This is a genomic window from Photobacterium sp. WH24 (assembly GCF_019204055.1).
In the GTDB taxonomy this organism is placed as follows: domain Bacteria; phylum Pseudomonadota; class Gammaproteobacteria; order Enterobacterales; family Vibrionaceae; genus Photobacterium; species Photobacterium arenosum.
The window spans coordinates 55,390-113,060 of the sequence record NZ_JAGSOZ010000008.1; the positions used below are offsets into that span (position 1 = coordinate 55,390).

General features: G+C 48.3%; 37 protein-coding genes and 3 pseudogenes (2 of these 40 only partly in view). 20 read left to right on the forward strand and 20 right to left on the reverse strand.

Annotated features, from left to right (window positions below; translation table 11 throughout):
• Positions 1 to 1,296: the 5' portion of an AAA family ATPase gene (locus tag KCG43_RS11455; RefSeq protein ID WP_192017247.1), read on the reverse strand. 468 nt of this gene lie to the left of the window's left edge; the window shows 1,296 of its 1,764 coding nt (coding positions 1-1,296); its start codon is at positions 1,294 to 1,296; the stop codon falls past the left edge of the window.
• Positions 1,296 to 2,417, reverse strand: a complete 1,122-nt coding sequence (locus tag KCG43_RS11460) for a hypothetical protein (protein ID WP_192017248.1) — start codon at positions 2,415 to 2,417, stop codon at positions 1,296 to 1,298. Before KCG43_RS11460 ends, KCG43_RS11455 begins: the two co-directional genes overlap by 1 nt.
• A 926-nt stretch (positions 2,418 to 3,343) precedes the next feature.
• Between KCG43_RS11460 and KCG43_RS11465 the strand changes: the two genes are divergently transcribed.
• Positions 3,344 to 4,141 (forward strand): Imm49 family immunity protein, encoded by a 798-nt coding sequence (locus tag KCG43_RS11465; protein ID WP_218384947.1) that lies wholly within the window; start codon positions 3,344 to 3,346, stop codon positions 4,139 to 4,141.
• Positions 4,142 to 4,736: 595 nt separating this feature from the next.
• Positions 4,737 to 5,765, forward strand: coding sequence for an IS110 family transposase (locus tag KCG43_RS11470; RefSeq protein WP_218384948.1), 1,029 nt, complete (start codon positions 4,737 to 4,739; stop codon positions 5,763 to 5,765).
• 893 nt (positions 5,766 to 6,658) lie between these two features.
• Here the strand turns inward: KCG43_RS11470 and KCG43_RS11475 are convergent.
• Entirely contained in the window at positions 6,659 to 7,342 is a 684-nt protein-coding gene (locus KCG43_RS11475) for a YafY family protein (RefSeq protein WP_218384952.1), read from the reverse strand.
• 90 nt (positions 7,343 to 7,432) lie between these two features.
• Here KCG43_RS11475 and KCG43_RS11480 point away from each other — a divergent pair, with 90 nt between their 5' ends.
• The gene (locus KCG43_RS11480) at positions 7,433 to 7,798 is read left to right on the forward strand and encodes a VOC family protein (RefSeq protein ID WP_192017251.1); all 366 of its coding nucleotides are present in this window, start codon (positions 7,433 to 7,435) and stop codon (positions 7,796 to 7,798) included.
• 81 nt (positions 7,799 to 7,879) lie between these two features.
• Here KCG43_RS11480 and KCG43_RS11485 read toward each other — a convergent pair whose 3' ends face one another.
• From KCG43_RS11485 to KCG43_RS11510, 6 genes are read right to left on the reverse strand one after another with little or no spacing between them, the layout of a single operon-like run.
• Positions 7,880 to 11,701 (reverse strand): cellulose synthase subunit BcsC-related outer membrane protein, encoded by a 3,822-nt coding sequence (locus KCG43_RS11485; protein ID WP_218384956.1) that lies wholly within the window; start codon positions 11,699 to 11,701, stop codon positions 7,880 to 7,882.
• Positions 11,692 to 12,801, reverse strand: coding sequence for a cellulose synthase complex periplasmic endoglucanase BcsZ (bcsZ, locus tag KCG43_RS11490; protein ID WP_218384960.1), 1,110 nt, complete (start codon positions 12,799 to 12,801; stop codon positions 11,692 to 11,694). The genes KCG43_RS11485 and bcsZ overlap by 10 nt, the downstream gene beginning before the upstream one ends.
• Positions 12,798 to 15,086, reverse strand: a complete 2,289-nt coding sequence (gene bcsB / locus KCG43_RS11495) for a cellulose biosynthesis cyclic di-GMP-binding regulatory protein BcsB (protein ID WP_218384961.1) — start codon at positions 15,084 to 15,086, stop codon at positions 12,798 to 12,800. The genes bcsZ and bcsB overlap by 4 nt, the downstream gene beginning before the upstream one ends.
• 3 nt (positions 15,087 to 15,089) lie before the next feature.
• Positions 15,090 to 17,711, reverse strand: a complete 2,622-nt coding sequence (gene bcsA / locus KCG43_RS11500) for a UDP-forming cellulose synthase catalytic subunit (RefSeq protein ID WP_192017255.1) — start codon at positions 17,709 to 17,711, stop codon at positions 15,090 to 15,092.
• A 4-nt stretch (positions 17,712 to 17,715) separates the two neighbouring features.
• The gene (bcsQ, locus tag KCG43_RS11505; RefSeq protein WP_218384962.1) at positions 17,716 to 18,501 is read right to left on the reverse strand and encodes a cellulose biosynthesis protein BcsQ; all 786 of its coding nucleotides are present in this window, start codon (positions 18,499 to 18,501) and stop codon (positions 17,716 to 17,718) included.
• Entirely contained in the window at positions 18,498 to 18,686 is a 189-nt protein-coding gene (locus tag KCG43_RS11510) for a hypothetical protein (protein ID WP_225445319.1), read from the reverse strand. The genes bcsQ and KCG43_RS11510 overlap by 4 nt, the downstream gene beginning before the upstream one ends.
• Before the next feature lie 483 nt (positions 18,687 to 19,169).
• On the opposite strand from KCG43_RS11510, the gene bcsE reads away from it, so the two are divergent.
• From bcsE to KCG43_RS11530, 4 genes are all read left to right on the forward strand, one after another.
• Complete coding sequence (gene bcsE / locus KCG43_RS11515; RefSeq protein ID WP_218384964.1) at positions 19,170 to 20,750, forward strand: cellulose biosynthesis protein BcsE; 1,581 nt, start codon at positions 19,170 to 19,172, stop codon at positions 20,748 to 20,750.
• On the forward strand, positions 20,747 to 20,893 hold the full coding sequence (locus tag KCG43_RS11520) for a hypothetical protein (protein WP_192017259.1): 147 nt from the start codon (positions 20,747 to 20,749) through the stop codon (positions 20,891 to 20,893). Before bcsE ends, KCG43_RS11520 begins: the two co-directional genes overlap by 4 nt.
• A gap of 22 nt (positions 20,894 to 20,915) precedes the next feature.
• On the forward strand, positions 20,916 to 22,565 hold the full coding sequence (bcsG, locus tag KCG43_RS11525) for a cellulose biosynthesis protein BcsG (RefSeq protein WP_218384967.1): 1,650 nt from the start codon (positions 20,916 to 20,918) through the stop codon (positions 22,563 to 22,565).
• A gap of 184 nt (positions 22,566 to 22,749) precedes the next feature.
• A complete protein-coding gene (locus KCG43_RS11530; protein WP_218384971.1) occupies positions 22,750 to 24,360 on the forward strand; it encodes a methyl-accepting chemotaxis protein in 1,611 nt (536 codons plus the stop codon).
• Positions 24,361 to 24,419: 59 nt separating this feature from the next.
• Here KCG43_RS11530 and KCG43_RS11535 read toward each other — a convergent pair whose 3' ends face one another.
• Positions 24,420 to 25,298 (reverse strand): hypothetical protein, encoded by an 879-nt coding sequence (locus KCG43_RS11535; RefSeq protein WP_192017262.1) that lies wholly within the window; start codon positions 25,296 to 25,298, stop codon positions 24,420 to 24,422.
• Positions 25,299 to 25,995: 697 nt separating this feature from the next.
• Here KCG43_RS11535 and KCG43_RS11540 point away from each other — a divergent pair.
• Complete coding sequence (locus KCG43_RS11540) at positions 25,996 to 26,856, forward strand: LysR family transcriptional regulator (RefSeq protein ID WP_192017263.1); 861 nt, start codon at positions 25,996 to 25,998, stop codon at positions 26,854 to 26,856.
• A gap of 67 nt (positions 26,857 to 26,923) precedes the next feature.
• Here the strand turns inward: KCG43_RS11540 and KCG43_RS11545 are convergent, their stop codons facing one another.
• Positions 26,924 to 29,425 (reverse strand): AMP-binding protein, encoded by a 2,502-nt coding sequence (locus KCG43_RS11545; protein WP_218384973.1) that lies wholly within the window; start codon positions 29,423 to 29,425, stop codon positions 26,924 to 26,926.
• A gap of 1 nt (position 29,426) precedes the next feature.
• Positions 29,427 to 30,830 (reverse strand): lysine decarboxylase, encoded by a 1,404-nt coding sequence (locus tag KCG43_RS11550; protein WP_218384976.1) that lies wholly within the window; start codon positions 30,828 to 30,830, stop codon positions 29,427 to 29,429.
• A gap of 214 nt (positions 30,831 to 31,044) precedes the next feature.
• On the opposite strand from KCG43_RS11550, the gene KCG43_RS11555 reads away from it, so the two are divergent.
• The 6 genes and pseudogenes from KCG43_RS11555 to KCG43_RS11580 all read left to right on the forward strand — a co-directional run bounded on the left by KCG43_RS11555 (position 31,045) and on the right by KCG43_RS11580 (position 40,007).
• Positions 31,045 to 31,644 (forward strand): cysteine hydrolase family protein, encoded by a 600-nt coding sequence (locus KCG43_RS11555; protein WP_218384978.1) that lies wholly within the window; start codon positions 31,045 to 31,047, stop codon positions 31,642 to 31,644.
• 399 nt (positions 31,645 to 32,043) lie between these two features.
• A complete protein-coding gene (locus tag KCG43_RS11560) occupies positions 32,044 to 34,638 on the forward strand; it encodes an alpha-amylase family glycosyl hydrolase (RefSeq protein WP_218384980.1) in 2,595 nt (864 codons plus the stop codon).
• A 91-nt stretch (positions 34,639 to 34,729) separates the two neighbouring features.
• Positions 34,730 to 36,754 (forward strand): alpha-amylase family glycosyl hydrolase, encoded by a 2,025-nt coding sequence (locus KCG43_RS11565; RefSeq protein ID WP_370630683.1) that lies wholly within the window; start codon positions 34,730 to 34,732, stop codon positions 36,752 to 36,754.
• A 493-nt stretch (positions 36,755 to 37,247) separates the two neighbouring features.
• Positions 37,248 to 38,471, forward strand: a complete 1,224-nt coding sequence (locus KCG43_RS11570) for an MFS transporter (RefSeq protein ID WP_218384982.1) — start codon at positions 37,248 to 37,250, stop codon at positions 38,469 to 38,471.
• Positions 38,472 to 38,557: 86 nt separating this feature from the next.
• Positions 38,558 to 38,701, forward strand: a pseudogene (locus KCG43_RS11575) (hypothetical protein); the annotation flags it as partial.
• A 382-nt stretch (positions 38,702 to 39,083) separates the two neighbouring features.
• Positions 39,084 to 40,007 carry a LysR family transcriptional regulator gene (locus KCG43_RS11580; protein WP_218384986.1) on the forward strand — a complete coding sequence of 308 codons (924 nt, stop codon included), beginning with the start codon at positions 39,084 to 39,086 and terminating at the stop codon, positions 40,005 to 40,007.
• A gap of 27 nt (positions 40,008 to 40,034) precedes the next feature.
• On the opposite strand, the gene KCG43_RS11585 is transcribed toward KCG43_RS11580, so the two are convergent.
• The 3 genes from KCG43_RS11585 to KCG43_RS11595 all read right to left on the reverse strand — a co-directional run bounded on the left by KCG43_RS11585 (position 40,035) and on the right by KCG43_RS11595 (position 43,238).
• Positions 40,035 to 40,817: a glycine betaine ABC transporter substrate-binding protein gene (locus tag KCG43_RS11585; protein WP_218384989.1), complete on the reverse strand. Its 783-nt coding sequence runs from the start codon at positions 40,815 to 40,817 to the stop codon at positions 40,035 to 40,037.
• 76 nt (positions 40,818 to 40,893) lie between these two features.
• Positions 40,894 to 41,976, reverse strand: coding sequence for a major royal jelly family protein (locus KCG43_RS11590; RefSeq protein ID WP_255558009.1), 1,083 nt, complete (start codon positions 41,974 to 41,976; stop codon positions 40,894 to 40,896).
• A gap of 344 nt (positions 41,977 to 42,320) precedes the next feature.
• The gene (locus KCG43_RS11595; RefSeq protein WP_192017270.1) at positions 42,321 to 43,238 is read right to left on the reverse strand and encodes a LysR family transcriptional regulator; all 918 of its coding nucleotides are present in this window, start codon (positions 43,236 to 43,238) and stop codon (positions 42,321 to 42,323) included.
• A 121-nt stretch (positions 43,239 to 43,359) separates the two neighbouring features.
• On the opposite strand from KCG43_RS11595, the gene KCG43_RS11600 reads away from it, so the two are divergent.
• From KCG43_RS11600 to KCG43_RS11625, 6 genes and pseudogenes are all read left to right on the forward strand, one after another.
• Positions 43,360 to 44,028 (forward strand): SDR family oxidoreductase, encoded by a 669-nt coding sequence (locus KCG43_RS11600; protein WP_218384991.1) that lies wholly within the window; start codon positions 43,360 to 43,362, stop codon positions 44,026 to 44,028.
• An 81-nt stretch (positions 44,029 to 44,109) separates the two neighbouring features.
• Entirely contained in the window at positions 44,110 to 45,297 is a 1,188-nt protein-coding gene (locus tag KCG43_RS11605; RefSeq protein WP_192017272.1) for an MFS transporter, read from the forward strand.
• Between the two features lie 80 nt (positions 45,298 to 45,377).
• Positions 45,378 to 46,007, forward strand: a complete 630-nt coding sequence (locus KCG43_RS11610) for a GrxB family glutaredoxin (protein ID WP_218384993.1) — start codon at positions 45,378 to 45,380, stop codon at positions 46,005 to 46,007.
• A 10-nt stretch (positions 46,008 to 46,017) separates the two neighbouring features.
• Positions 46,018 to 47,109: an alkene reductase gene (locus KCG43_RS11615; protein WP_192017274.1), complete on the forward strand. Its 1,092-nt coding sequence runs from the start codon at positions 46,018 to 46,020 to the stop codon at positions 47,107 to 47,109.
• Between the two features lie 11 nt (positions 47,110 to 47,120).
• Positions 47,121 to 47,319, forward strand: a pseudogene (locus tag KCG43_RS11620) (IS3 family transposase); the annotation flags it as partial.
• Between the two features lie 41 nt (positions 47,320 to 47,360).
• The gene (locus tag KCG43_RS11625) at positions 47,361 to 48,356 is read left to right on the forward strand and encodes a GlxA family transcriptional regulator (protein ID WP_192017275.1); all 996 of its coding nucleotides are present in this window, start codon (positions 47,361 to 47,363) and stop codon (positions 48,354 to 48,356) included.
• A 312-nt stretch (positions 48,357 to 48,668) separates the two neighbouring features.
• Here the strand turns inward: KCG43_RS11625 and KCG43_RS11630 are convergent, their stop codons facing one another.
• The 5 genes and pseudogenes from KCG43_RS11630 to KCG43_RS11650 form a co-directional block, all read right to left on the reverse strand.
• Positions 48,669 to 50,666 carry an FG-GAP repeat protein gene (locus tag KCG43_RS11630; protein WP_218384995.1) on the reverse strand — a complete coding sequence of 666 codons (1,998 nt, stop codon included), beginning with the start codon at positions 50,664 to 50,666 and terminating at the stop codon, positions 48,669 to 48,671.
• A gap of 340 nt (positions 50,667 to 51,006) precedes the next feature.
• Positions 51,007 to 51,192, reverse strand: a pseudogene (locus KCG43_RS11635) (IS66 family transposase); the annotation flags it as partial.
• A gap of 144 nt (positions 51,193 to 51,336) precedes the next feature.
• Positions 51,337 to 51,783: a hypothetical protein gene (locus KCG43_RS11640; protein WP_218384997.1), complete on the reverse strand. Its 447-nt coding sequence runs from the start codon at positions 51,781 to 51,783 to the stop codon at positions 51,337 to 51,339.
• A 164-nt stretch (positions 51,784 to 51,947) separates the two neighbouring features.
• Entirely contained in the window at positions 51,948 to 52,286 is a 339-nt protein-coding gene (locus KCG43_RS11645; RefSeq protein ID WP_192017279.1) for a hypothetical protein, read from the reverse strand.
• A 2-nt stretch (positions 52,287 to 52,288) separates the two neighbouring features.
• Positions 52,289 to 57,671: the 3' portion of a hemagglutinin repeat-containing protein gene (locus KCG43_RS11650; protein ID WP_218384999.1), read on the reverse strand. 3,584 nt of this gene lie beyond the right edge of the window; 5,383 of the gene's 8,967 nt are visible here — the last part of the coding sequence; its start codon lies off the right edge, out of view; it ends in the stop codon at positions 52,289 to 52,291.

Sequence of the window (57,671 nt, forward strand, 5' to 3'; positions counted from 1 at the left end):
TAATCCCAGTTGTTTTGTGTAACTAGCGAAAATCTTTTTAAATGCTTTTTCTTTCTTGAAGCGTTCAGACAACGTTTCTTGTTGGGTAACCATCGAAGCTAAAGACGTTTTCACCTTATCCAATTTCGTTTTAGATGACTGAATATCATCCTGCATCTTCTTGTAGAGGGTGATGTTCGCTTTGTTTTCAACCCATTGCGAAAAGGTTACGCCATCAACATTCTTTTCCAGTAAAACGCCATAATTATCAGAAATATCTTTAGTTATTTTCGTCATTTTCTTCTTGGAGGAATTAATACTCGACTGCTTGTCAACTAGTTTCTGTGTGATGTGAGATTCAAGTTCAACAGTGTCGTTGTATTTTTGATAATGGCTGTACAATCCCTCAAGAGAATATGATAAAACCTGAGTGCATGCCGGACATCTGTCAACGTCGTTGTAATTCTGCCTCTTAATGTTTTTCTTGGTTCTTTTCAGAATCTTATGATGATTTTGCAGTAAAGAAAGTTCGTTACACAACCTGATATAGGTATTTCGCTCTTCCTCAAGAAACTTAGACTTCTGTATGTACTTTTCAATGTATTCTTCAGCTTCTTCACCAAAAGCTTCATCAACCAAGTTAGAAAACTGAAATTCAGCCTTTCTACTATATCTATTTAAATTACTAATATCATTAGATAACTTATCTTTCTCTTTAGTAAGATTCCTATGCTCTACTCGATCAAAATTATTGTTTATGCCGAGGTAATAATCTAAATAGTCGTCCTTAAATCCTTTGTAATACTGAAGATTAGAGAAGGATTCACGCAAATAAACCCATCCGACTGACTGAGAAATATAATAAGGTAAAAACATACTTTCAAGCGGAGCAGATTTAAGCTCTCCTTTTTGCTCAAGAATCAAGGAGAAACCAACTAAATCTCTGATGTAGTCCTTCAGCTTAATATGTTCTACACTGTTGTCTGCATTCACTCCATGGAAAGGAATAACTTTACCGCTAGGCTCTTTTACGTATATTGATTTAGGATCTCTGACGATACTGTATGCCAAAAAGGAATCATCAGCTTTTATCCTAAAATCTACTCGGAAGGTTGGTTGATAGAAAAGGATTTCATCAAGACTCTCCTTCACATCATTAACGCCAAACGCAAATAACAAACTCTGAATCAAAGAGCTTTTACCAGAAGTATTCCGACCGCTTATTACATTGACACCTGGTGAAAACACTTCGTTGAAACATACGTTATATGATTCTGAGCTGACGAACAATTTATCGAACGTTATTATTTTTTTCATTAAAGTGTTTCTCCGTGGTGCTCTACAAAAGCGCATAAAGTAGTGAAGAAAATATCAATATGCCTTAGATTTATATTGTACTTCCCTTTGATATCAGAAACGTAGGCTTCAAACATTTCATCATGACTATAATAGTCCATCGAATAATCATGATCATTAACAAAACTTTTGATAATTTGATGCTCGTTATTCATCATGTCTTTCATTAGCTCGAATGTATTTTTGATATGGTTTTCGTAGCTATTTTGAATACCAATTGGAATCCGAAATTTACGTGCTAATTCAGTTGAATGCTCTCTCCAAAGCTTAAAAGTCTTTTGTTCTGTTTCAATGATGTCGATGGCTTTTTTGATTTCATCACCTTCGACTCTTTTAGAACTATCGAGCAACGTAATAACCTTGCCTTGGTTATATGTTGCTTCAACCTCTCTGAACAAACTTAGAAGTAGCTCAACTGCCGCGGGTGCATCCGATACATGCGGAAATTTCCTGCTCATAAGACCAACCAGGCAGTCTCTCTGAGACTGTTTTGTCCTAGGGAAATCTACCCACTGAATGTGCAAATTATCCAACTCTGACTCGTAATATGGAACTTCGGCCTTGCTACAAAAGCTCTTAACTTTTTTACTGATAGTATCTTTAATTACATCGGGTACAGCATCATAGTGGCATCGACAATTCTGCTCATTAAGGACATGAGTTAATTCTTTTTTCCCTGCTTCTTTCTCTTCTTTGTTTGGCGTGAATTTAAGCTCAATATCAGAGTTAGAAACGAACGTAAGTTCATGCGTATAGTTACGGCATTTGGGTGCAGCATCACTTAGGAGGTCATTTCCAACTTCCAGCATTTTTGCTATCACTTCTGAAAAACGCTCATTTATTCTCCAGATGTTACCCGACAGCTTCTTGGCCTGATAAGAGTGGACTTCTTCAATATTGCTTCGACAATCGGTTCTATAGCAATAAAGAAAATCATCGTGATGTTCGATACTTAGGAAGAACTCTCTACCTTTGAACCGACCATAGTCGCTTAGTAACAAATACAGTGCACAATTGCGTTGAAACTCGAAACCCAGCAAGGCGTCGACACCAGAGTTAGCCGATTTTTTTCTTGTACTCAAAGTTTTACCCCAATCAAAGCCATAATGAGATATCTATCAGGATTGTGCCATTCACCCTAAGCCAATAAGTTATGTTTACTCTCGTTCTAGCAGAGCTATTTTTGATTCTATGTCTCTGTATAAATGGATATTTTTGCACATTTTGAAGATTACGGATATTCCCCAATTCAGAATATTTACTAGTTTGTGTTGTGTATCAAACTGTTAAGGGAAAACAATCAATTGCCAGCTTGATATAAGCATCGAACTAATGAACCAGATATTGTCTTTTACTACAGGATAGCTGTTCCATTTTCCATTACTTTAGCAAATCCGCTAGCACGAAATTATCCAAAAATGAGTTAGAAATCAGAGTATCCCAATCCAGGGAAAAATTCAGGACGAATTTTTAGGTTGTCGGCGCCGGGAGCGCCTACAACCGCCCCGGACAACACCAAAGAAACCAAAGGCATTTCTGGTTACTATTTGTGCCAGCAAAGAGTAACTGGCGCGCATCGCACCATGCCAAAAAACCACCGAACCCAAGCGCGACATACCCCAACTGCACCAGAATCCATAACCAAACCACACTCAAAAACCCAAAAGAAACCCACTCCCCCAGGGAAAAATTCAGGACGAATTTTTAGGTTGTCGGCGCCGGGAGCGCCTACAACCGCCCCGGACCACGCCAAAGAACAACAAGGGCTTTCTGGGCACTCTTTGGCCCCGCAAAGAGTGTCTGGCGCGCATCGCACCATGCCAAAAGAACCACCAGACTCAAGCGCGACATCCCTACCACTAAAGCAAAAAATAACTAAACACTCCATATTACGGTCGCATTCATACTGGTAATGCATATAAATTATCTCAATCTCGCAGCAGACAGCGTATGAAATTGACCTTCCGCGGGGGACTGCCTATCCAAATTGTTTTAAGGGCCAAACAACATGACACAACCTAAAGAGGCAACAATTCGCGAGTGGATTACAGAGAGTAACTACCAGCTGTCACGGATAGAACAACTGGCAAAAGAAGGGTTTCACCAAAAACACAACATACCGCAAGAAAGCGTATTTCACGGTCGTTCGGAGTATTACGCAGAGCTGGCCATCTGCTATGCCTTACTTGGCGAGCGGAAACAATCCATCGATTCCCTGACCCAAGCCATCATGAACGGTGTCATGCCATATCGCATGGCTTACGATGATCAGTGCGAACTACGCCATTTGTCTGTTGGCCCGGAGAAAAGCGGGTGCGTCAACCTAGCCCTGACCCATTCATTACTGCTCAAAATAGCCTCTCTTGACGATGATGCACTTACCCGTGAGTCAGTACCTTTTATCCAGCTCATGGAAAAAGATATGAATGACTCAAAGTCGATGGAAATGGTGAATACCGTACAGGCGCTGCGTAACATCTTGACGCACGGTGACGATTCTCTCAGCAAGTCACTACTTCAATCAGCGCTGGATAATTCACTGACCCATCCCATTAAAGGAGGTTGGAGAGCTCGCAGCTATACCCTCAACCTTTGCCTTTTCACTATAGTGACTCGTGATCAGCAAAGCTTTGAAAAAGCATTACAAATGAATCTCAAAGACTATGAAAAAGGCGCAAAAGGTGAGATTCGTGGCACCCCAGAGGCTTATATCAGTTTGCCTGCTGTAGGGCTGGTAAAGCTGGCGAAACGCTATGGTTTGTCGTATGAGGGTAAACACACGTTGATCCCAGAGTCTTTACTTTAAGGCCAGTTTAGATATGGTCTGAACTAGTTAAAATTAGCCAGAATGAATAGTCGACATCAAAAATGCTGCCCAACAAGCAAAAGCCCCAAGAAACCCACTTCCCCAGGGAAAAATTCAGGACGAATTTTTAGGTTGTCGGCGTCGGGAGCGCCTACAACCGCCCCGGACAACACCAAAGAAACCAAAGGCATTTCTGGTTACTATTTGTGCCAGCAAAGAGTAACTGGCGCGCATCGCACCATGCCAAGAGAATCACCGAACCCAAGCGCGACATACTCGCCCAGCCTTAGAAACCGCACTCGCTACATGGATTCCCGCCTGTCGCGGGAATGACAGAGTTGATGTCATTGATGCATGACTGAAATCGCTTCTGCCCAACAACAATATCTAAATTTAAGAAACCCACTCCCCCAGGGAAAAATTCAGGACGAATTTTTAGGTTGTCGGCGTCGGGAGCGCCTACAACCGCCCCGGACAACACCAAAGAACCCAAAGGCATTTCTGGGTACTCTAATGATATGGTCCGCCCCAACCTCACCCCTAGCGACGTCAGTGGCTAAGCTTGAGGAAACCGAAACCACTGAGGTGTTCCATCATGGACAATTTACATATTCTTGGCATCGATCTAGGTAGACGTACATTTCACTGTATCGGACATGACCAGCATGGGCATGAGGTGTTTCGTAAGAAATTTAATCGGGCTCAACTGCTTTTATGGCTCTCTAATTTACCCCATACAACGGTGGCATTTGAGTCTTGCGGCGGCGCGCATTGGTTAGCCCGAAAATGTGAAAGTTATGGGCACGAAGCAAAACTCATCCCACCCCAATATGTGAAGCCCTATGTGAAGTCGAATAAAAACGATTTTATTGATGCAGCGGCGATTGCTGAAGCTGCATCCCGTCCATCAATGCGCTTTGCTGCCGTGAAGTCAGAAAACGCCCAGGTCATCAGTACCATCAATCGAGCAAGAGAGGCGTATATCAAAGAGCGCACAGCGACTATGCTCAGGATTGGGGGGATTCTCGTTGAATTTGGACTCAGTCTTCCCAAAGGCCATTCAACAATGAAAAAGTTATTTCAATGGATTGCAGAGCAAAACCAGTCACTGCCCCAGGCTTTAGTTTTGGAATTAAAAGAACTTCACGAGCATTACCTGTACCTCACTGAGCATGTTCAGAAGCAAGAACAAAAATTAATCAAAATGACATCTGATAATGAAATCGGTGAATTGCTTATGACGATCCCTGGTGTTGCTCATATCACAGCGAGCTCTTGCTTGGCTGAGATTGCCTCTCCGGGCAATTTCAAGTGTGGCCGTGATATGGCGGCATGGATAGGACTGGTTCCGAGACAGTACTCAACTGGCGGGAAAACCACATTATTAGGGATAAGCAAGCGAGGGAATAAAAGGCTCAGAACGTTATTTATTCATTGCGCCCGCGCTGTCTTATCTAAACCAGAAACAACGGGGAAATGCTTCGGACCCTGGCTCACTAATCTGAGGGCAAGCAAACCTTTTAATGTTGTTGTTGTCGCACTGGCTAACAAGTTAGTGCGGATCGCCTGGGCTGTGATGAACTCACACCGAGCGTTCAATGCCAACAAACTTGCTTGCCAATAAACTCATTAACCCATTTTGCAATGACAATGATGACGATAACGGTACATCGGCCAGATATGTAACCTGACGGCAAAAATAGCACTTAGATGCATTTACTCTTTTAAGGACTATCTGGCGCAGATATCATCGTGGAGCTGGAATGCGAGAGCTTCCAAGAGAGACTCCGAATACATTAGCGCAAACCACTCCCGTTAAAATTGTAGTTGCAAAAACGGGGCGGACCATACATTTTTGCTTCAAAAGAGTACCTGGCGCGCATCACACCATGCCAAGAGAATCACAGAACTCAAGCGCGACATACTCACCCAGCCTTAGAAATCGCACTCGCTGCACGGGAATGACAGCTTGAAAATCTACATTGATGGCACTCCCGCAGGGAAAAATTCAGGACGAATTTTTAGGTTGTCGGCGCCGGGAGCGCCTACAACCGTCCCGGGCCACACCAAAGAACAAAGGGCTTTCTGGGCACTCTTTGGCCCCGCAAAGAGTGTCTGGCGCGCATCGCACAATGCCAAGAGAATCACAGAACTCAAGCGCGACATACCTCACTCAGCCTTAGAAACCGCACTCGCTACATGGATTCCCGCCTGTCGCGGGAATGACAGAGTTGATGTCATTGATGCATGACTGAAATCACTTCTGCCCAACAACAATATCTAAATTCAAGAAACCCACTCCCCCAGGGAAAAATTCAGGACGAATTTTTAGGTTGTCGGCGCCGGGAGCGCCTACAACCGGCCCGGACCACACCAAAGAACAACAAGGCATTTCTGGGTACTCTTTTTGCCTCAAAAGAGTACCTGGCGCGCATCGCACCATGCCGAAAGAACCACCAGACTCAAGCGCGACATACCTCCCCCGTACCAAAATCCCCAGCCGTACCTTTATGCACCCTAACCCTGACGCAGTCTTAACTCCTTCTCCCGCCACTCCCGAAACAACGCATGACGCCGTCTCGGATAGGCCTGATCCATCATCAAAGCATCCGCAACCCACTCCGTGCGGAAGTGACGAAAATCCTGCCGCAGTTCGCACCAGGCGGCGAGTACCCTGCCCTGGGCGAAATAGCCGATCGCAAACGGCCAGATCACCCGGGTGCTCTCCTGTCCGTCGGCCGCGCGGTAGCGAATGGCGAGTTTTCTTTCCCGCCGGATAGCCGTTCTGAACAGGGTGAGATCTTCCGGGGCAAGCTCAGCCGGCGGGCCGACGCGCAGCGGCACCTCATTGGCGCCCTGCACCAGATCGGCGGGGAGCACGGCAGTGACTTTCGCCAGTGCGGAATCGGCGGCGCTGGCCATCGGCACATCGCCAAAGGCCGAGACCCATCGGACACCCAGCATGATGGCGCTGATTTCTTCTTCGGTGAGCATTAACGGTGGCAGGAAAAATCCGGGTTTCAGCACATAACCCATGCCGGGTTCGCCGTCGATCTGCGCCCCCTGGGCCTGCAGTGTGGCGATATCCCGGTACAGGGTGCGGATACTGATGTTCAGCTCGTCGGCCAGCCGCTGTCCGCTGACGGGCAGCCGGTGCTGACGAAGGATCTGCAGTAATTGGAGTAATCGTTCAGTACGCATATGCAAAAGGATACTGCCACTTTCTGACAGTGTCACGCGCTAATCTCAGCGCTGTACACACAGACGATTAACTCACAAAGGAAAGAGAGAATGACACCTAACCTGTTGCTGCTGTATGTGAAAAACCCGGAAACAAGCGCAGATTTCTATAGCCGCCTGCTTGGCCGTGAGCCTGTGGCGGCACACCCGACTTACGTAGCGTATGAGTTTGAAAACGGCTTTAACCTGAGCTTGTGGTCGGAACAGGCGCGCAATTTTGTTTCCGGCGGCGAGGGCCACCGCAGTGAATTCGCGTTTATGGTGCCGGGTGACGAGCAGGTCAGGGCGCTGTATGACCAATGGCAAAATGCCGGTGTCGTGATTGAGCAGCCTTTGCATGACGCGGTATTCGGCCTGACCTTCGTGGCGCTGGACCCCGACGGGCACAGAATCCGGGTCTGCACACCGGATGAGTAACAGGGAATAAGCCCTTGACCAACAGGCGCATCAGCATGCGCCTGTTGTTATTTGTTGCGATGTCAGTGACGGTTGCGGGTATCAGTCAAAATCGCTGTACAGGCGGGGCACTGAAGGCGGGTAATCGATCGGTTGCCAGCGATCATTGAAGGTAAATCGGGTATACAGCATAAAATGGTTTGGCTCGTAAAAATCAGAGCGCTGCAAGTCCACGGCGACCCCGACATACCAGCGACTGCTGACCCGCTTTTCCAGTGCGCCTTCCAGTGAATAACCAAAACCGCCACCTTTATCTGATTCACCGTCCGACTGATAGGGCGCATCTTCTCGCGACCAGGAATTGGACACAGAAGCGCTGACCAGATAAGACCAGCTGCTGTCGTAGCGGCCATAATAATCCACCGGCAGCGACAGCGACACATAGCGCTGCGGGCTGTAATAGCCGCCGCTGCCCAGTGTGTACTCGCTCAGGTTTTTATCGTAGTCAAAATACAGCAGATTGGTGCCGATACTTAAACGCTGATCATCCGTGGCAATCAGTTTGTAATACCCGCCGCCCAGCAGGGCCAGCCGGGTGTTGTCGGCCACCTTTTCGCCAGTGATCAGATGATGTTGCACACTGCTCCAGAACCCGTACGGGCCGCCAATGTCCCAGCTGGCATTGAGTTTGACACCTGTGCTGACCACACCGCCCCAGAGTGTCCCGGCTGGGTCAGCATTTATTGCTCCTGAGTTACCATCAACCGGAGCAGATCCCGGCACACTCATCCCGGCATACGACAGCACACTGCTGGTTTCCGGTCGGCGCGACAAGGTGCCGGACACACCGAAATCGCCAATATCCCCCTCAAGCGTGACGCCGCCCACCCAGGTTGACTGCGCAAAGCCCAGCGGTGTGGTGCCGATATCGGCCTGCCAGTTGTCCGCCTGCCAGCCGATGCCAAAGGCCAGCCCGGTGTCACGGGCGCGCAGCGGCTCGTACTGCGCATTGGAATCGTCAAACTTGTCGTAATAGTCCAGATCGCCGGAGTCGAGTGAGACATAATCGGCCCGCATGATCAGATGGCCGTCCCATTGTTCGAGTGGGATCCGCGCTTCGATCGGCACCTGACTGGCCTTGTTTTCCCCGTCACGGGCGCTGTAATCCCAGCCGATGATGAGGTGGCCATCGCTGCGATCGCGCAGACGGTCGATGTCAGCTTTAACATTACGGGTCAGCCAGTAATCCTCGGCCTCTTGATACAGCGTCCGTAAATCGGGTGGTTGGGCCTGCACCACCTGTCCATCCGCGCTTTTTTCGATGCGATCCGCATTCAGTGCCTGATAACCTCGCTGCTCTGCCAGCGCCCACTGCTGATTATCCATCGCCAGGGCCATGCTGTTGCGGTAATCCATCGCATCCGCGTCTGGCCGCTGGCTCAGTAAGCGGTTCAGTTCACGGGCTTTGTCATCTTCGCCCTGACGGTTCATCACAGGGGCGGCGGCCATTAATTGTCTGGCCGTCAGCAGGGATCGACTGCCATACAGCTGCTCAGATACCGGCTGATAGACAGCCTTATCTCCCAGTGCGGCACTGGTTTGTAACACGCCAAGCCGGGCATCGGTACGGTAAGGCTCGGGGGCAGGTTTGGCTCCGGTGAGCACATTCTGATAAAGCGCCTGCGCCCGGCGAAACTGCCTTTGTTCAGTCAGGAGCGCCGCTTCTGCCAGCAATCGCCGGATATTAAGCGTACCCAATACGGCAAGCGATGTGGCGTCCCGTTGCCGGTTAACACGCGCGTGCCCCTGCTTGTCCAGCCACTGATCAAAGGCACTGAAGTGCTCCAGCTCTATCATCAGCTCACCATAGCCAAGCTGGGCGGTGTCCGACCAGGCGTCGCTCGGGGTTAACTGACGGTAAAGATTCTCAGCCTGCTGGCGTTCGCCTAAACCGGCCCATGTCACAGCCAGCCGCGACAAAACGTCTGGCTGACCGGCATACTGCTGCGCCAGCGAATGCAGTTGCTGGCGCACGGCATCCGGGTTGGCCTGATAGCGGACAGACAGATCAGCCAGTGACTGATCAAGGCGCAGCCGCAGCAAATTACCCTGCATGGCCTCACTGCGTCTGGCAGCAGGCACACGAGACAGCACGGCAATGGCCTCATCGTCCCGGCCGGCCTGACTCAGGTATAAGGCGTAGGCGAACTGCATCTCCGGGTCGCGGCTGCCGGCGGCCCATTGCTGCATCAGAGCGTCAGCCCGGTTGCGCTGCCCGGCAGCGACTAAAGCATCGGCAATATCGCGACGCTGCCAGGGGGAGGAAGGATCCAGTTGGAGTAATTGTTTGGCAAATTGCTCTGCAGCCTGAGTGTCATTCTCAGCCAGCGCGCTGCTCAGCTGTTGCACCACTAACTGGGTTTTCATCTCCAGTAAGGTGCCGCGAATTTGCCGCCGCTGGGCCGGGGGCAACTGCTCTGCAAAGGTAATCGCCGCCGCCAGCCCCTGGCTTTCCAGTGTCAGATTCACCAGGCCGCGTACGATCTGCGCATTACCGGGATCACGCTGCAAAGCTTGCCGGTAAGCCTGTTCAGCATCAGCAAATTTCTGCTGCTGCTGATACAGTTCTGCCAGTTTGAGGTAGGCATAGGGTTCAGCGGCATTCACTGGCATGGCTTTCTGATACGCGCGCGCTGCCTGATTCAGTTGGCCTTTTTGTCTCAGCGCATCACCTTCATCCAGATACGCCCAGTAAGAAGAGGCTTCCACCAGCGACTGCCACTTACTGACATTGTCGGGATCATCATCGAGCTGCTGCGCCTGTCGGAAGTAATCCAGTGCTTTACCCTGCTGCCCCTGGCGCAGGTACACCATGCCGAGGCCGCCCAGAATGTCAGGATCGTCCGGGCGCGTGGTTAAAGCGTATTCCAGTTGTTTTTTAGCTTGCGGGTATGTCCCTTGCTCTATCAGCGCCAGCCCCTGTAGTTTGGCCAGATAGGTGGGATCTTTGCGCAACGTCTGCTCAGTTTCCCAGCGAGCCTGCGCATTGCGGTTGGCGCGATTGATAGCGGTATCAGACGGAAAATAGCTGGCGACAATGGCGTACTGTTCGGCCACTTCTGCCGATATCGGCTGCTGATCCAGCGCGCGCAACCAGGCATTGGCGGCCACTGTGCCGATATCCGAACGCAGTGCCAGCTGGCGGTAAGTCGCCAGAATCCAGGGATCGGCAGCATCGCGGCGGCGAATATGGTTTGCCAGCGCCAGCTGAAAGGATGGCACGCCGGGATACGCGGCATTGAGCTGCTCCAGCCCCTGCTTTACGCTTTCCCAGCGTTCACTGAGACTGCTTTCAGCCTGCAGGTATTCCAGCTGCAACTCGGCCGAGGGCATCCCATTGGGGAACAGCGCATCATAGGCTTTCAACGCTTGCTCATAACGACCGGCGCGCACCAGTAATCTGGCTTGCTGCAAGTCGGCTTTTTTGCGGCCGTTAATGGCAATCAGATCATTCAGCGCCTTGAGCTGCACCGACTGCGGCGAGCTGGCTCTTAACTGACTTCGGACTTCCTGCGCCTGCTGAAGCTGGTTTTGTTTAATCAGCAGCCGTGCCTGGTAATACAGCCCGTCCGGGTGCTGGCTGTCAATCGCCAGTAATCGCTCCAGCGCACTCTCAACGATATCATCGCGACCTAACGCCGTGGCCAGCTCAATCTGATTAACCAGAAACGCCACCGAACTGTTATCTGATGGCACGGCAGAAAATGTGGTCACCGCGTCTATCGGCTGATAGACCTGCTCAAGCTGCTGCGGTGTCAGGGGTGTTGCCGGCACAATACCGGCGTAAGCGGACAGGCTGATTGACCCGGCGCTGAGACCCAGTGCAATCAGAATACTTGCGTTTAGCGAAACAGTTACTGACATCCCTTTTCCCATGCTGGCTCCAGTTCACCCTGTACGCCGAAGCGATAACGTTGCTGGTGCCAGCCTTCGCCAAACAGCGCCAGCACATTGTCGTAATAATGATCGTCCTGGTTTCTGATGAGGTGCTTGGCTGCCCGCCCGGCCTGAGCCTGCAACAGCGCGGTTTCACCTGACGCGGCCAGCAAGGGCAGCATGGCGGCAGAAAATCCGGCACTGCCCTGCTCCTGATACTGGCCCGACTGAGTGTTCACCGTGCGTGGCGGGGCCGACAAAGCCGCAGTAGCCGCCACCATGGGCTGCATTGCCTTCACCAGTGTCGTTTTATCTTTCGAATCTTCGCTGAGCATGCCTGCCCATAAGTAGGTACGAATGGCGTTATAGCTGCCCACCGGCCCGGTTTGCTGATCTGCGCTATAACGGCCGTTGGCCAGCGTGGCCCAGTCCGGACTGAAACCTGCAGGCATAGTGCCCAGAATCATGGCAAGGCTGGTGCGGTACAGCGACGTCCAGCGGAATTGCGGGTAAAGGTGTGCCATCCGGGCAATCAGCTGCAGCGGCAGGTAACTCGGATTGACCCGATACTGACCGTTCTCCAGCTCAAACCCTACCGAACCCGGCAGCAGCACAGTGCCCAGGCCGTCGATATCCACGGTTTCTTCACGCAATATCCGGCTGGCCATCAAATGGCCCAGCGACTGGTAGTAATGGTTATTCCAGAGGCGGCCCGCTTCTGCCAGCGTGTACGCAATCCAGAGATCTGAATCTGAGGCCGGATTATCATCCAGCACGCCCCAGCGTCCCGATGGCTGTTTTCCCCACAGCCAGGCCGGCAAGCGCGCCGTCAGATCGCCTTCTGCCAGCTGGCTTTGCGTCCAGTCCAGCATAGCGGCAAAGGCCGGTTTGTCATTGGCTATCAGGGCAAAGAACAAGCCGTACGACTGACCTTCGGATGTAGTGATCCGGCGCTCGTCACTGCCATCGATCACACGACCATCGATCAGGTAAGCCGATTTGAACTCTTGCCATTGCGGCCATTCACAGCGGTTTGCCAGGCTGTGGGTACTGAACAGCAGACTCAGCACAATTATCAGGCTTTTCATGCCTCTTCCCCGCTGCGTGCCAGTCTTCTGGCGGCAATTTTCCGCAGCACCCGCCACAGGAAGACAGTGACAATCACCACCAGCAACACCGCCAGGCTGGCGACAAGCACAGGGTGATTGGAGAAGTGATACCAGATCAATTTCAGCACCGGTAACTGGCCGACAAAATAATGCTGGCCGACGTTATAACTGGCCACTTCCTGATCACGCAGGATCACCACAGAGCCTGACATGTGCTCCACTTTCCCCGAATCAATGATGGCATTATCCACCAGGCTGAATGCCTGCGGACTGGCAGCCATGATCGCAACCAGACTGCGCTTCTTGGTGAACGGAGATTCCATGCCTGTGATGGCGGCAAACTTGCCGCTGGCATTGACCGACACCAGATCGACAGCCTCCGGATTGTCAGACGCCCTGCCCAGCCAGTTCATGCCTGATAAGGTTTCGTTGCGGCCCGGCAGGCGGATCTGGCGCAACCCGGACTGCAGAATCAGATTCACCTGATCCGGTTCGCCAATCGCCTGAGTGAGTTCCTGTGCCACACCTATGCTCAGGATATCCTTGCCTTTCAGCGTCGCGCTGTCCCACTGGTCTGTCACCGTGACCTTGATAGCCGGGTAACCGACATCCGCACCCAACCGGCCCATGACATTCAAAAAGGTTTGCAGCGCTTCAACTGACGAAGAGGCGGGCAGAACCACTGCCGTGTCCGACAAGTCTGCCATGCGGGTAAACGGGAACCCGGAGGTTGCAAAGGAGCGCAGGTTCGGCATCTGGATATAATGCGGGAAGCCACTGAAATCAATGGTCGAGTCGCCGTCAACCACGGCATACTGTTTGCTCGGCTGAGTGATCTGGCAATTCCCCTCCGTGACAGAGGCAAAGCCAAATTCGAAATCGATGAAATTTTTACTGCCCACTTTGAACGCCGGAATCCGTACCCGGTCGCTGCCGCCCAGCAAACCGTCATCCAGTAATGGCACCCGGACACGCTTGGATTCACCACCCTGACCGGCTGTTGTCAGGTTGAACGCTTCGACAAACTCATCGTTGATCCCCAGAGTCAGCCGAGAGCCAGAGTTATCTTTCATTGGCGGCGAATAACGGTACTGCAGATCCATAGCAATACCGCGGCTCTGCCAGGTGAACAAATCCGGCGGCAGCTGAAAACTCAGCCGTACCGGTGGTGGGGTGCGGCCTTCCACCTGCAACTGACTGCGCTGTTCCACCAGCTCGGTGAACGCCACGGGCCTTGAGGTATCAACCCAGTTGGGCGCGTCATAAGGGACGTGCTGTTTGACCTGAAGCACCTGATTGATCTTCGCCATTGGCCCGGTTAACAACTGGGTACCCAGTGCCAGCCCCTGAACCGCGGTATTGAGATCCTGACTGTCGCGCCCCTGCACCAGCAGCAGCTTGACATAAGGGTTGGTCGGATGGGTGATCACCTGTAAATACGGCCCGTCGGCATCCGGGAAGTCACGCAGAAAATCGGGTTTATTGTCATTAGTGACAAACACCACAGCATGCTGCTCTGGCAGTTGATCGAACAAGAGCGAAAATTGCGCTCCCCGCCACCCCGACAGCGCACCAAAATGAGACGCCAACACACCCGCCGCTTTTATCTCCGGCAGATCATAGTCAGCCCCCATAATGACCGGCAGGGTTAACCTGCCAAAATCACGGGGATCAAAAAATGGCGCCGGCAATACACTCAAATCGCTTTCAAGCTGGGTTTTCTGCACAAACAGTTCGACCCGGCTGCTCTGGCTGATCTCCGCCCAGATACTGGCATCATTGGGGTTAGAGCAGGTTTTATGGGTGTTACCAATCAGCTCAAACCGGATCTGGTTATAGTTACTGAAATAACGTGAGTCCAGCGGCATAGACACGCTGCTTTTTTTGCCCTGCTGGCCATCCGTGACCGGCACGACCCCCATCAATTCATTGTTGAGGTACACCTTGATGTGAGACACCAGTGCCAGCAGCGCCGGGGATGACGTGACATCAAAATGCAGGTTGGCTTTGGCTATCACCTCATCCAGACGCGATCCAAAGCCGACATTGGCGTTGGCTTCACTGCCGTAAATACCGATAGAGCCATTAAAGCCCAATTGTGAGAAGGGCAGATCTCGCTGGATAACAGCCGAGTGAATATGTGAAGGAGTCGTGACTCCCGCTGAATCGGTGTTAACTGCCGTGGCCTGCGCACTGGCCATTGCCGCCGTACCCAGACTGCTGAGTATGGCAACCGTTGTTTTTATTGTTTTATTGATTTTCATTTTTTAAGCCCTGTTGGGGACATTACGTGGTCTCAGTGACCAAATCAGGCCACCAAAGAGTGAAACACCCTGTGCCAGCGCAGCAACTGGTGCCGGGCTGTGCTGAATCAGGCGGCGGTATCCGTTCCAGCCGACCTGCAACACAGATTTCATACTCGACATGGGCTTATCAGACTGATAAGACTGCTGCCACTTCGCCCAGATGTCTGCTCTGGCAAATGTACATTGCACGTACTGAATTTGCTGCTGCGTGCTGAGCTCACTGAGCTGCAGCCCCAGCATACCTTTGCCGCTAAAGGCGATGGTTGCCGGAAATACATAGGATTGCAGACCGCGACTCAGCACCACCTCCAGTATCTGATTCACCTGAACATCGAGACGCTCACTGTCCTGCTCACCCAGCTGGACTCGCAAGCCACTGAGCGAGAAATCTTTCATTTCAGCCTGCAGCAGGTGTCCGGATCTGAGTCTCACCGCCACCGGCATAGAAACGTCAACCCGGTGATCACGGCGTATTTGCTTGGCTTCAACAGCCACCGCCACTGCCGCGCCGAGGATCAGCAGGTTGTAGAGGGTCCAGACAATATTCACCAGCACAGTGGCCACTTCGTTCTCCGGCCCCCATCCCAACCGGTACAGGCCCATGCCGAGCCCAACCACATTCAGCAATACCAGCACCAGATAGGGCCGGGAAATCACCCAGTCATAATGGGATTCTTTAACCAGCCCGCCCTTGGCGGTGACATTAAATTGCCCTTTATGCGGGGCAAACAGTGCCACTGTGGTCGGGCGCGCGATATACCAGGCCAGGACGGTTTCATACACTTCGCCCCAGAATGAATAGCGAAACTCCCCCTGCATCCGCGAGTTGGTCATGCTGGCATGCACCATGTGCGGTAACACGTACAGAATGATCGCCAGCGCCGGTGCATAAATAATGAAGCTGTGCAGCAATAAGAACGCCAGTGGCGCGGTCAGGAAAATGATCCTGGGAATGCCCGACAAAAAATGCAGCATGGCATTGGCATAACACAGCCGCTGGGACAGCTTGAGTCCTTTGCCGGTCAGCGGATTATCCACCCGGAAAATCTGCGCCATGCCCCTGGCCCAGCGGATTCGCTGGCCGACATGCGCCGACAGGGTTTCCGTTGCCAGACCGGCTGAAATCGGTTGTTTCAGATACGCCGAGTGATAGCCCAGACGGTGCATCCGCAGTGAGGTATGCGCGTCTTCAGTGACTGTCTCCACCGCTATGCCACCGACTTCTTCCAGTGGCCCTCGGCGCAGAACGGCGCATGAGCCGCAAAAGAAAGTGGCATCCCACAGATCGTTACCGTCCTGAATCAGGCCGTAAAACAAGTTGCCTTCGTTGGGCACATCGCGAAAATTGGCCAGATTACGCTCAAACGGATCCGGCGAGAAAAAGTGGTGTGGTGTCTGAATCAGCGCCAGTTTCGGATCTTTCAGGAACAGGCCCATTGTCAGCTGAAAAAAGGCTCTGGCCGGAATGTGGTCACAGTCAAAGATGGCCACAAATTCTCCCTGTGAGCGCTGCAGGGCATAGTTAATGTTGCCCGCTTTGGCGTGCTCGTTCGTTGGCCGTCGCAGATAATGCACGCCAACTTCCTGGGCAAAATCGCGAAAACTGTCTCGCTTACCATCATCCAGAATATAAATATTCAGCTTATCCTTTGGCCAGTCGACGCCCAGAGAGGCGTACACAGTGGCACGCACAACGTCCAGATCTTCATTATAAGTCGGTATCATTATGTCAATTGTAGGCCAAACTTTTGTCTCTGGTGGCAGTGCAACCGGTTTTCTGTTCAGCGGCCAGATATTCTGAAAGTAGCCTAAAATCAGCACGATCCAAGAGTAAGTTTCTGCCAGTAACAGTAAAACGCCCAGTATGAACGCCAGTGGATCGTCCCAGTTCAGCGTGGAAGAATAGCGCCACCACAGATAGCGGCACGAAGCTGTGACCGACAGGATGATCAACAGCAAGGTCGGAAAATGGCCTGACATTCGCCGGCACATCATGGCCAGCGCCCACAACAACAGAACAAACACCATCTGGGCTTCCAACCCGAACGGCACGGTAAAACAGATCATGGCAAGTGAGACCACTGCTATCAGCAGCAGAACATTGATCATCCGCCCGGTTTTGGTTTCTTTCAATACCGCTTTAAGATCTTCCGTGTCGGCGTCGGTCGCTTTTTTTTCCAGCCATTCAATAAGGCTGGCAATGCGCCCCAAGGGTAAATAGAAAATGCCTTTCACACGGCGGATCAGCTGTTTGGTGCCCGCCTGCAGCTGGGCTTTAAGATGGCCCGGCGATTGCGGCCTGACACAGAGCAGCCACAGGCTCTGCAGCGCAAAACGCACAGGATCCAGCAACGAAGGGGAAGCAAAATTGATGTGCGGGTAGTAAATCAGAGGTAAACGCCATGCAGGCACGCCGGCAATCTGCGGCTTGAGGCACACAAACGCAAAGGTAAACCACAACCCGAGTATGAGATTTCCTGTGTGGGAAGCAGGTGTATTGCGCTCGCGCTCATAAGCAAGCTTTTGCACTTTGAACTGCTCAATAACCCAGGATTTAAAAACCAGATTTAAGGTGTTGAACATAGGCTCAGGAAACACACTGGATGGCTGACAATTGCGACACGCACCAAAAGGCGAGTGACTGATAATCTTTTGCCGCCTGGCTGGTTGGGGCAAACTGCTGCACTGTGGTCAGATTTGCCACACTGTCCATCAGAGCGATGTCCCGGTGTAACAATACCGGTGACATTTCAGCGCCAAGCTCTCTTTTCAACACCAGCATGAAATCGCGGCTGATCTCGGTTTCAGGCTGATACTGATTGAGCACATAGCGCACTTTGGCTGAGACAGGCGCATCGTTAAAAACAGCCTGGGTTTCGAAAACATCTTGCAGCACGCTGTAACAGGCGGCATCAGGGGTTAGCACCACCAAAACGGTATCAAAAAAATAGCCAAAGGCTTCATCCTCCAGTAACGCCAGATCCGACGATCCCAAATGAATCAGTTGCCAGTGATCCTGATTGTCACCCACCTCAAACCGCCCGAGCGCTTCAAGGATCTCAGCCAGATAAGGGCCGCGGTTAGCCTCAAACTGTCTGGCGTTATGCAATGACAGTTGGCCAAAAGGCAAAAAAGTCACACCATTGGGACTTTCAAAGCCCGCTGACTGCCAATCGGTATTCGCACACATGTGACTGGCCCACCCCTCAACGCTGGAAATAGGCAATCCGAGGTGTAAACGCAGCAAATTAGCATCAACAGCATCAACCACCAGCACATTTTTCTGTACTTGCACTAGTGCCTGTGCCAGATTTGCCGTGACTGTTGTCGCCCCGGCGCCGCCACGCAAGCTGAGAATCCCGATCCTTTTCATACCATATCGGCCTGGCTGCTGTTTTCAGTTCTGGCTTGCTTTGTCCCGTGAGGTGATTTTTTACTTTTTAATATCAACCACTTATTTTTTACTTTTGAATAGGTCTCGCTTTCATTTAATTCGACATAATCATGATTAGTCATGTTATAAGACGCATAAATTGCATCAACATCTTTCGCAGGCATTACCACAATAATTCACCACTACTTAATAGAATTTATCAATGCCATTAATACAAACTATATTTAAGTACATAATTTTCAAAGAAACAAACAGGCACTAACGTTTATTACATTATCGCCTGTTCATTATTAACATTTGGTCCACAAAAAAATCATGTCCCTATTTATTAGATTTAATACTTGCAGCTATAAACGCTAATGACTGTGACCGGAAAACAACGATAATATTACAGTTAATTATGTATGCCTTTCGGTTCATAATCAAATCTCATCATCAGTACATTGGCCACATGTAAAACGAACAGTTCTTTATCGGTTTCAGTCGGTGCAAAGATAAACCAGATGAATGATTCGACATTTTGAGTAAATTCTATATGATCTTATTATATTAGTAACATCTTTTTCTGTCGTGTTCTTACTGTGATGGTGCCTCTGCAAGCTTAAAGAAGCGGGAAAAGTGCCGATAGCGAGCAACTGGTATTTTATATGTCTACAAATCCAGACTTTACACACTTTGTCGAAATAAACAATTTTCCGTCTGTTTATGTCAATCTTTTTGCCCAAAAAACTCTGGCCATTAATTATCTGACATCAATTATTAAACATAATAAAAACAATAGCTTCACTTGCTTTACAAACAAAGATAATTTTTACTCCGGCCTGAGCGAACAAGACGGTAGTCAAATTTCAGCGGCGTTACAGAAAAAGTGTAAGAAAATCTTATTTCTGAATCGGAATAAAAGCCAAAATGGTATCCATTTTCATTTGCTGCTCGATGATATCATCAAGTTAAAAGCCACGAAAAAATCGCTCGCCGTCCTTTTTGTACCGGATATATTTTTCGCCAATATTAATAATGATAATCTCACTATTGTTTTAAAAAAACTTAACGATCACGCAACCAGCAATGATCTGACTATTCAACTTCTGGTGTACGGCTCTATAACCTCCACCTCACTGAAACCGGCGTTACTGGCACTGAACCACCACCTGGCGGGGCTGGCTTCCATGAGTATGATCAGTGACGACAAATACAGCTACCAGGTACATTTCTGGGCGAAATCCGATGGTGTTCAATCCGATAAAACATTCGTTGTGCAGAAAACGGCCCATGGCGTGCTGGCTGCCGTGCCGGTGTCAACACCCAATATTGCGGCACTCAGCAGCCAGGATGACACGGCGCTGATTGTGATGAGTCATGCCGTTGTGGATGACGATATCCCGCTTCCTGCGCATGTCCAGCTGGCGGCGAACAATGCAGAGATCATCAGTGATTTAACAACCCCACCTTCAACGACATTGATCTTGTCCTGCCAGTCGCCGGAGGAGATCCGTCAGTTGGCTGTCGACTGCCTGCATTTACGGCAAAAAGCCGGGCCGCGGCTCAAGATCATCATCAGAGAAGTCAGGCAGTGCCTGCGCTATGCCGATGAAACCTTCCTGCTGAGTGCCGGCGTGAACCTGATTGTACCTTATCACCTGCCCTTTTTAAGGATGATGAGCCAGGTTGATGCGATACAAGGGCAACGCATGACACGCCTGCTGCCAGACAATACTGAAGAGCTGCTGTTAAACGACCCGAACTATAATGCCAGGGGATACTTGGACAATCAGACTTTTATCCAATATTGCCATACTGTGATGCAGCAATTTACCTCGCCTCAGCTGGACGTGGTGTTGGTTAAACTCAAGCTGCTGCCAGGAATGCAACCGGATGAGTGTCTGCGGCTGTGCCATATCCGGCGTGATGGCGATGTGATTACCGCCTGCCACCATGCGTTATATGTTCTGTTCAGCGCCATTCGCCAAACGGATATCCATACGGCACTCAATAATATTTTTGATGCGCCGGTGCGGGATCTCTTCCAGACCGTTCGCGTCATCAGTGCGCATCATGATCTGGAAAAAGAGCTGGAAGTGGTCGGCAAAGAGGCACTGACTGTGTGTGCCGACATAAAAAAAATCACCACTGAACCGGCTATTTTTGCAGAAAACAATAGCACCGAGGATAAGATGACGGCCCTTTTTGCCGTACCCAAACGCATTCGATTAAAAGGTGAATCATGAACATTGATGATTTTCTGCTCACTGCAGGGTTAAGCCTGTTAACAGGCATGGTACTGGGTTATTACCTGCGCCACCTGATCACACTGGGCAAGCGTTTCCATCGCAAGTATTTCGGGCGTTCCCGCTACTTTGAACAAGACTGAATTTTATTACTAAGCAGAGACTATGACGATTACACTCTCTTCTCATTCATCACAGCAGGTTAAAGGACTGGGGTGGTGGAATGTTTATTTCATTGCAAAGTTCGCCCTGTATCTGCAGGGCACGATTGATTTCCATCCGCTGGAAAACATAGCGCTGGCTCTCTTTTTATTATTGCCGCTGCGTTCTCGCCTGCTGGCAGCCATCAAGATCGTCATTGCAGTACCTGCCGCGGCCTGGTTGCTGCACTATGATTCTTTTCTGCCGCCTTTAGACCGCCTGTGGGCGCAAATGAACCAACTGATGCATTTCGAATGGGGTTATCTGTTCGAATTGGCAGGCCGGTTTTTCTCTTTCCAGGCGCTGCTGGGCCTTTTTGCCGTTGGCATAGGTTATTACCTGCTCAATCGCTTTTTACGTGTATCGGTACTGGTCATGGCGGCGATGCTGTTTTTCAGTCTGCCATCCGGCCAGATAACGCCTGTGATTGCAGATCAGGGCACGGTTGAGAACAATACCCCGATCACCCGGCCTGCCGGCAATGCCAATACCAATGCCAATGCAGCCAACGTGCCGGCGGGGACGGATGATGCCTCCCTGAACCAGTACGTGACTGAATTTTTTTCCCGTGAATCAAAACGACAAGTCCTGCTGGATGACAACGCCGTTAATGCAGCGCCCTTCGATCTCTTATTCCTGAGTATCTGCTCAGTCGCCTGGGACGATATCAATATCGCCGGGCTGGACGATCATCCTTTGTTTAAAGAATTCGATATCCTTTTTGATCAGTTCAATGCGGCAACCTCCTACAGCGGGCCAGCCGTGATCCGTCTGCTACGAGCCAGTTGCGGGCAGGAAAGCCACAGCCAGCTCTTTGCGGGTGCACCGTCTGAGCAGTGCTATCTGTTCGAAAACCTGAAGCAGTTGGGTTTTGAAGAAAATCTGGTGATGAACCACGACGGGATCTTCGACAACTTCCTTGAGTTGATTAAAACCGAAGGTAATGTGGTGGCAGATCTGATGCCACAAACGGGTTTTAGCCCGTACCAGAAGTCTTTTGACGGTGCACCGATTTACCGCGATAAAGACGTATTGAATCACTGGTGGCAGCAGCGCCAGCAAGCAGGCAACGACAAAGTTGTGGCACTCTATAACACCATTTCCTTGCATGACGGTAACCGGATCATTCACGGTAACCAATCCACCGGGCTGGTGAGCTACAAATTGCGGTTGAAAAACCTGCTCGACGATCTGTACGCTTTCTTCCAGTCGCTGGAACAATCGGGCCGCAATATCGTGGTGGTACTGGTGCCAGAACATGGTGCAGGTATGAAAGGCGATCGGATGCAGATAACCGGGATGCGGGAAATTCCGTCGCCTTCAATTGTACATACCCCTGTTGGCTTAAGAGTTTTTGGCAAGAACATCGTCCGTACCGGCGAGACAGCGCGTGTGGCATCACCGTCCAGCTATCTGGCGTTATCTCAGCTCATTGCCAATGTTTTAGAGCAAAACCCGTACCTGAGTGGCAGCGTCGACCCTGCCTCACTGATCAGTAACCTGCCAGTCACGCCTGTGGTGGCTCAAAACGAAGGCTCTACTGTCATCAGAGTTCAGGGAAAAAACTACGTCACACTGGATGGCAGCAGCTGGTCTGAATACCCGTCGAAATAACCGACGGTACGCAATGGCACTGCCACGCCCCAACCGGGACGTGGCAGTTACAACGGCAGATTGAACGACAACAGCGTGATTTTCAGTCATTTGCATAAAAAATAAATTAGAAAAGATATTATTATTTATCTTAACCATGCAAACTACCTCTCTTATACGCTTTCAGCATCAAGCTTAAATTCATATGAAAAAAAATATATTCACAAAACTTCTCGCAGTCCCTGTCACACTGTGTGTATTTATGTTCATACTTTTCTGGAATCAAATGTCTGGAAATAAAGACACACTAAATGCAATGAACTCAATCTATCTTGATCGTGTCATTCCTTTGCAACAATTAAAAACAATTTCTGATGCCTTTGCGGTTGATATTGTTGATGCATTCAACAAGTGGAATATCGGTACACTCTCACAGCAAGAACTGGAATTTTCCGTATTAAAAGCAAAAGACGTAGTTGCAGATACCTGGGAAAGCTATTACTCAACCCAGTTAACTGCCGATGAAAAAGCCATATCAAAAACACTGACAGCTGAAATCAATGCTATAAAGAAAGATCTTGTTACACTTTTACAAGAGGCAAGAAACCAGCCTGATGCTAAACATCAAATCGTCCACAGAGTCTACAACCGTATAGAGCCTCTCTCTGATAAAATAGACAACTTAATTAACATTCAGATAACGGCTTCTGGACAGGTTTACCAAACAAGTAAAAGAAAGTATGAGGCAGATATTCAGCTGGGAATCTTACTGCTTATCGCTGCCTGTATTACCGGGTTCATTTTTTCATTCTGGATCATACGTAAGGAATTACGTGTACTGCCTGAAATTACTGACAGTATTCAAAAAATGTCTGATGGCGACTTCACTCCACGTAAAATGACGAAAGCCAATAACGAACTTGATTTGATATCGTCGTCCTTGTCTACACTTCAGCAAAGTATTTTCAGTATCATCCAGTCTTCAGAGCGAATTCAGGAGCAGTTAGCCGTAAACCAAACGCAAATATCGACAGTGATACACAGCAACTCAGAGAATGCCCAGCGCGAATTATCTGAAATAGAGCAAGTCGCAGCCGCTGCCACAGAACTGTCTTCAACCGCATCTGATGTTGCTCACAACGCGCACTCGGCGGAAACTGCAGCGACTGAAGCTATCGCCATCATCAACGCCAGCTCAAGTACGCTACAACGCTCCGATTCTATTGCTGAAAGTGTCAGTGTATCCATGAAAGAGTCCGCACGAATAATCAACGAATTGAGAGAGCATTCAGAAAAGATAAGCTCAGTGGTGGATGTGATTAACAGCATATCAGAGCAGACCAACCTACTGGCGCTCAATGCCGCTATAGAAGCAGCCCGGGCCGGTGAACAAGGCCGGGGGTTCGCGGTTGTTGCCGATGAAGTCCGAGCACTTGCAGCCAAAACACAAAAGTCGACCATAGATATTCAAACAATCATCAGCCAGCTTCAGGAACAATCCAAACTTGCAGATGAACACATGAAACTCAACACAGACATGGTTTCAGAGTCTCAGGTTATTACTCAGGCCTTGTCCGATGCGTTCAAAACGATTTCAGAGCAGGTTGGACAAATTTCAGACGTCAATGCTTTAGTCGCTACCGCCTCGGAAGAGCAATCTTCTGTCACGAATGATATCTCTCACAGGCTGGAAGAAATCAGCCAGATCGTGCAGAAAAACTCTGAGAATGCCAGCCAGACGACACTGGCAAATAATGATATTTCGACATTAACCCAACGCCTCAGAAAAGAAATGGCTTTTTTTAAAGTCAGTTAATATATAGATCAGGCCCAGCACCGGGCCTGATCTATTAATAAATTACTTACTTGCCATACTTAAAGTGGCTGACATCTTGGGCATGGCGGTTTCGGCGTACCCGGCACTCTCACATAACCTAAAGACATACCATCGGTATACTTTCCGTCAGACAAAGTAACGCTGACACTATTTATACCTGGATTAGCTGGCGTAACACTGATCGTTGTATTGCCCTGCAATGCACTCAGGCTCACAGATGTCGAGGCAGTCTGGCCATATAAATCATCCCGAACACGAATAATCAAGCGGGCATTCACGCTGGTGTCCTTCGCTGCTGTTGAATATTTATCAATCAGGTACTGTATATTGGCCTGCACTTTGCCCGAAGCGTGGGTCGCACTTCCACTCACAATTCTTGGTTTTTTCTGTACCCAGACACCTTCAGCTGAACACATACCGCCAGCTCGGTTTATCCAAACCAGGCCGTAACCGTAAGTACGTGAAAACTTCATATTAAGATAGGAATTGGCATCGAGGTTTGATTTATCTTTGCCGACATAGCCGAACTCTGAATTGTTGAAATGCACGTTAGCATAGCGGTCAAATAAATTGCCTTTGGCACGGAATACTTCATCCTGAACCACATGCTTTGGCACTTCCACCCGCAAATAGTCAAACGAGTTGAAAAGGTTAATCAGCGACTCAAAAAAGTTGGCATATTCTTCCTGATTATAATCAGTTTGATCTGGGTTAGAAGGATCCGGGTAGGTTTGTGGATCATTATAAATATTGTAGCCACTCTCGACAGCACCCCTCACATCCTCTGATTTAAAATCATAAGATTTTACTCGTCCGTACTCACAGCCAGAGGGTAAATCAAAGTTACGAGCCTGAGCACTCACTGAAGTTACAGAGAGCGCTAAAGCAGCAAAAGTAAGACAGAATTTCAACTTCATTGTCATCATCCTTGTGATCGTTCTGAATGGGAGTTTCATAACCCCAAGATATGCACATAAACTCACGTGCAACATCGCGATTGAACAGAATCAGAAATGATTAGGCAAGAAGAAACGCATAATAACGGGAAATTATGAATAAATTTAATATATTGATCACATATGCATTTAATTAAATATAAGATTAGCTAAAGTGACAATGTCCCTCATGTATGGAGTCAGATTTCAGTTTCATATGCATCACCCGCCCGTACTCCAGCCGAAATCTTCTTGCCTTCGATGTGTTTTTATCGTGGCAGTCTTGCCTTTGATATGATTCTTATCATGACCACCCGGTAATTTCCCCAACCGGGGTGTGGACTTCACACGTACATTATGCAAGCATAGTAAACAATAAGCATATCATTTATGGTTTTTATGGATCTGAAGAGGGTTAATCGAAAGTATTCTTCAGCACGCGAACGGGGATTCATCCTATTCTGTGCATGCTTCGTAAGTACTGATTATTGGGGTAGACCATAAATTTTATAAAAAGATAAATACATGGATGCCAGACACAAGAGAATGAAGGTTAAGCTTCATGGATACGAATAGAGAAAAACTGACTTATCTTTATATGCACAGTTGATGAAAACATACAGAACAAACTCAAGATTACATTGACAAAAACAATATAAATCAAATATTTAGGTTATTCATGAACAAATTAAACTGGGACGATTTAAAATTTTTTCTCACGTTATATGAAACAAATACAGTCAGTGTGGCAGCCAATCGGTTAAATGTGAACTATGCAACAGTATCAAGAAGAATTGACCGGTTAGAGAATGCTCTAAAACTAAAACTCTTTGACAGAACACAGGATGGGTTCATTTCTACGATTGAAGGGCGATTGCTTTACGATAAATCCATCACTATGAGAGACAAAATCAACAGCCTCGAAGAAGAGCTCTCGCCTGAATCAAAGTTCAATCAAAATACTAAAATATCAATGGTTCCATTTTTAGCAGAACATTTCGTCATAGAAAATTTGCATAGCTTGCACCAGAGGTTTCCCGAATTAAGGTTCGAAATTGACACTTCGAGTCGGAATGTCAACATATCTAAACAGGAAGCTGATATTGCTTTACGGATGGAGTTGCCAGAAAAAGGCGAGTCCATTTGTAAAAAACTGGGTGAGATAGAATATGTGCTCTATGGTAACGAGTATTGGCTGGACAAACTCGTAAAAAATGAAAACGTCAATATAATTACATACTCTAATCTGTATAGTCATCTGCCAGAATGTAAGTATCTCATCGAAAAATTTGGAACAAAATCAATACGAATTCAATCTGACTCTGTTTCAGCTCAAAAAAGAGCATCTGAAAGCGGTTATGGTATCTCGTTAATCCCAAGAATTGTACTTCGAAATGACTCCTATCCATTTATCAGGCCTTCGGAAGAAATATACCGTGAAATATGGATGCTAACCTCTAAGAAAACATCATATTCCACGCCTAAAAAACTTGTTATGGACGAGTTAGTCAGGATATTCAGAAATGCATTTTCGAAATAATAATAAAGCGACAACCATAATTATGATTGTCGCTTTATTTCACCTTACTGGTTAAACAAATAATTGATTAACTTTTTGACAGCTGTACCTTAAACGAACTTGGGACATGTTTATCTTTCTTTGTAGTTGACCAACGCGTATAGACATTATTCATTAGAAGTACTGCAATTGTTATGGCTGCCCCGACAATTTCAGAATGACTGATAGTCTCACCTCTTGCCATACCAATAGCAAAGGCTGTAATTGGCACTAAGTTAATGAACAGAACACCATTTATTGGTCCTAACGTGCTGATTCCATAGTTCCAGGAAAATACAGCGATCACACCTGCAAACGTGATAAGGTACAGCAGCTCCCATTTGACAGAGAATATCTGCTCCAAGCTTGGTGCATGTGTAATGCTTAACGAATTCGTAATTAAAGCAATAATTAAGATAGTAAACGCTCCAAGTATAGAAGATAACGCTGTATACCTGAGCACAGAGAACCCTTCAACGTAACTCGCTCCTAACGTGTACGTAACCCAACAGAAAGCACCTGAAAGTATCACAAGTGACGGTAATAAATTACCTCCTGAAAAAGCGCTCATATCACCTTTAGTTATCACGAGTACCACACCAAACAAAGCGAACACGATTGATATCAAGGTAAATTTAGCGGGCCTTACTTTTTTCAGTGTCCACATCATGATTGCAGAAATTAAAGGCATCAGTGCCATGATAATCGCACCATGCTGCGCTTTGGTATAGGCGAGCCCCGCAAATGCCAGAATGCTAAAGCCTGCGAATCCAAACGAACCAAACAACCATAATTTGAAAACGCTTCGGCCCGGCAATAATGAATGAATACCTTCTTTCATAAATAACATTAAAACCAATATCATAGAAGCCGCACCATAGCGGATCAAACTGATATGAACTGCATCCATGGATTGTAAAGCATTTTTTGCAATCGGAAACATCCCTCCCCAAGAAATTGCAGTACCCATCAGGCATAGAATTGCAATAATATATTGAGTTAAGCTTATTCTGTTTTTATGCTCTGGATTTGATTTATCATCTGACACATTTTTATCTTGATTCAAAACCAAGTTTTTCAACTCTTCATTTCGCACTTTCCCTGAAGGTGAGTAAGGAATTGAATCAACACGACCGACGCCTTCCAGTTTAACTTTCATTTTCTTGCAGATATATTTAATATTTCGAATAAGCTCAAAATCATCCACAACAAAGTCACTATTGGTAACAAACCCGCAGTGGACTGTATTCTTATTTGAAGGGATCATTGCGACATCTTTTATGCCTGGCAAATGTCTGACTTCATTCTCTAACTCATAAATATTTAAAGCACTTTCACCCTGAGCTCTGTTCCTCAAGTAGACATTACCACTGGAATCCATTTCACCGGTTTCAGCAGTGATCAAATATTTCGTATCACCAATAACAACAAATTCGGAATCTTGATTACCGTAGCTATCCATGTTCATATAACTGGCAATCGCTATACGGCCAACTTCATGGGCAGGAAGCACATTTCCATCCTTACCTATAACAAGAATGTTATTGCCGTCATATGCCCTGCCAACACTCGTAGGGTTAGTGATTAAGTCGCTAGGTTCAGCTAAAGCATTCACACCGGTTTCGGTCGTTCCATAGTATTCATGTATGACAGGACCTAGAGAGTTGATAGCCTGAAGCTTAGCCTGAGGATGAAAATGCTTACCTCCAACGATGACAAATTTTAAATTATTCTCTTTCGCAGAATAGCCGCCATCCACATAGTGTCTCACAACCTCATTTAACAAAGGAGGCGTCATCGCACTGGTTGAAATCCATTCGCTTTTGAGAAGTTGAGCCATGTGTTCAGTATCATGTGGTTTGGCAACAATAACTGTCGCACCAAGTTGCATGAACAATCTGGACCACCCACTACCGGCTGCATGATATAAAGGCATTGCAAGCAAATGCCTGTCTTCTGATGAGAAACCATAGCGAGCAGTGAAAAATGAAAACCTTCGTCCATCAAATGACTTGTTTCGAATTACAGATTTAGGAACTCCAGACGTTCCCGATGTAAAAGAAATACTTTTAAAAGGTCTATGCTGCAGCTGAAGGCTATCAATAGTCTTGTCTGACTCACATGCCAATTCATCATAACAAATGCTATTTCTTACATTATTATCGATATCAACAATAGTTACCTGATTCGATAATCCCTGTATGTTTATGTTATTTTCAATACAATACGATGAGGAAACAACCAGGATTTTACACCCCGTAGCCTTCAGCATTGGTTCTAGCTTACTGGAATCCTGAGTATAATCGATACCTGTACATGGTATTTTTAACGTGGCAGCTGCAGACATCAAATAAATGAGTTCTATGCAATTAGGAGAAATGTAACACATTGATATCTCTGAATTATAGTCAACTTTACTTGCTAAATTCAAGGTGATTTCATTGACATCCTTATAAAATTCATTCCAAGTAATTTTTCTTTTTTCATAGATCAATGCGTTCTTGTCACCACGAGCTGATGCTATCTCTTTAATTTTCCCTAGTGGTATCATCTTAATTTCCTTCAACAACTAAAAGTGAAATATTATTTATCAATGAGCTATTTATTTTATCTAAGTCAAACTTACAAACCGTTTGCCCTGGTGTTAAAACCGGAGTTCCTGGAGGATATAAAATAAAAAATGATGATGAGACATCACCTTCTCTTATATTCATCTTATTTGTATTTGCTTTTATTTTCTTTTCCAGACACTCTAATCCAAGTGATAAATAATCGACCAACTCATCAGTTACGCCACAATGAAAGTTTAACAAAAATGATTTTTCATTGTATCGACTAATGTAAACACCTTGATTATTAAATAAATACTCTCTTATTTTTTCACCATTTAATAATGGGGAACTGCAAGTAATCCAAATCTTTGTGGGATCATTGACAAAGAATTCACTGTTCACTTCTAGCTCTTCAACCTTGAAATGATTAAGATTTTTTACTACAAAATTTTTTAATTTATCAATCAAGAAAAGTGTTCTTTCAGTGTACTGATGTCCATAGTTTTTAGCATGTACTACAGCCAGTTCAGTACTGGCCAGGATTGGATAACTTGGTGAGGTTGTATGATTTCTATAATGACTGCTAATCATTTTATCAAGGCAATGATCTGAACCATAAACATTGATTAAGCTTGCTTGTCTAAATGAAAATAGTGACTTATGTATAGAGTGTACTACGATGAAGTTTTTATCATACTTCTGTGAAAGGCGTTTTGAGTTATAAATACCACTCTTTTCTTTCATATAGGGATCAAATGCTGACCAAGCTCCCCACGCTTCATCAATAATGATATTTTCTAATCTTGTCGCAATCTGGCAAACTTGATCAAGAAACCTACTCAAATCAAAACATACACCGTCATATGACTGACTATTAATTATTAATGTTTTGTAAGGGTTGTTCAGTTCTTCAGAATTTTTTAATTCGTCTAATATTTTCTCAGCGTTCCCTCTGTAAATACTTGACTCATTATTGCATAAAATATCTTCTACGAAATTCACATCAATATTAGAGGATTTCAAAGTAAAATGGATTGATTGATGTACCCCTTTCTGACATATCACTTTATCGTCACTCTTACATAATGCTTCAATGACAATGTTGTTTGCTATCGTTGAACCACAAGTTACAAATAAAGACAGATCTGAACCATATATATCAGAAATAATATTTGAGGATTCATCAATCACCCTGGAAGGGTCTGACAAACTGTCAAAAAAAGGTCCTGTTATTGACAACTCTAAATGCTTTATCTTTTCAAAAGCACTCAAAAAACCTTCTTCAAGTATTACATTTTTAATATTGCCCACATTTTGAATTGGCAGAGCATGAAAACTTCCATTCATCCTCTTCTTTGAACTTGCTAGCGATTCATATATTGGCAATCGAATCTTATCAACCATATAACCTCCTGTTAATTACAATTCAATTTAAAATATTCTTATCACTATAACTATGAGAATTTTTGCACATAGGTCGTGCGCCAACAGTTGAAATGGAATTGTAGTGATAAAGAATTGCTACAAGAATTTTTGCTCATCACGCATGCAAAATTGTTCGTTAACTATTCCGATAAATTTTCTTAGACTAGGCTTGAATTTAAAAAAGGAGTCTACAATGAGTCATTTAAATACTTTACGGAAAATATCAGGCTTATCCGATAGCACGCTTGATTGGAACAATATGGTTCTTCTATATATAGACTTTCAAAATGAGTATGCTGACGGAAAGTTGAAGTTAGGCGAAAATGGTACACTTGCACTGGATAAAGCAAAAATGCTTCTTGATATTGCTCGTGATAAATCGACACCCGTCTTTCATGTGTTGCATAAAGCGAGTTCAGCATCACCAGTGTTTAACTGTGAATCAACAATGTCTGATGTTATTCGATTAGTAGAACCATCTGAGAACGAACAAATCGTGCACAAAACCCTTCCAAACTCATTTTTTAACACAGAGTTAGAAGAGCTGATACGCTTGACTGGCCGTAAGCAAATTATTGTGGCTGGTTTCATGAGTCATATGTGCGTTACAGCAACAACTATCAAAGCTGTTGAGCTTGGATACGACGTTATTGTTTGTGAAGATGCTTGTGCGACTCGAAGTCTTCCGGATCAAAATAATAACGAGCTTGATGGGAAACTGGTTCATGATGTATCCATCGCGGCATTAAGTGATCGATATGCCACTATCATGAAACTTTCTGATTTTACATAACCTTCTGATCGGCGATCTCTTAACCCGATTCAACGTTAGAAATAAGATAAAAAGCAAATTTAACCTCCTTCTCTTTTGGAGGTTTTTTCTTTCTTACCGCAATAATAATTATAGTATCCGGCAATAGCCATCTCCCCCAGGGCGTAGAATGGGGGGCGTAGACAAAGGCTGAGATAACAAGATCACAGTTCAATTTCTTTCTTGCCATACAATGAGTTAATCGGTTCACATTTCAATTCAATTTCTCCGGTAACAGCATTTTCAGCGTTATTTTTTGTGCTATTTACAACTCACCTGGCTGGATGAAATGTCCGCATCAGGTGTGTGAATAACCATAAACAATAACTCGATCCGTTCGGGAGTTATCTCTCTTGCAAAGGACGGCAAAAGGAAATTGAAATGAGAACCTTACCTACGCTTATTGTTGGTGCGACGCTGATCAGCGCCCCCGCACTCGCCGACTGGCATTTCCGGGGCACTCCGAACCAGTGGAACGCGGCAGCAATGACACAAATAACGACCACTCACTATCAAACCTGCCAGACATTTCTGCAAGGAGATGCTACCGGCGGTCCCCGGTTTAAAATCGACCGCTACGGTGACTGGCAGGAAAGCTACCCCGCCGGCGATTACACGGTTGCCGATGATCAGAACTACCGGATTGATTTTTACACCGACAGCCAGACGATTCTCACCATGCCGGTGGCCAGTTGCGACAGCCAGCCTCATGCGCAAAACTTCGCAACGCTGCATTTTCGCGGCACGACGAATCAATGGGCCGCAGAGGCAATGACTCTGGTCGATCACAACACCTGGGCATTGTTAGTCCATTTTGACGGACAAACCAATCAGCGTTTTAAGTTTGACCTGACCGGAGACTGGTCGCAAAACTATGGTGACAATCTAAACGACGGCGTGTTAGACGCGTCTGGCGATGACATCTATACCCAGGTCAACGGTGGATATCTGGTCACAGTGAACGACCAGACGCTGAACTATACCCTCACGCCCGTGACCCCATGTACCTCAGATTGCACCCCGCTTCCCACCCTCGGCGCACAGTATCAGCCTGATAAAACCACCTTTGCGATCTGGTCGCCGGATCACAGCGATGTGACGGTTACCGTGAACGGCACAGAATACCCACTGAGCAAAGTGAGCGATGCCAACGGCTACACAGATATCTATCAGGTTGACGTCAGCGGCGATCTGCACCTGGCCGAGTACACCTTTAAAGTCAATGGCATTCCGGTGCGCGACCCATACGGGAAAATGGCAAAACCGGGCACAGGAGACAATGAAGCCATCAACATTGTAATGGACATGTCCCGCACTGCCCCTGATGGCGGCTGGGCTGAACGCCCGGCATTGTTGAACCGCGAAGATGCCGTGATTTATGAAGTGCATGTCCGCGATTTCACCATAGATGCCAGCTCTGGCGTCAGCGCAGACAAGCGCGGTAAGTTCCTGGGAATGGTCGAAAGCGGCTCCCGCTACAGCGGGCTGAAAACGGGGATTGATCACCTGGTTGATCTGGGCATCACTCACGTTCAGCTGCTGCCAGTCTATGATTTTGCTACCTGCGACGGACTTCCTGACAGCGATCCTTGTTACAACTGGGGTTATGATCCGCGCAATTACAACGTCCCGGAAGATCGCTATTCACAGGTACCGACCGACTACGAGGCTCGCGCCAGCGAGTTTAAAACCATGGTGAACGAGTTCCACAAAGCCGGGATCCGGGTCATCATGGATGTGGTGTACAACCACACTTATGCCAAAGAAATGTTTGAAAACATCAGCAGCCGCTATTACACCCCAACCGATCTTTCAGGTACCGGTAACGCCATTGATGCCGACCAGCCTATGGTCAGCCGCATGATTCAGGATTCACTGGCTTATTGGGTCGATGAATATGGCATTGATGGTTTTCGGTTCGACCTGATTGGCATTTTTTCTTTTCAGGAAGTGGAAAAGTGGGGGCGCGCGCTGAATCAACAATTCCCGGATCGTAATTTACTCCTTTACGGCGAACCCTGGAATGGTTACGCCAGTGATCCGAAAGAAGCACAACGTGTTCGTTACGGCACCACGCATAATATGGTGCAAGAGCATGTCGGCGTTTTCAACGGCGCGTATCGTGAAGCCCTGAAAGGGTCGAACGACGATACCCGGACGGGTTATATGTTCAACAATCTGGACAGCGCCGATGCGGGCTGGTCCATCTATGATGGCATGCGCGGTTCAGCGTACGATCCCAATGACAGCCGCAACAGCACCTGGTTCAGAAACTTTGCCGCCGATCCGGAGCAAAGCATCAACTATATTTCTGCCCATGATAATTTCGGCCTGTGGGATAAGGTGTATTTAAGCCTGTCGGGCAATGTTGTACAGAACAGCTCGCACCAGATTCTCAGCCTGACGCCACCGACCAGCCTCGATTATGCCAAACGCGTGGTGAATTTTGGCATGGGCATGGTGCTGACCAGTCAGGGCATCGGGTTTGTCCATGCCGGTGACGAATTCTTGCGGACCAAAACCGACAACGAACAGATGAGTTATCCGGATGCCTGGAATTTCGGTGCGCACGGCGGCACGCACAATACCTACAATGCGCCGGACAGCTTTAACAGTATCAAGTGGCAGCGCCGTGCTGATAACGCAGCGATCTATGATTACTTCAAAGCACTGATCGCGCTGCGCCGTAATCACCCAGGCTTGCGCATGACCACGAATCAGGACATTGCCAATTACCTTACGGCCTCCCGAGCGGCTGAGTTTGGCGGGCAACTGGTCACAGGTTTTATCACTTACCCGCAAGACACGCATAACCTGTTTGTGGTGTACAACAGCGGCAACAATCAGACCATCAGCTTGCCTGCAGGCGACTGGACGCTGGTTGCCGATGCATCAGGCGCCCGTCATCAGACTGGGTTATCCGGCAGTGTGGTGGTTGAAGGCACTGCGGTGACTGTGTTTACCCAACCCCGTTAATTGCCTTGGTGCGTGTCCCTGAATGAAGGGGCACGTATCCACAAACAAACAGAGATCAGACATTCAAAAAAATAACGACAGGAATTGAAACGTGAACAAAAGGATTGCTCATTCCACACTCTCATTACTAATAGCCGCAGCGCTGGCAGGATGCGGAAGCTCAACCCCATCTGCGGACGAAAACCCAACCATTGCGCCTTATGCCTGTAACACAAACGTTACCGAGCAAAGCCAACAGCTACGGATTTACCAGATCATGGTCGAGAGCTTTATCGATGGTGACCCGAATATTGGTCATGGCACCGGCTACGGCACCAGTCATCATCAGGGTGATTTGCAGGGGATTATCGACTCTCTGGATTATATCCAGTCGTTAGGTGTTAATGCGATTTGGCTGACGCCTGTGTTTGAGTCAGTGGCCAAAACAGGCCAGGACCACTGGGCAGACCGATTGGATGCCACCGGCTATTATGCCACCGATTATTTTTCGATAGATCCGAAATTTGGCACGATAGAGACCGCGAAAGCATTAGTCGAACAGGCCCATACCCGGGGGTTATATGTGTTCTTTGACGGCGTGTTTGGTCACCACAAAGAGAATGTGGTGCCATCGCCAACCGGGAAACTGCCCGTGGGTGGCAGCAATCCGGTCAGCTACCCCGAGAGCCTGCCTTTTTATCAGGAAGTGGCAGCTTACTGGATAAAAACACTTAAAATCGATGGCTGGCGGTTGGATCAGGCTTATCAGGTGCCTCTGAAGGCCTGGCAGGATATTCGCCAGACAGTTGATGAAGCCTCGCAGTCGGTCACTTACGTCAATCACCTTGGCGAAACAGTTCACCCGCTGGGTTACATGGTGGCTGAAATATGGAATAACGAAAACGTCATCAATCAGACTGGTTATGGCCCGCAAGGCACACCGGGTTTATGTTCAGCCTTTGATTTTCCAGTCCGCTACCGGTTAGTCGAAACCTTCGCCGTGAATGAAAACAGCAACGGTGGCAAAGGCGGCAGCTGGCTGGCAGAAGGCATGGATTTACATCGGCTGTATCCCGATCATGCCAGACCCAATCTGATGCTGGGCAACCATGATCTCGTCCGCTTTGGTGATTTGCTGCAACGGGGCAATATTGCAGAGCCCACCGACGATCAATACTGGCAGCGCCATAAAGCAGCGATATCCTTCCTCGCCGCGTATACCGGCCCCATCACCCTGTATTACGGTGATGAAATTGGTGATCAGGTTGAACATTTTGCCGGTAAAGTGCCGGGCGATATCTGCGCCATCCAAGGCTTATGTGATGATCATGTGGCCCGTTCCAGTGGCAAGATTGACGGCGTCAGTACCACGCTGAATGCACGCCAACGCGATCTCAAAGCCTATGTCACTGAGCTGATGACCATGCGGGCGGCGCACCCGGCGTTATACCAAGGTGAACGCCTGAACATTGTGGCCAATAACAAAGTGTATGTGGATCGCAAGCAAAACGATCAGGACGTCGTGGTTTATCTGGTCAGCACCACAGACGCTTCGCAACACCTGTCTTTAAATGCGGAAATACTGGGCTCAGCCGGTGATTTGATTGACTTGCAAAGCGATGAGCGCTTCTCCCTCAGCAGCGGACACTACAATGTTCCGCTCAATGGCTTTGAAGCACGCTTCCTGCGCATTGCATCCCCGGTACAGCCTGCTGTCGATCTGACGGCCAAAGCCCTGATCTTAACGGGTACAGGCCTGATGGCAAAGTGCGATAATCCCACTGTGACTGAGCAAGGCCCGGTCAGCAAACCGCTGTATGTGGTGGGTGATTTCACCGATTCAGGGTGGAAGCACAGAGACAACCGGCAGTTCGAATACAAAGGCCAGAACCTGTACCAGGTGGTAACCAATGAACAGGCAGGCAGTTTCCGTCTGCAGTACGCCAGTAAAGACTGGTCGCCTCAGTATACGGCCGAAGGGCTGGAACTCCGGCCGGGTCAGAAAACACCGCTCACGGCTGGCAGCTATGGCAAAGACACAGCTGCCATGCTGCCTGAAGCCGGACGTTATGTGTGGAGCCTGACTTTCCAGGATAACGGCTTACCCGACGCTGTGATGGTGTCGAAATGTGAGTAAACAATTAAATGGCGAGTGCGGTGCGCTCGCCATGATCAGCTCAATCAAAACGTCAAAATAATAACACATCCGCCTGCAACCCGGCTTCTATCAGAATATTTTCGCCTCCAAATATTCTGATAGAATTAATAATAACCGCCAAAAATATCAATCGCTTACTCAATAAAAGAAAATATAAAACATACTTTTTTACATTCATTTACAACCCATAAAAAAATAGATTGTTTTATTGTGACTATTCACGCATAAAAGATCTTTTCTTCTAGATTAAATTTTTAATTACACGATGATTGCGATCGGAGCGAACAGTTGTATATTTTGGAATTTATCAATATATCAAATTATTTATCTATTAAATTTCACCGACTTAGAAAAAGTCAGAATTTAAAAATCCTGGTAATGATAAACACATTCTATCCACCCACAAAAATCGACTCCATTTTAAAATGATGATTTTTATTTAAATATACATCACCACTCCCGGAGACATTATATGAAAGAAGTAATCTTTAATCGAAAATTACTTCCCTTATCGCTTGCCAGCCTCACATCCAAAATTGGCGACTTCGCACATGAAGTTGTCTTCGCGTTGATCACCATTGAGTTATTATCAGGCGATATATTCTATATTGGGCTAGTCTATTTTCTAAAATTTATCCCTTATCTCTTTTCCGGACCTGTGGGTGGCTGGATTGCCGATGTATTTCCATTCAAGAGAAACATGCTGCTCAGTGATACACTCAGGCTGAGTGTGACTTTCGTCATGTTTATCACTTACTACTTGGGCATATTGAATATAGCCGGACTGGTTGTCTGCGCTATGCTGATGACGATAGGACGCAGCCTGTTTCAACCAAGTTTCAGATCCTACCTGCCATTTGTGTTGAACAAAGAAGAATTACCTGCAGGAAACAGTCTGTTTCAAATCATCGAAGATGTCGCATCCATTATCGGACCATTGCTATGTGCCTTGATCATCTCTGTTGCCGACAAAAGTTTTGTCTTGCTTGCCGATGCAATCACTTATGCACTTTCTCTTATTTTTCTGCTTTTGTTGAAAAAGAATCAGACACACAGAGAGGAAAAACTTTCGTTTACCGCTTTGTTTACTGATACCAAAGAAAGCATATCGAATTTAAGAAATCATCAAACTGATTTATTCATGGTGATTATTGGCACGACTGCGTGTGTACTCTTTACAGCCGCGCTGCTGAAATATGTGCTCCCGGCTATCATTGTTGAACATTACCTGCGTGAGGAATTGGTTGGTTATGTCTTTTCAGTGATGGCAACAGGAACGGTCATAGGCGGCATTTTATATCCGAGAATTGTTAAAGACACGACACCAGAACTGGTGATGAAATCGTGGATGTTATATGGCGTGCTGTTTGTACTGGTGGCGATAGCTATTAACATCAACCAGCCTGCGCTGTTCACCTCTGTCTTCATACTGGGGTTTGTTGGCGCCATTGTGGATATTTCTATCATCACCAATATCCAGACCCTATCCCGCCAGGGAGAGCTTGGCAAAAATTACGGCCTCTACTCTACCGTTGCTAACACAGGTGAATCCTTATCAGGCATTGTGGCTGGTGCTCTGACCATAGTAGCTGGCGGATTCTCTTTTATCTGCATGGCGACTTCCATTGTCATTTCGGCCAAATGGGCACTGGTTAAACTCAGAAAAGAAGAAAAAGCACATGAACGAACAGTGTAAAATCGCCCTTTGCCGGGAAGCAAAGGAGATAATCGTTTCAGAAAGAACAAGCTTCGTCTCTACGCGAATGTATTGAGATAAAAACGATGCACACTGAGAGAGAGCAACACGGAGACAGGAAGTTTATTCATATCGACATGGACTGCTTTTTCGCAGCAATCGAGATGAGGGATAACCCTTATCTCCATAATATTCCCATCGCAATCGGCGGCAGTGTTGAGAGCCGAGGGGGGGTTCACAGCGAAACTAATCGTGCCGTTGGATATCGGAATTGAAGGTGGAGAGCTGGATTTGGGGTTTGAGCGTTGGGAGATACTGAAGGCTTCCGAGAAGTGGACGCAGGTACTCAACTGAAATCAGACGCTATCCCAGGTGAGCATTCACTGCCCTAACAGGGTCTATCAATATGTGGGTCTGTGACTTACGCTGGCACAGAACAATGAACAGCCTCCCGCCGAGGTGTCCACGAGTTACAGAGTCAGATCACTCAAACCAACAACGTATGTTCTACAACAAGTAACGAGTTTATGTCCACGCCACAACAGGGCCTCACTTGTGATACGAACGAAAAACTGATAACAATGAATACATTACCAATCATGTGTTGAATTTATGCTACTAAACGATCTTCTCGTGGTGATGAAAGTGGCGGAGCTTCGCAGTATCACAGCAGCCGCCAACAGTTTAGACATGCAAGTCGCTACCGCGAGTGCCGCGCTTAAACGCGTTGAGAAAAATCTGGGACTTGAGCTGTTTATCCGTTCGACACGTCAGTTGCGGATATCGCCCGCTGGCGAGCGTTACCTGCCTCAGTGCCAGCAGGCTCTGCAATTACTCGAGAGCGCACGACTCAATATTCAGTCAGATTTGGATGAGTTGGGCGGCGAAATGCGGATTGCTCTGTCTTCCGATCTGGGCCGAAATGTCATTACCCCTTGGCTCAATGAGTTCCTTGATCAACACCCGAATCTCACTCTACGCAGTCACATAAGCGACAGTATCATCGATTTTTATCGCGATACCGTTGATATGGCTTTGCGTTACGGTTCACCCACGGAAAACAACCTGTATGGTTTTAAAATCTGTGATGTCCCTCGTTTGCTTTGCGCGGCCCCTTCGTACCTCGCAACGCATGGCACACCGTCGCATCCTCACCAGTTGGCGACACACAATGGCTTGTGCTATCAATTGAACGATGTGGTCCAGGATGAATGGCAGTTTGCCCATTACGATCAAACCATCAAAGCCAAACTGTGCGGGAATCGTATATCTAACGACGGCGATCTAGTACGCCGCTGGTGTGTATCCGGATATGGAATGGCCATCAAGTCGTGCCTCGATATGGCGGACGATTTGCTCAATCAACGAGTGATCAGTGTAATGCCTGGTTATACGCCGACGCCGACAGAGTTATGGTTAGTCTGCCCCAGTCGTCAGTCCATCACACCCACCGTCCGTTTGCTGCGGGATTATCTCAAAACCCGCACTCAGGCGTTACTTTCAGCGCTCGCGGCGCGCCACCTCATCCCGAGCTAAGCGAGCAGCCTCTCGTTTAGCTTGGGATTAAAACGGGTGTGCATCAAGCCATGCTCGAGTCACTGTATCTAAGATTTGCCCCTCTCGACGAACCTGGTAGTCGAGATCGGCGATGATGGCGTTGGAGAAACAGAGTGCATCCAGTCGCGCCAATTGCTCCGGCGTAAACCGAGCGCGACTATCTTCACGTAATAACAGTACCGCGCGATCAACACCGCCCAGCAAACCCTTGGGGTCGTCCAAGTCGCGTATGCGATGCTTATGGTGCAAGAACTGGGGTTGCCACAGCGGTACCACGACCCATTGTTGGTGTTCGACCGCCTGTTCAAATGCACCAAAACACGCTTCTTCACTGCCGGTATGAAAGCGATAGCCCACCTCCTCCAGACCATACGCGACCATCATATGAATTGAGAAACGCGTGATCCCTGCGCCTGGATTAATGCCTTGAATATCTCGGTGCATTTTTGCTCGCACTTCCGGCTTCAGCAAATCCTCGACACTGGCGACCTGCTCAACCGGCACGTAATCGGGCACGCCCCACAGGGCATACGGTTGATAATGGAGGCCGAGCTCTAGCAACGGCACCTTGGCTTCGACTTGGCTTTTGTAGGTACCATGGCTGGATGGCAACCAAGCAGAGCTCAACATGTCCACCTCACCAGAGGCCAACTGCGCAAAGTTTTCCTGGTGCGGTGCGTACACGCGATCGACCTCAAACCCCATATCGACGAGCACATGACGAACAAGTGAGGCTGTCACCCGGTGGAAGGAGAGATCCGTGACCCCTATTGTGATTGATTGTGGCATTACTTTTCCTCTTCTGACATAACCTTTCAGGTCGTGGCGATGTGAGCACCACCACGGCTGCGGCACGTAGTGCTCATCACTCCAGCTTGAGGCGCACAATGCGATAAGGCTTGGTCGCCTCTTCCTCGCCCTCGTTCATGATTGGATGCAGGTGCAACGCATTTTGCGTGAGATACAAATAGCCTTTACCTAATGCAAAGCCATCAACCCAGTTGAGCAACTGATCATCTTGCGCGATCAGTCGATAGCCAGTTTCGTCGGCCACACCGATGGCATTTTTCTCCAGATCACCCACATAGATTCGGCCATTCTTTGCCATCACCATGCCATCACTCGGTCGTTTTTCACTGTAAAATTCGATGGTTTTCGCAAGCTGCTCGGACGCGAGCTTGGGATCAGCCAAGGCCGCAGCTGGGAGACGATAAATAGCACTGCCGTTGACCGTCCCGAAGTACACCCACTCATTATTGGTATCGATCGTGATGGGGTTGAGACCCAGAGACACAGGATCGGATTTGCCGTCTTGGCGCTTCGTAGCCAACGCCGACCCATCAATATTGATTTGATGCTGAGGCGCCATCAACGCTTTGTTCGATTCCAGCACGCGCCGCGCCTGACCGGTATTGAGATCCACCACCACAAATGCCGGAGCGGCCGACCCAGCGATGTTGCCTAAGGTGGTGTCAGCGATATACATCAGATTACGCGAAGTATCGAGGGCAAAGTCCTGAAAGAAAGAATTATCCACCATCACTGAAGGACTGAGCGTGAAACGCTTCGCAAGCACATGGTTGACGCTATCCCAAGCGACAATCTGAGCGGGCGTAGTGGCACTGCCCATATCCAACATCCAAACCGTCCCCTCTTTCGTGCTATCAATGCCAATGACCGACGACAGCCCCACTTCCCCGAGCTCAGGTCCATCGGCCCAGTCCTCGGTAGGAAACGGCCGTGTTGTGCCGTCGTCTAGCAACTCCATCACTCGATATTTTGGGTTTTCCAATGGATGCATTGACATGATCAGACGTCCTTGCTCCGTGACGGTCAGGTTGCCCGGTCGTGTGCCATTTAACTGTGCAACTACCTCTAAATCCGTCGCTGTAGCCACGTTGGATCCTATCGCAGCCATGAGGGCGATCCCTGTTTTCAGTATGTTCATATTGTACCTCTGTAAGCTCGCACACTCAGTTTGGGCTCTATGTGAATATGTTTCGACAATACGCGAGATATTCAAACCTAAAAACAAGCTAATGATTGAGTAATTATCAAATATTATTTGAATATAAAGGAGGGGATACCTGTCGAAGGGTAAGAGTTGAGGGCTAGTGTTCAGAGTTTTGTGTCTTTGCCTGCACGTCCTAAAAAAAGGGAGAGACACATCATGGCTGATAAATACGAAATTGATATCCAGGCATTCGCCAAAGCGCTGCAGTCCGGGCAAAACCTCAATGGCAAGGATGGCCCGCTCACGCCGCTGATCAAGCAGATCGGGTTATACAATTATCATCTTAAACTACTAAAGTGCTCAATTAAAAAATCTACAAACAAACGAAGTCGCTTGGGTTGATACTGGCGACTCAGGTAAATCACATTCAAATCCGCACCTGCTGAAGAGGTCGATGCGTTGAAGTTCTTCATGTAGCCATTCAACACCGTCACTAAACGCTGCTTTTTGATGTCTTCTTGCACATCTAAAATCGATTTCAACGCAATACCCGCCCCATCCAACGCCCATTGACGAATCACTTCACCATCATCAGAAAAACGCTTTGGCAGCACAGTGATGACGTTGTGTTGTTCTTCATCTTGAAAATGCCATGTTTTCAGTTCTTCATTGCTGCGAACCATAGCTAAACAATCGTGCTGTGCTAAATCTTGCGGCGTAATCGGCGTCCCTTTCTTTGCCAAGTACTGAGGAGAAGCGCAAAGCACTCGGCGACTGGATGCAAGCTTGCGAGAGATAAGATTGCTGTCGGCCAGCTCCCCGTATCGGATAACGATATCCAAACCGGATTCTGCTAAGTTGGATAAGTTATCGTTCAAATACAGATAAGGGATCACTTCGGGATAAAGCTGATTAAATTCCGACAGTATTGGCGAAATGTATTGCTTGCCAATATCACGAGGAGCCGAGATTTTAAGTGTCCCGCGCACTTCTTTGGTGCCAGTTTGGAGTAAGTTTTCCGTCTCTTTTACGCTGTCGATAATTTCCAGACATGCCTGATGGTACATCGCGCCAGAGTCTGTCAACGATATATGCCTTGTACTGCGATTAAGCAATCTCACCCCATAACGATCTTCCAGCGACTGTAATCTTGCCGTTACCGTTGCTGGCGATAAGCCTAGCTCTCTGCCAGCCGCGGCCAGCCCTTGGTTCTTCACAATGCTGGCAAACAGCGTCATATCTGAAAACTTGTCCATGATCTCTCCTTAAATTTCATTATTCATCTTAGCTGAATAATAAATTCAAATATTACCCAATTATCAAATTCACTCCAATACATATACTGACTCCATCGAAACAAGATTGGAGAAACAAATCATGAAAACAGAAAAAACCGTTTATGTCGTACTGGGTGGCACATCAGGTATTGGTGCTGAACTTAGCCAACAACTTACAAGCGAAAATACGGTTGTCCACGTAGCCAGCCGTAAAACAGGTTTAGACCTCAGTGATGAACAATCGGTTTACCACTACTTCGAAACCATTGGTGCTTTTGACCATCTGATCGTCACAGCAGGTTCTTATGCTCCTGCGGGCAAAGTGGTGGATGTAGAAGTATCCCAAGCAAAATACGCTTTTGATACCAAATTTTGGGGCGCCATCAACGCAGCTAAACATGGAGCACGCTACATCAAAAAAGGCGGATCAATCACACTTACTTCCGGCATGTTATCTCGCAAAGTTGTAGCGAACACCTATGTAAAAACCGCTATTAACGCTGCCATTGAAGCAACCACGAAAGTACTGGCGAAAGAATTGGCTCCTATCCGAGTGAATGCGGTCAGCCCGGGTTTAACCAAAACCGAGGCGTATCAAGGCATGAACGAAGACGACAGAAATGCCATGTACCAACGCACGCAAAATAGCTTGCCAGTAGGCAAAGTTGGCGAAGCCAGTGACGTTGCAAAAGCTTACCGACTTCTGATTGAAAACAGTTACATGACTGGCGCCGTGATTGATGTCGACGGTGGTGCACTGCTTGGCTAACACCAAATAGAAACAAGGTGCCATCGCAACAAAAATGCATGGCACCAATGGGTTCAAACTAAATAAAAAAAGAGACTCCCCATGAATAAAGAAAAAATGCCGCTGCAGGTATGGGTCTTGACGCTTGCAGCTTTTGCTATCGGTACCGCGGAATTTGTTATTGCAGGAATTCTTCCTCAAGTCGCCAACTCATTGTCCATCACAGAAGGGCAAGCGGGTTATTTAATCAGTGCCTACGCGCTTGCCATTGTGTTTGGCGGTCCACTACTTACGATTTACTTTGCACGCTTTAACAAGAAAGCCGTGCTGGCTGGGCTAATGGTGTTGTTTATCCTCGGCAACATATTGTCTGCTTTCGCACCAAACTACTTTGTGTTGATGGTAAGCCGAGTGATCACTGGCTTGGTTCAAGGTCCTTTCTACGGCATTGGTGCCGTGGTAGCGACCAATTTGGTTTCAGAAAAAATGGCAGGTCGCGCGGTCGGACAAATGTTCGCGGGATTAACATTGGCTAACGTTTTAGGTGTGCCTGGCGGTACTTGGATTGGCTTGCAATTCGGCTGGCACACCACTTTCTTAACCGTTGCAGCTTTTGGCTTAGTGGCTCTGTTCTTCATCACTTCAGTGGTCAAATCGACCGGTCATGGCGAAGCAAAAGATGTCAAAGCGCAATTGGCAGCGTTCAAAAACCCAATGCTACTTATCAGCCTTGCGATCACTGTATTTGCTTGGTCGGGGTTCATGACTTTGTATGGTTACATCGCCCCTATCGCCATGCACATCACTGGCTTTGGTGAAAGTGCGGTGACTTGGATTCTGGTTATCGTTGGCGTCGGTCTGATTGTTGGTAACACCATGGGTGGCCGTTCATCAGATAAAAACCTACAAAAAGCCTCCATGTTCTGGGCTATCGCGATGATTGTTTCACTAATACTGGTCGGCTTAACCGTAGACAACAAAGTACTGTTCATCGCCACCGCCTTTGTGTTTGGTATTGCTTCATTCGCTAACGTACCAGCGATGCAGCTTCGAGTAATGAACCACGGTGGTGAAGGCCAGGAATTAGCGGCGACGGCAAACATCTCAGCGTTCAACTTAGCCAATGCCTTTGGCGGTTTCTTAGGCGGTATGGTGCTCGATAGCCAAATGGGCGCGGGCATGATCCCTTACGCAGCCATCATTGTTCCGCTGATTGGTTTGCTATTCATCGCCAAGGCGAACCGCAAAGAAAGCAAACAAGCCGAGTTAGCTCCAAGCTTCAACAACTAATTTCATCCCAACCGGTAGTCCTGATTTAACGCCTCCCGAACAAAGCGGGGCTACCCAATACGAATCACTAGGAAAACACTATGAAACTCTACATTTACGAACATTGCCCATTCAGTGCTCGCGTCCGCTATGTTGCTGGCATGCTGAATATCCAACTCGACGTCATCAATATTGCTTATGACGATGACAAAACCACGACAGATCTTATCGGAACCAAGCAAGTCCCACTTCTTGCCAAAGACAACGGAGAAGTGATGGCAGAGAGCCTAGATATCATCGCTTACTTCCTTGAGCTGGCAACATCCAGCGAAACAAGCCAACCGTCACAACAAGTGTTGGATTGGCAAAAAATCGCGTTTCTTCCACTGCAAAAAGTGGGTTACCCAAGGTGGTCAAATATGGATTTACCAGAGTTTGCCACTCTGTCAGCGCAACAAGCTTGGCGCGCCAAAAAAGAAACTGATGCACTCAATTTTGATGCGCTCCTACAAGACACACCAAACATTGCCAAAGAGGTAGAAGCGCTCATCAAAGGTGCGAAAAGCGTGTTGAATCTCGATGCCTGCCAGCATGTGACTTTGGTAGACGAAGCCATCCTGTTTTCTATTTTGCGTGGGTTCTTTAGTGCAACAGAAATCCAATGGGACAACACAGTGAAAGATTGGGTGGAATCTGTAAGCAATAAAACCCAAGTACCACTACTTCAGTAAGGAACCGACCATGAGCAAACTTTTTGAACCAATACAGTTAAAACAACTGGCTCTACAAAACCGCGTGGTGATGGCACCAATGACCCGAGCACGCACTAGCCAACCGGGTAATATTCCAAACCCAATGATGGCGACTTACTACAAGCAACGTGCGACTGCGGGCTTAATTATCTCTGAAGCCACCCAGATTTCAGACGATTCACAGGGGTACTCGTTCACGCCAGGCGTATACACCGATGAGCAAGTGGCAGGCTGGAAAGCAGTCACTCAAGCAACAAAAGAACAAGGTGCTGCAATGTTTTGTCAGTTGTGGCATGTGGGCCGAGTATCGCACCCAACATTCCAAAAAGGCGAACAGCCTATTGCCCCATCGGCACTCAAACCGGTAGAAACCCAAGTATGGATTGCCGACGAACAAGGTAATGGCAATATGGTCGATTGCGTAACGCCACGAGCCATGTCCCAAGCCGATATTGACCGTGTGGTGAGTGATTTTGCCTATGCCGCTAAACGTGCGATTGAAGCCGGCTTCGATGGCGTCGAAATCCACGGTGGTAATGGTTATCTGATTGATCAGTTCCTGCGTACCAACTCAAACCACAGAACCGATAACTTTGGTGGTACTCGCGAAAACCGACTTCGCTTTTTATTGGAAGTGGTCGATGCGGTGAGCGAAGCCATTGGTGCCAACAAAGTGGGAGTACGACTCGCTCCTTTCATTACTTTTAAGGACATGAACTGTCCAGATATTGTGCCGACTATCCTCGAAGCATCGAAACAACTTCAAGCTCGCGATATTGCGTACCTGCACCTATCTGAAGCGGATTGGGACGACGCTCCAGTGATTCCAGAGAGTTTCCGAATCGAACTGCGCGAATACTTCACAAACACGATTATCGTCGCAGGCAGTTACACCCAAGATCGCGCTGATGAGGTACTTGAGAAAGGTTATGCTGATTTAGTGGCATTCGGACGCCCATTTGTTTCTAACCCAGATTTGGTAGCGCGCTTAAAGCAACAACAGCCTCTGGCTGAACTGGACGGCTCAACGCTATTTGGTGGCAACGAGAATGGATATACGGATTATTCAGTACTTGATTGAATAATTGATTCTTTACTAGAGGCCTAAAAACGGAGTGGATCCCAGTATCGGGTTATCAAGCTCTGCCGAAGCAAGAGGAAATATAACTCGTTACATTTCCTCTTGCTATTACAGCCAACTCAGGCCTCATCAGTATAACGAAGGGCTGGCTCCCAATGAATCTGAAGGCTGTATTGCGAAATACTCTAAACTGCGGCCAATTTTAGTTGACCACTACAGTTATGACTGACTCAACAAGGGATCTCGAGCTGATGGTAGAACCTAGCAAACCTTTACGTATCACCGCTTTATTGCTCAATAACGTCCCAAGCACCGCGATAACCGGTCCAGCAGAGATGTTAATGATCGCCGCCAAACTAGCAGGGCTTCCCAAACCAGAAGTACATTATATTTCCCCGTACGATACGCACATTCAAACCTTTGCCGGATTGACGATTGCCTTTCCCACACCATGGCAGCAGGTTGATAAAACAGATATTTTCTTGCTCGGTTGCTGTGGCGAGCCGAGTGATGAGACCTACCTGCTGCCAGAGACAATCAAAACATGGTTGACGCAGCAACTGGTTGATAGCCAATATGTCGTTTCCTTATGCACGGGCACTTTTTTATTGGCAGAGCTGGGGTTGCTCAATCATCGTAGCGCCACCACCCACTGGGCTCATGTAGCGTACTTTCGTGAACGCTACCCCAGTGTCAAGCTGATGCCCCACCTAAAAATCACTCATGAGAGCCCGTTTATCTGCTCGTCGAGTGTGCGGGACTATTACGACGCCACTTTGTTGATCATTGATGATCTGTTCGGCAGTGAGCATCGTACGCGCTGCGAGCGCTACATTGGGGGGGATATTTCCTGTATGACGCGGATCTGCCTGACCAGTTTCGGCCAATATCGGCAGCACAATGACACTCTGATCCATGAACTGCAAGACTGGATGCATCATGAACATCCAGGCAATCTGACCGTGGCGCGATGCGCGAGCAAGAGTTTTTTGAGCGAAAAACAGATGACGCGACGGTTCAAAGCGGCAACCGGCGACGTTCCGGTTAACTATATTCAACGTCTGCGTCTCTCTTACGCACGGGACAAACTGAGTACGACTAAGTTGAACATTGAGACCATCAGTCGCCAGGTGGGCTACAGCAACATCAATCATTTCCGATTACTGTTTAAGAAATTTTATGAAATGACGCCAACACAATACCGTAAAGTTACGCAGTCATATTGTGAACACAAACCCGCCCACTGAAGCCGGGGCCTATCCGTCAACGTTCGATCAAGACTACCTTCTCACCACGAATGATTTGGTAAACGGCTATCTTGTGTTGGCGTAGGTGCACCCCAGAGATCTAGTGAGTTAGAATGCTGACAACGCAACCTTAAGCCTTTGATACGTTCTCATGCAGCACTGCACAATTACCAAGCGAATATTACCTCGCTCTGCCAGATCTCTTCTTAGTAGGCTGGCCACTCTCGCATAAGGCCCCTTAAAAAGGCGAAAAGAATGAGCCCACATCTTGCGAACTCATCCTTCACTCCATTAAACAACATCAAATAGGAATTAATGTCCAGGTCCGAACCCTGCAATACAGTCAATAAAGTCTTTAATACTTATCTTACTGCCCTCTAGGTAGTCAGTCACGATCGTACATTGGTTGCCGACCGAACTGGTCACAGAGGTGTCACTGCCTCCAAGCGCTGAACCACCAAAGTAATCAAAATTACTCACTGAGTTTTCAACGTTTGGTAGCTTGCCATTGAAGCCAAAGCTCTTGCGCAACTTGTTGGCCGACTCTTTGGTGTAAACAAAGACCTTGCCCGTGTCCGTCATATCCGGTTTATCATAACCCGGCGCAGAAAAGACCATCTGAATCGTCGGATCTTGAGCATCTAATGCGGTTACCGCCGCTAGGTTGGTCCCAAACGCATCGCCCCCATGCACGCTCGGCGCTTTCACATACTTGAAGAAGCTGTACGCCACTTTGGTGTTAGCGTAATTGTTGTCGTTGTAGATGTAAGCCGCCCCCGAATCCAGAGCCTGATTGTTGGTCAAACCGGGGTTTTGACATGGGGCTTTGTTGTTTGTGCCATCCACATGCGTGCCGCAGTTATCTTCACCAGGCGCACCGATCATCAGACCACCCACACTGTCGATGAACAAGTTAGCGCCGAACTGATCGTTCGCGTCAGGGTTTGGCGCTTTGATGTAGGCCACTTCCTTCAAATTGGCATTGTTGTCATCGTAAGCAAACACATAAACCGCGCCAGACTTGCCAATCCGGTTGTCCAATTTGACATTACTGTTAAGCGGCGAGTTACCACAAACACTTTCACCATTGATTTTCTTGTTAGGGTTTTGCTGCGCCCCATCAATCTCTGCTGAGCAGCCAGACTCCCCTGGCGCACCAATCACGATTTTGTCATCTTGATGATCAAACGACAGTGCGCTGCCAAACAAATCCCCCGCGTCGGTGTTTGAGGCTTTAATGTACTCTTTCAGCACCCACTGCCCATTCTCTCGCGCATAGTGATACACAGCCCCAGAATCCCTCGCCGAGTTATCCCACAGGCTTGGGTTAGGATTTGTCCCACACACGGAGCCATAACCAAGGCGTTGATTTGCGTTCGCCCCCTGGCCACCCACACCGGTACCGCAGTTATCTTCACCCGGGGTACCCACAAGCAGTTGATCCCCATCGGAGTCCAATGCCAAGGCAGAACCAAACATATCACCAGGATCGGTGTTTGGCGCTTTTAGGTACGCATCCAGCACCCAAGTGTTGTTGCTTTTTTTATAGATGTACACCGCCCCTGAGTCTCGGGCACTGTTGTCATCCATACCCGGGTGTACGTACTGGCCGCAGACCGAGTGACCACCTAGACGCTGATTCGGATTGACGCCCGTGCCTCCAACACCGATGCCGCAGTTGTCTTCTCCTGTTGCGGCAATAGCGATGGTATTACCATCACCACTGATGTGGACCACACCGCCAAAGTTATCCCAAAGGCTGGGGTTAGGCGCTTTGATGTAAGTGGTAAAATCAAGCAACTTATGACCTGCACTTGTTTCAAACTGACTGTTGTTTGCAAACTCCCCCTGCCCTTCGAATATATAGGCCGCGCCAATGGAGACGGAATCTAATGGCTGACCAGAATCTGCATTACTTTCCATCCCATACGAGAAACAAGTAACTCTGCTGTTGGTGCCAATGAGGTTGGCGTGTTCGGTCGCCCCAACATTGGCCCCACAGCCCGATTCGCCTGGCGCACCGACCACCAAAACTTGATTGTTCCCGGATAGAATGGCCGCTTCGCCGAACTTATCTGAACTTTCTGCATTGGGGGCTTTAATGAGCGCAGTACCGAGTTGTCCTTGTAGCGTTTTCCATTTGAGGTAAACCGCGCCAGAATTGGGCGCAGAATCTGACCCTGGCTGCGAAGCTAAGCTATCTTCATATGGCGCCCCAACCACTATAGGGGCAAAGCTCGCCTCAGCAGCAAACGGAGCCGACATATAGCCGGCAAGCGATAAGTAAATGATAGATCGTAAGACATTCATAATGTCACTCCAGACTTATTTTCTATGTTAGGTGTTGTTATTTCTTCTTAAAACATGAATAACGAAGTTCACACTATTATTAATAACCCAACCAGCTTATTGATAATAATGATTGTTATTTAAACTTATTTGAAGCAATACACTTTAAATACCACAAAGAAGGTCATGGTTATCATTCGTGCATTCAAGATGCTACTTATTGTATATTAACTATTCAATATTAAATGAGCGAGATGTCGGGTATCGGATGGGTATTGTGCGGAATAACAGTGTATTTTACTGATGCAATCAATATTTCATTGGGCAATAAATACGTAACCATTCACCAGTGGGGCATTGACTAGCCAGTAGCCAGCCCGAACACATCCGGGTACGGTTGCTTTCGGTTAACAGCCGTCACTATATCGCTGATGGTATCTAGCGCTGACATCCCGCGTTTCTTGCAGGTTTCGACCACCGACAGAACCCGCGAGCGGAACTGCTCTCCCCGGTGGGAGCTGGTGCGTTGCAACATCAAAACTGACCCCGTACTGAATTTTTTTAGGAAGCGATTTTTGCAGCCATTCCAAAATGTTTGTTTAGCCCATGATTTAGGCATTGTCGCAGTCACGGTATTAGGTAACGAGTTTAGATGTTGTAAAGCTGCATTAATATCTGAATCACTAGTTGCTTACTTCGCAGAGCCATGTAATTCCCCCTTAATGGTTGTTTTTTGATTAGGGCGAAAGAATATTTTTACTAACCGCCACGCGTCCTGCACTTTACTCTTGGAATAAACGCCAAGCCTTACAGCTATTAGTGATGGAAGAAATCCAAAAAAGAGAACAGTAGAAATTAGAGATAAAAACATTGGCAAAGTGATGAACCACGGCTGTACGTTAAAGGAGCCGATTATCATCATGCTGCCTATCAATGAAAGCAGCCCCAAAATACCAGTACACAAGTTAATGAGTAGTTCCGTTCGTTCTTGGCTTGGAAAGCGCTTTACGGCAACAATGAACGCAACCAGAAAAATCCCGCCGCCAAAAAGTAACAACATATGCTTTAAACCAGAAAGATGTGAGATTGTCTCTGACCACCAATTAATAAAGTCATCAGGGATAACTGCATTCAACATGCTTTTTGGGGCGTATGCTACTGGGTTAACTAAAAATTCATCGGTACAGAACTAGAATCTGACGTTATCCCAGTCGAGCCTCCACTTCCCGAACAGGGTTGATAAATATGTGGATCTGTGACTTATGCTGACACAGAACTATGAACAACCTCAATAGATGATTCTTAATCTGGATACTCGAATTTAGTTGCCACAGTTCCGTCTTCATTGATAAACAGTGTGAACGCATTCCAGTCTCCACCTGTATGTGCTTTCATATTAGCGTGAAGCTGGAGCACTAAATCCTTAACAGAACGCCGAAGTTCTCTATCAAGCGCTGGGAAAAATTCTTCATCACTGGCTACATAACTAAAAGCGGACCCTACACTCAAACTACCATCTTCATAGCCATGATCATATTCAAAGCGACACTTAGCTGACGTGGCATCAACTGGACAGCTCTTCTTCACAACGAGGTAAAGCTGCTCGATCAATTTGCGTTGTTCTGCAATTGGATTATTCATATTTACCCTCCAGCCTGATTTTCAAATTCTTTAGTATACGTTCGACCATTAATTTGATACTCAACTTCAAGACTATCTGGCCTTGGATTGTTCGGGTCGGCCCTGTTCAATCTCACTTTTACACTGCCGACATTATCACCATTTTGTAAAGCGCGATTAATTTCATTTTCCCAACGTTTGTAGGCGCTATTATTGAAATTTTTATCTTGCGGAAAAAGATTATATCGGTCACAAGTTCCCCCATATCGGCACGCCTGAATATGCCCACCAACATCTGTATCTAAGCCTTCTTTTCCAACTGCTGTTTGACGACTATCCCTAGGCATCTTAACGTCAACTGGCGTAAAACTGATTTCATCCACGAAACCGCTTTCATTTGTTCTAAACGTAGTCCCATTATCGAGTTCATACTGAGTATTAGGTAACGGATTGTTTAATGCCTCGTATTCTGGCGTACCTTTAACAGCTTGTGATGAATCAACCTTAACAACAGGTATATCACCAAGCATCCTACCATCAACGTCCCCAACGGCACTACCCAAACGTGTCCCCGACACATCCAAATCCGTAGACGGGGCTTTATCCAGATGGGGGGCGGGGGCCGGCAGAGCCAGATCTGGCAGGTCAAAGTCCGCATCCATATGCTGGATGTGTTCCTGAGCTTTACCCAGTAAAGCTTTGGCTTCTTCGACCCGACCGGCGCTGAACGCTTCTTTGGCTTTCTTCAGCAGATCACCGGCTACCGGTATCAGTCCGAGGCCCGCGACCAGATAGTCAATGCCGCTTTCCGCGTCAACAAACCCCTTCACATCCCCGGCACCTGGGGTGAATTCCATTAAGCCGTCGAACAACGCGTTCAGTTGTGCCTGCTGATTCTGGCGCGCCTCACCGGACGGATCATTCAGCACGGTACGGATGCTTTCCTGCTCCTGCCCAAGGCGAGTGTCGTCCCAGGGTGATGCCCCTTCATCAAACGAATCCAGCGCGGCCTGTGCCTTCGCTATCTGTGCCCGGCAACCAGGGCTGCTCATGTCCTTACAAGCCGCCTGAAGCTCTGCATCCCGCATGTGGTCAAGCTGATTGGTCTGATTCAGTTGCTGGCAAGCCGCAGAACCTGCCCCCTGCTGGTTACAACTGGCAAGCAGAGACAGTTTCTTCTGTACTTCTTCCTGATTCAGGTAGTACTCGATACTGCCTGCGGGCAATACCGCTTCATCCGCCAGATAGTTGGAACTGTTACGACTGATGAGTGCTGACTGATTCCCATGATGGCGGTTGATATCTCCTTCTCTAACCGTTCCCAGCCCGCTGTTTTCCAACACAAAGGCGTAGTTATCCGCTGAATACCCGCCCATCAGGCTGGCGTATTCTTCATTCAGCGTTTTATTTTCCCGGCTGTCTAATCCGCCCTGCGCAACCTGACCATGCGTGACTTCATGACCTAACGTTGTCATGTAGTCCTTCGCATTCTTCATGGTTTCGTCATTGATAACGATTTTGCTGGCACCATTACCATTCATGTAATGTGCCCCGTGCGTCATCTTGGTGACCGCAACAACCAATGCCGAATCGATATTAACGCCATACACTTCGGCATAGGCAGCGGCGTACGCATTAATCGCGGCCTGCTTCTCTGAAGCTGTTGCTGTATCCAGGTTATTTAATATGACCGCAAACTTGCCCTCTGCCTGCGATGCAACCAGCTTCTGAACATCCAGGTTTTTCTGAACGTTATCAACATGCTCAAAAGTATCGCCGACAGAGACGGAATCTTTGGTGACCACATCGGCGAGCGAGGACAAGCCAAGTTCATTCCGCTTCACATCCTCGGCAATGTTATTGCGGCCTTCTTCCGTCAGCAGGCGGTGGTCGAGGGTGACATCTACGTTGCCCTGCTGGCGGTCGACTTCGAACAGATCCCGGCTGGTAGTGCTGGTATCGCGGTTCAGCGCCGTGATGTCGCTGTCATCGCTCAGGGTGATCTCGCCCTGCCCCAAGGTTGCGAGGGTCTTGTCTTTGCTGTAGGACGAAGTGCTGGTGTATTGCAGGTTGCTGCTGTTGTAGGTGGAATCGATTCCCCCTTGCTGCACCCCGACACTGGTGGTGAGCCCTGCCGACTGGTCCTGACGGTAGTTGGTATTGTTGAGATCGCTGTAACTCAGGCTGCCGGTGTTGAGCGTCAGGTTACCGAGATCCTTGCCGTCTTCATCGACGGTGGCAATGAGCGCGCCGGTAATGTCGGTGTTGCCCGCGACCTTGATATCCGCCGTGCCGCCCGAGGTGAGGGTGGTGAGCTGGGTTTCCGAGCTGATAACACGGCCGCTGCTGGCGTTCAGGCCGCCATTACTGCCGGTAGTGTCTCCCTGGCCGCTCAGGCTGACACCGCCGCTGATACCGGCCCCCTGATGGCTTGATCTGTGGCGATCCTGCACCGAAGCCACACTGAGATCACCGCCAATATCCAGGCTCAGCGACTCAGCAGCATCGACATTGGCACCTTGAATATGGGTATCACCACGGGAATTAATGGTGATGTGACTCCCCGACACCCCGCTGTTCACATACGTGGTCGACTGGCTGCGCTGCTCCGACTGATTCAGGCTGGCGTTGAGACTGCCGCCGGTGCTGCTGCCGTGCACCGTCATCGACGCGCTGATGGTCCCGCTTTCCGTCAGAGACTGGCTCTGCTGTGTTTGCTCAGCGGCCAATACACTGACCGTACCGCCATCCAGCGTCACGCCCTCTTTGGCGGTGAGCGAGCTGCCCTGCACCAGTATCTGCTGATCGGTCTGGGTCCCGGACTTCACTACAATATTCTGACCCGCGAGCGACGACCCGCGTGCGGTTGAGCTGCTGCTCTTGCTGTCGGTCTGGGTGACTGACATGTCAAGATGAAGACCCGCATCGATCCCAAGTGTACTGGTGCTTTGCGCCGCGGCGGCTCCCTGCTTCATCAGCAAGGTGGTTTTCGACGCCACATCCACTGTCGCCAATGTAATGCTGGCAAGATAGAACGCCTCATCGCTTTTGACATCACTGATAATGCCTTGCAGCTCGGCAATATCCGCCGCATTCACACCCGGTTCATGGTTCGCCAGTGCCTGTTCCAGCTCAGACAGCGTCTGCTCAAGGCTGTCGACTTGTTTCTGGTACTGACGGTAATCTTTTTCTGCCTGTTTGAGCTTGTCTGCAGACTCTTTCAGTGCGATCGCCGCTTTGCCCGTTTCCACGGCCTGATGCTGCACCACCAGGCTCAGCTCGGCTTCACCCTGCATGCTGGAAGAGGTGGTCGATTCCGTGTCGAGCACTTCGCGGATCAGCACATTTTCCGCCGCGGTCAGTTCAATGTTACCGTTGCCATCATCATCGGCGTCGGCCAGCACATCAGAGCCTTGGATCACAATGTCTTCGGCGGCGTCCATCAGAACCGTGCCTTTGCCAATGATGGACGCACCGCGATGGGTGGTAGCATCGGTCTTGTTGTCAGCTTTACTGTACTCGGCTTTTGCCAGTGTCAGCTTGGCCTGACCGCCGTCAAAATTCACCGATTCATACGGGTTCACCACTGATTTCAGAGCATCTTCCACGTTAACCGACAGGGATTCCGTGGACGACCAGGTGCTATGGTTTTCTTCCGCCGCCAGCACGGTGACACTGCCAGTATCTGCCGTGAAATTGGCGTCGGCTTCTGCGCTGACATCAGAGCCGATCACAGTCACACTGCCACCGTTGATATTCACAGTGCCGCCGGACGACAGGGCGCTGCCTTTAGCAGTGTTGTGGATTTCGCCCTGCCGTTCAGAATCCATAGAGAACAGATCACCACCTCTGAAGGCGCCGTATTCCTGCTCGAATGTTTCGTGCTGACGGCTTTCCTGTCCGGCCGCAATAATGACCTCATCGACGGCGGTGGCAGTAATATCGCCCTCTGCCTCGACATCACTGGCCACCAGCGTAATCGACTTGCCTGAGGTGATGTCGATGTTATCGCTGCTCATCATGCCGCTGGCATCCAGCAAGGTAGCGGAATCCACCTCAGATTTGTGCGAACCCGACAGGCCGCCAAAGCCTTGTTTAATGGTCTCGTTGCGGCTGTAGCTCTGGTACTGCTGCGCGGTGACGGTCACATCACCATCGGCCGAGGCTTCGATGCCCTCGCCCGCGGTAAAGTTGGAGCCGACAATAGTGATATCGCTGTCGCCGCCTGCGGTCTGGACGCTGCCAAACTTCTGGGCTTTGACGATGATTTTGCCGCCCGCCGATACATCGGCACCGACCACAGTTTCGGTCAGCGATTCCTGAATGGAGGTTTCTCTGCGGCCAAAGGATTTCTTCTTAGTGGTTTGGTCGTAACGGTATTCGCTGTCGTTAACAGCTTGGAAAGTGATATCGCCTTTCGCCAGCACAACCACGTCACCTTGCGTAGACATCTGGCTGCCGGTTGCCGTGATATCGTTACCGGACTGAATAAACACGCCATCATTGGCCGCCAGTTGCGTCCCCTGATGCTGCCTGATATGACTGACCGACTGACTGTTGTGCGTTTCCTCACGGCTGAAGGCTTCATTCACCAGGGTATTGAGCGCAACGTCCCACCCGGCAATCATTGCCAGCTCGCCCTCTGTATACATGTTCGATGCGGTGACCGAAATATTTTCTCCGGCATCAAAACTCAGGTTGCCGCCGGAAGATAAACCGGATCCCAGCACAGCGACATCCAGGTGTTCCTGATCGCGGGTTTTGAGGTAATCGCGCTGGGTTTCGGCGGTCACTATGATGTCTTTTTCGGCTTTGACGCTGAGATCGCCACCGGCAGTGACATTGGCAGCAGTGTTTTTAATCGAGCCACCAGCACTCATGGTGATCGTACCGCGTCCGTTAATGCTGGCCGTCTCACCGACTCGGGTATCGGTGTATACCACACCGCTGGCATCATCGGCTGTGGTTACTGCGCCGTTCTGAGTGATGCTGACACGCTCAACCTCAGTGCGGTTGATGATGTCGCCCTTTTCCGTGCTGAGTGCGATATTTTCACCGGCTATCTGGCCGCTGATATTCTGAATATCATTAACGGCGTCCATCTCAATATCGCCACCCGCGGTCATGCTGCCACCCAGGTTGCTGATATTGTCATCACTAACCAGATGCAGTTTGCCCTTGCTGTCCATCTGGCCGCTGTTGATGATATTGCCGGCTTCTGCATAGACCTCGCTGCCGCTGATCAACGCGCCGCCGCTGAGATTGTCCTGCGTCACTCTCGACAGATAGAGCTTGGGTGCCAGCACCTGCTGGCCGTTCACTTCAACTGGTTCCCACCAGACAATATCCTGCGTCAGCCCGGCGACCTGCTCCGGCGTCAGTGCCACCCCGGCCTGCAGGCTCAGG

Coding starts and splice junctions, on each gene's coding strand:
- KCG43_RS11465 (WP_218384947.1), top strand. CDS start 3,344: ATGACACAACCTAAAGAGGCAACAATTCGCGAGTGGATTACAGAGAGT.
- KCG43_RS11470 (WP_218384948.1), top strand. CDS start 4,737: ATGGACAATTTACATATTCTTGGCATCGATCTAGGTAGACGTACATTT.
- KCG43_RS11475 (WP_218384952.1), bottom strand. CDS start 7,342: ATGCGTACTGAACGATTACTCCAATTACTGCAGATCCTTCGTCAGCAC.
- KCG43_RS11480 (WP_192017251.1), top strand. CDS start 7,433: ATGACACCTAACCTGTTGCTGCTGTATGTGAAAAACCCGGAAACAAGC.
- KCG43_RS11485 (WP_218384956.1), bottom strand. CDS start 11,701: ATGTCAGTAACTGTTTCGCTAAACGCAAGTATTCTGATTGCACTGGGT.
- bcsZ (WP_218384960.1), bottom strand. CDS start 12,801: ATGAAAAGCCTGATAATTGTGCTGAGTCTGCTGTTCAGTACCCACAGC.
- bcsB (WP_218384961.1), bottom strand. CDS start 15,086: ATGAAAATCAATAAAACAATAAAAACAACGGTTGCCATACTCAGCAGT.
- bcsA (WP_192017255.1), bottom strand. CDS start 17,711: ATGTTCAACACCTTAAATCTGGTTTTTAAATCCTGGGTTATTGAGCAG.
- bcsQ (WP_218384962.1), bottom strand. CDS start 18,501: ATGAAAAGGATCGGGATTCTCAGCTTGCGTGGCGGCGCCGGGGCGACA.
- KCG43_RS11510 (WP_225445319.1), bottom strand. CDS start 18,686: ATGCCTGCGAAAGATGTTGATGCAATTTATGCGTCTTATAACATGACT.
- bcsE (WP_218384964.1), top strand. CDS start 19,170: ATGTCTACAAATCCAGACTTTACACACTTTGTCGAAATAAACAATTTT.
- KCG43_RS11520 (WP_192017259.1), top strand. CDS start 20,747: ATGAACATTGATGATTTTCTGCTCACTGCAGGGTTAAGCCTGTTAACA.
- bcsG (WP_218384967.1), top strand. CDS start 20,916: ATGACGATTACACTCTCTTCTCATTCATCACAGCAGGTTAAAGGACTG.
- KCG43_RS11530 (WP_218384971.1), top strand. CDS start 22,750: ATGAAAAAAAATATATTCACAAAACTTCTCGCAGTCCCTGTCACACTG.
- KCG43_RS11535 (WP_192017262.1), bottom strand. CDS start 25,298: ATGAAGTTGAAATTCTGTCTTACTTTTGCTGCTTTAGCGCTCTCTGTA.
- KCG43_RS11540 (WP_192017263.1), top strand. CDS start 25,996: ATGAACAAATTAAACTGGGACGATTTAAAATTTTTTCTCACGTTATAT.
- KCG43_RS11545 (WP_218384973.1), bottom strand. CDS start 29,425: ATGATACCACTAGGGAAAATTAAAGAGATAGCATCAGCTCGTGGTGAC.
- KCG43_RS11550 (WP_218384976.1), bottom strand. CDS start 30,830: ATGGTTGATAAGATTCGATTGCCAATATATGAATCGCTAGCAAGTTCA.
- KCG43_RS11555 (WP_218384978.1), top strand. CDS start 31,045: ATGAGTCATTTAAATACTTTACGGAAAATATCAGGCTTATCCGATAGC.
- KCG43_RS11560 (WP_218384980.1), top strand. CDS start 32,044: ATGAGAACCTTACCTACGCTTATTGTTGGTGCGACGCTGATCAGCGCC.
- KCG43_RS11570 (WP_218384982.1), top strand. CDS start 37,248: ATGAAAGAAGTAATCTTTAATCGAAAATTACTTCCCTTATCGCTTGCC.
- KCG43_RS11580 (WP_218384986.1), top strand. CDS start 39,084: ATGCTACTAAACGATCTTCTCGTGGTGATGAAAGTGGCGGAGCTTCGC.
- KCG43_RS11585 (WP_218384989.1), bottom strand. CDS start 40,817: ATGCCACAATCAATCACAATAGGGGTCACGGATCTCTCCTTCCACCGG.
- KCG43_RS11590 (WP_255558009.1), bottom strand. CDS start 41,976: ATGAACATACTGAAAACAGGGATCGCCCTCATGGCTGCGATAGGATCC.
- KCG43_RS11595 (WP_192017270.1), bottom strand. CDS start 43,238: ATGGACAAGTTTTCAGATATGACGCTGTTTGCCAGCATTGTGAAGAAC.
- KCG43_RS11600 (WP_218384991.1), top strand. CDS start 43,360: ATGAAAACAGAAAAAACCGTTTATGTCGTACTGGGTGGCACATCAGGT.
- KCG43_RS11605 (WP_192017272.1), top strand. CDS start 44,110: ATGAATAAAGAAAAAATGCCGCTGCAGGTATGGGTCTTGACGCTTGCA.
- KCG43_RS11610 (WP_218384993.1), top strand. CDS start 45,378: ATGAAACTCTACATTTACGAACATTGCCCATTCAGTGCTCGCGTCCGC.
- KCG43_RS11615 (WP_192017274.1), top strand. CDS start 46,018: ATGAGCAAACTTTTTGAACCAATACAGTTAAAACAACTGGCTCTACAA.
- KCG43_RS11625 (WP_192017275.1), top strand. CDS start 47,361: ATGGTAGAACCTAGCAAACCTTTACGTATCACCGCTTTATTGCTCAAT.
- KCG43_RS11630 (WP_218384995.1), bottom strand. CDS start 50,666: ATGAATGTCTTACGATCTATCATTTACTTATCGCTTGCCGGCTATATG.
- KCG43_RS11640 (WP_218384997.1), bottom strand. CDS start 51,783: ATGTTGAATGCAGTTATCCCTGATGACTTTATTAATTGGTGGTCAGAG.
- KCG43_RS11645 (WP_192017279.1), bottom strand. CDS start 52,286: ATGAATAATCCAATTGCAGAACAACGCAAATTGATCGAGCAGCTTTAC.